General features: G+C 38.6%; 49 protein-coding genes, 2 tRNA genes and 1 riboswitch (2 of these 52 cut by a window edge). Of the genes, 15 read left to right on the plus strand and 36 right to left on the minus strand.

Annotated elements, in window-relative coordinates; genetic code table 11:
* The 3 genes from AC04Q1_RS11785 to AC04Q1_RS11795 form a co-directional block, all read right to left on the minus strand.
* Positions 1–623 carry the 5' end (the start) of a RagB/SusD family nutrient uptake outer membrane protein gene (locus tag AC04Q1_RS11785; RefSeq protein WP_478364804.1) on the minus strand. 976 nt of this gene lie to the left of the window's left edge, so only the first 623 of its 1,599 coding nucleotides appear in the window; its start codon is at positions 621–623; the stop codon falls past the left edge of the window.
* 18 nt (positions 624–641) lie between these two features.
* Positions 642–3,635, minus strand: a complete 2,994-nt coding sequence (locus AC04Q1_RS11790; protein ID WP_478364805.1) for a SusC/RagA family TonB-linked outer membrane protein — start codon at positions 3,633–3,635, stop codon at positions 642–644.
* A 780-nt stretch (positions 3,636–4,415) separates the two neighbouring features.
* Positions 4,416–6,122: an FAD/NAD(P)-binding protein gene (locus AC04Q1_RS11795; RefSeq protein ID WP_478364806.1), complete on the minus strand. Its 1,707-nt coding sequence runs from the start codon at positions 6,120–6,122 to the stop codon at positions 4,416–4,418.
* A gap of 461 nt (positions 6,123–6,583) precedes the next feature.
* On the opposite strand from AC04Q1_RS11795, the gene AC04Q1_RS11800 reads away from it, so the two are divergent.
* Entirely contained in the window at positions 6,584–7,144 is a 561-nt protein-coding gene (locus AC04Q1_RS11800; protein ID WP_478364807.1) for a DUF1543 domain-containing protein, read from the plus strand.
* 13 nt (positions 7,145–7,157) lie between these two features.
* Here the strand turns inward: AC04Q1_RS11800 and AC04Q1_RS11805 are convergent, their stop codons facing one another.
* From AC04Q1_RS11805 to serC, 3 genes are all read right to left on the minus strand, one after another.
* The gene (locus AC04Q1_RS11805) at positions 7,158–7,949 is read right to left on the minus strand and encodes a lacto-N-biose phosphorylase central domain-containing protein (RefSeq protein WP_478364808.1); all 792 of its coding nucleotides are present in this window, start codon (positions 7,947–7,949) and stop codon (positions 7,158–7,160) included.
* Between the two features lie 206 nt (positions 7,950–8,155).
* Complete coding sequence (locus AC04Q1_RS11810) at positions 8,156–9,277, minus strand: DUF1015 family protein (RefSeq protein WP_478364809.1); 1,122 nt, start codon at positions 9,275–9,277, stop codon at positions 8,156–8,158.
* A gap of 11 nt (positions 9,278–9,288) precedes the next feature.
* The gene (serC, locus tag AC04Q1_RS11815; RefSeq protein WP_478364810.1) at positions 9,289–10,386 is read right to left on the minus strand and encodes a 3-phosphoserine/phosphohydroxythreonine transaminase; all 1,098 of its coding nucleotides are present in this window, start codon (positions 10,384–10,386) and stop codon (positions 9,289–9,291) included.
* Between the two features lie 322 nt (positions 10,387–10,708).
* Here serC and AC04Q1_RS11820 point away from each other — a divergent pair, with 322 nt between their 5' ends.
* Complete coding sequence (locus AC04Q1_RS11820; RefSeq protein WP_478364811.1) at positions 10,709–11,176, plus strand: Lrp/AsnC family transcriptional regulator; 468 nt, start codon at positions 10,709–10,711, stop codon at positions 11,174–11,176.
* A 227-nt stretch (positions 11,177–11,403) separates the two neighbouring features.
* Here AC04Q1_RS11820 and AC04Q1_RS11825 read toward each other — a convergent pair whose 3' ends face one another.
* From AC04Q1_RS11825 to AC04Q1_RS11835, 3 genes are all read right to left on the minus strand, one after another.
* On the minus strand, positions 11,404–12,633 hold the full coding sequence (locus AC04Q1_RS11825; RefSeq protein WP_478364812.1) for a TPR end-of-group domain-containing protein: 1,230 nt from the start codon (positions 12,631–12,633) through the stop codon (positions 11,404–11,406).
* 74 nt (positions 12,634–12,707) lie between these two features.
* A complete protein-coding gene (locus tag AC04Q1_RS11830; RefSeq protein WP_478364813.1) occupies positions 12,708–15,077 on the minus strand; it encodes an ABC transporter permease in 2,370 nt (789 codons plus the stop codon).
* 493 nt (positions 15,078–15,570) lie between these two features.
* Positions 15,571–16,227 carry a DUF4159 domain-containing protein gene (locus AC04Q1_RS11835; RefSeq protein WP_478364814.1) on the minus strand — a complete coding sequence of 219 codons (657 nt, stop codon included), beginning with the start codon at positions 16,225–16,227 and terminating at the stop codon, positions 15,571–15,573.
* A gap of 76 nt (positions 16,228–16,303) precedes the next feature.
* Here AC04Q1_RS11835 and AC04Q1_RS11840 point away from each other — a divergent pair, with 76 nt between their 5' ends.
* The 8 genes from AC04Q1_RS11840 (at position 16,304) to AC04Q1_RS11875 (ending at position 28,545) form a co-directional block, all read left to right on the plus strand.
* Positions 16,304–17,350: an AAA family ATPase gene (locus AC04Q1_RS11840; protein WP_478364815.1), complete on the plus strand. Its 1,047-nt coding sequence runs from the start codon at positions 16,304–16,306 to the stop codon at positions 17,348–17,350.
* A complete protein-coding gene (locus AC04Q1_RS11845) occupies positions 17,350–18,237 on the plus strand; it encodes a DUF58 domain-containing protein (protein ID WP_478364816.1) in 888 nt (295 codons plus the stop codon). Before AC04Q1_RS11840 ends, AC04Q1_RS11845 begins: the two co-directional genes overlap by 1 nt.
* Positions 18,238–18,239: 2 nt before the next feature.
* Positions 18,240–19,610: a BatA domain-containing protein gene (locus AC04Q1_RS11850; RefSeq protein ID WP_478364817.1), complete on the plus strand. Its 1,371-nt coding sequence runs from the start codon at positions 18,240–18,242 to the stop codon at positions 19,608–19,610.
* Positions 19,597–21,729 carry a hypothetical protein gene (locus tag AC04Q1_RS11855; RefSeq protein ID WP_478364818.1) on the plus strand — a complete coding sequence of 711 codons (2,133 nt, stop codon included), beginning with the start codon at positions 19,597–19,599 and terminating at the stop codon, positions 21,727–21,729. The genes AC04Q1_RS11850 and AC04Q1_RS11855 overlap by 14 nt, the downstream gene beginning before the upstream one ends.
* 2 nt (positions 21,730–21,731) lie before the next feature.
* A complete protein-coding gene (locus AC04Q1_RS11860; protein ID WP_478364819.1) occupies positions 21,732–23,516 on the plus strand; it encodes a hypothetical protein in 1,785 nt (594 codons plus the stop codon).
* A 353-nt stretch (positions 23,517–23,869) separates the two neighbouring features.
* Complete coding sequence (locus AC04Q1_RS11865) at positions 23,870–25,504, plus strand: TldD/PmbA family protein (RefSeq protein ID WP_478364820.1); 1,635 nt, start codon at positions 23,870–23,872, stop codon at positions 25,502–25,504.
* Positions 25,505–25,506: 2 nt separating this feature from the next.
* The gene (locus AC04Q1_RS11870; RefSeq protein WP_478364821.1) at positions 25,507–26,823 is read left to right on the plus strand and encodes a TldD/PmbA family protein; all 1,317 of its coding nucleotides are present in this window, start codon (positions 25,507–25,509) and stop codon (positions 26,821–26,823) included.
* Positions 26,824–26,904: 81 nt separating this feature from the next.
* Positions 26,905–28,545, plus strand: a complete 1,641-nt coding sequence (locus AC04Q1_RS11875) for a TldD/PmbA family protein (RefSeq protein ID WP_478364822.1) — start codon at positions 26,905–26,907, stop codon at positions 28,543–28,545.
* A 108-nt stretch (positions 28,546–28,653) separates the two neighbouring features.
* Here the strand turns inward: AC04Q1_RS11875 and AC04Q1_RS11880 are convergent, their stop codons facing one another.
* Together AC04Q1_RS11880 and AC04Q1_RS11885 are read right to left on the minus strand one after the other, a co-directional pair.
* On the minus strand, positions 28,654–29,001 hold the full coding sequence (locus AC04Q1_RS11880) for a luciferase domain-containing protein (RefSeq protein WP_478364823.1): 348 nt from the start codon (positions 28,999–29,001) through the stop codon (positions 28,654–28,656).
* An 89-nt stretch (positions 29,002–29,090) separates the two neighbouring features.
* Positions 29,091–30,002 (minus strand): SRPBCC family protein, encoded by a 912-nt coding sequence (locus tag AC04Q1_RS11885; protein WP_478364824.1) that lies wholly within the window; start codon positions 30,000–30,002, stop codon positions 29,091–29,093.
* A 1,460-nt stretch (positions 30,003–31,462) separates the two neighbouring features.
* On the opposite strand from AC04Q1_RS11885, the gene AC04Q1_RS11890 reads away from it, so the two are divergent.
* The 3 genes from AC04Q1_RS11890 (at position 31,463) to AC04Q1_RS11900 (ending at position 32,435) form a co-directional block, all read left to right on the plus strand.
* A tRNA-Cys gene (locus tag AC04Q1_RS11890) sits at positions 31,463–31,533 on the plus strand.
* 4 nt (positions 31,534–31,537) lie between these two features.
* Positions 31,538–31,637: riboswitch (SAM riboswitch) on the plus strand.
* 78 nt (positions 31,638–31,715) lie between these two features.
* Entirely contained in the window at positions 31,716–31,898 is a 183-nt protein-coding gene (locus tag AC04Q1_RS11895) for a hypothetical protein (RefSeq protein ID WP_478364825.1), read from the plus strand.
* Between the two features lie 36 nt (positions 31,899–31,934).
* On the plus strand, positions 31,935–32,435 hold the full coding sequence (locus AC04Q1_RS11900; protein ID WP_478364826.1) for a DUF4833 domain-containing protein: 501 nt from the start codon (positions 31,935–31,937) through the stop codon (positions 32,433–32,435).
* A gap of 161 nt (positions 32,436–32,596) precedes the next feature.
* Here the strand turns inward: AC04Q1_RS11900 and AC04Q1_RS11905 are convergent, their stop codons facing one another.
* From AC04Q1_RS11905 to AC04Q1_RS11935, 7 genes are all read right to left on the minus strand, one after another.
* On the minus strand, positions 32,597–32,872 hold the full coding sequence (locus AC04Q1_RS11905; RefSeq protein WP_478364827.1) for a hypothetical protein: 276 nt from the start codon (positions 32,870–32,872) through the stop codon (positions 32,597–32,599).
* Positions 32,873–32,975: 103 nt separating this feature from the next.
* A complete protein-coding gene (locus AC04Q1_RS11910; protein ID WP_478364828.1) occupies positions 32,976–33,440 on the minus strand; it encodes a hypothetical protein in 465 nt (154 codons plus the stop codon).
* A gap of 47 nt (positions 33,441–33,487) precedes the next feature.
* On the minus strand, positions 33,488–34,813 hold the full coding sequence (locus AC04Q1_RS11915) for an amidohydrolase (RefSeq protein WP_478364829.1): 1,326 nt from the start codon (positions 34,811–34,813) through the stop codon (positions 33,488–33,490).
* Positions 34,814–34,947: 134 nt separating this feature from the next.
* Positions 34,948–35,793, minus strand: coding sequence for an AraC family transcriptional regulator (locus tag AC04Q1_RS11920; RefSeq protein ID WP_478364830.1), 846 nt, complete (start codon positions 35,791–35,793; stop codon positions 34,948–34,950).
* 179 nt (positions 35,794–35,972) lie between these two features.
* Positions 35,973–37,328, minus strand: a complete 1,356-nt coding sequence (locus AC04Q1_RS11925; protein WP_478364831.1) for an alkaline phosphatase family protein — start codon at positions 37,326–37,328, stop codon at positions 35,973–35,975.
* 156 nt (positions 37,329–37,484) lie between these two features.
* Positions 37,485–38,228: a DUF3667 domain-containing protein gene (locus AC04Q1_RS11930; RefSeq protein ID WP_478364832.1), complete on the minus strand. Its 744-nt coding sequence runs from the start codon at positions 38,226–38,228 to the stop codon at positions 37,485–37,487.
* Between the two features lie 8 nt (positions 38,229–38,236).
* Positions 38,237–38,497 (minus strand): hypothetical protein, encoded by a 261-nt coding sequence (locus AC04Q1_RS11935; RefSeq protein ID WP_478364833.1) that lies wholly within the window; start codon positions 38,495–38,497, stop codon positions 38,237–38,239.
* Positions 38,498–38,648: 151 nt separating this feature from the next.
* On the opposite strand from AC04Q1_RS11935, the gene AC04Q1_RS11940 reads away from it, so the two are divergent.
* Positions 38,649–39,272, plus strand: a complete 624-nt coding sequence (locus AC04Q1_RS11940; RefSeq protein WP_478364834.1) for a TetR/AcrR family transcriptional regulator — start codon at positions 38,649–38,651, stop codon at positions 39,270–39,272.
* 79 nt (positions 39,273–39,351) lie between these two features.
* On the opposite strand, the gene AC04Q1_RS11945 is transcribed toward AC04Q1_RS11940, so the two are convergent.
* Together AC04Q1_RS11945 and AC04Q1_RS11950 are read right to left on the minus strand one after the other, a co-directional pair.
* A complete protein-coding gene (locus AC04Q1_RS11945; RefSeq protein WP_478364835.1) occupies positions 39,352–40,143 on the minus strand; it encodes an SDR family oxidoreductase in 792 nt (263 codons plus the stop codon).
* 94 nt (positions 40,144–40,237) lie between these two features.
* Positions 40,238–40,816: a TetR/AcrR family transcriptional regulator gene (locus AC04Q1_RS11950; protein WP_478364836.1), complete on the minus strand. Its 579-nt coding sequence runs from the start codon at positions 40,814–40,816 to the stop codon at positions 40,238–40,240.
* Between the two features lie 266 nt (positions 40,817–41,082).
* Here AC04Q1_RS11950 and AC04Q1_RS11955 point away from each other — a divergent pair, with 266 nt between their 5' ends.
* Entirely contained in the window at positions 41,083–41,982 is a 900-nt protein-coding gene (locus AC04Q1_RS11955) for a hypothetical protein (RefSeq protein WP_478364837.1), read from the plus strand.
* Positions 41,983–42,177: 195 nt separating this feature from the next.
* Here the strand turns inward: AC04Q1_RS11955 and AC04Q1_RS11960 are convergent.
* The 16 genes from AC04Q1_RS11960 to AC04Q1_RS12035 form a co-directional block, all read right to left on the minus strand.
* A tRNA-Leu gene (locus AC04Q1_RS11960) sits at positions 42,178–42,257 on the minus strand.
* Positions 42,258–42,345: 88 nt separating this feature from the next.
* Positions 42,346–42,639 (minus strand): DUF3817 domain-containing protein, encoded by a 294-nt coding sequence (locus AC04Q1_RS11965; protein WP_478364838.1) that lies wholly within the window; start codon positions 42,637–42,639, stop codon positions 42,346–42,348.
* 283 nt (positions 42,640–42,922) lie between these two features.
* Positions 42,923–43,459, minus strand: a complete 537-nt coding sequence (gene hscB, locus AC04Q1_RS11970) for a Fe-S protein assembly co-chaperone HscB (protein ID WP_478364839.1) — start codon at positions 43,457–43,459, stop codon at positions 42,923–42,925.
* 84 nt (positions 43,460–43,543) lie between these two features.
* A complete protein-coding gene (gene rseP, locus AC04Q1_RS11975; protein WP_478364840.1) occupies positions 43,544–44,932 on the minus strand; it encodes an RIP metalloprotease RseP in 1,389 nt (462 codons plus the stop codon).
* 28 nt (positions 44,933–44,960) lie between these two features.
* Complete coding sequence (locus AC04Q1_RS11980) at positions 44,961–46,121, minus strand: 1-deoxy-D-xylulose-5-phosphate reductoisomerase (RefSeq protein WP_478364841.1); 1,161 nt, start codon at positions 46,119–46,121, stop codon at positions 44,961–44,963.
* Positions 46,122–46,312: 191 nt separating this feature from the next.
* Positions 46,313–47,860 carry a GH3 auxin-responsive promoter family protein gene (locus AC04Q1_RS11985; protein ID WP_478364842.1) on the minus strand — a complete coding sequence of 516 codons (1,548 nt, stop codon included), beginning with the start codon at positions 47,858–47,860 and terminating at the stop codon, positions 46,313–46,315.
* 41 nt (positions 47,861–47,901) lie between these two features.
* On the minus strand, positions 47,902–48,690 hold the full coding sequence (locus AC04Q1_RS11990; protein ID WP_478364843.1) for a hypothetical protein: 789 nt from the start codon (positions 48,688–48,690) through the stop codon (positions 47,902–47,904).
* Positions 48,687–49,655 (minus strand): glycosyltransferase family 2 protein, encoded by a 969-nt coding sequence (locus tag AC04Q1_RS11995; RefSeq protein WP_478364966.1) that lies wholly within the window; start codon positions 49,653–49,655, stop codon positions 48,687–48,689. The genes AC04Q1_RS11990 and AC04Q1_RS11995 overlap by 4 nt, the downstream gene beginning before the upstream one ends.
* A 69-nt stretch (positions 49,656–49,724) precedes the next feature.
* Positions 49,725–50,675 carry a glycosyltransferase family 2 protein gene (locus AC04Q1_RS12000; RefSeq protein ID WP_478364844.1) on the minus strand — a complete coding sequence of 317 codons (951 nt, stop codon included), beginning with the start codon at positions 50,673–50,675 and terminating at the stop codon, positions 49,725–49,727.
* A 126-nt stretch (positions 50,676–50,801) separates the two neighbouring features.
* Positions 50,802–51,335, minus strand: coding sequence for a DUF4199 domain-containing protein (locus tag AC04Q1_RS12005; protein ID WP_478364845.1), 534 nt, complete (start codon positions 51,333–51,335; stop codon positions 50,802–50,804).
* A 12-nt stretch (positions 51,336–51,347) separates the two neighbouring features.
* Positions 51,348–52,016 (minus strand): hypothetical protein, encoded by a 669-nt coding sequence (locus tag AC04Q1_RS12010; RefSeq protein WP_478364846.1) that lies wholly within the window; start codon positions 52,014–52,016, stop codon positions 51,348–51,350.
* Positions 52,017–52,124: 108 nt separating this feature from the next.
* On the minus strand, positions 52,125–53,381 hold the full coding sequence (locus AC04Q1_RS12015) for a dihydroorotase (protein ID WP_478364847.1): 1,257 nt from the start codon (positions 53,379–53,381) through the stop codon (positions 52,125–52,127).
* Complete coding sequence (locus AC04Q1_RS12020) at positions 53,378–55,417, minus strand: BatA domain-containing protein (RefSeq protein ID WP_478364848.1); 2,040 nt, start codon at positions 55,415–55,417, stop codon at positions 53,378–53,380. The genes AC04Q1_RS12015 and AC04Q1_RS12020 overlap by 4 nt, the downstream gene beginning before the upstream one ends.
* A gap of 56 nt (positions 55,418–55,473) precedes the next feature.
* Positions 55,474–56,310 (minus strand): TlpA family protein disulfide reductase, encoded by an 837-nt coding sequence (locus AC04Q1_RS12025; protein ID WP_478364849.1) that lies wholly within the window; start codon positions 56,308–56,310, stop codon positions 55,474–55,476.
* Between the two features lie 64 nt (positions 56,311–56,374).
* Positions 56,375–56,779 carry a hypothetical protein gene (locus AC04Q1_RS12030; protein WP_478364850.1) on the minus strand — a complete coding sequence of 135 codons (405 nt, stop codon included), beginning with the start codon at positions 56,777–56,779 and terminating at the stop codon, positions 56,375–56,377.
* Between the two features lie 60 nt (positions 56,780–56,839).
* Positions 56,840–57,671, minus strand: the 3' portion of a protein-coding gene (locus tag AC04Q1_RS12035; RefSeq protein WP_478364851.1) for a nicotinate phosphoribosyltransferase. Its footprint extends 626 nt past the window's final position; the window shows 832 of its 1,458 coding nt (coding positions 627–1,458); the start codon falls outside the window, past its right edge; the stop codon is at positions 56,840–56,842.

The raw sequence follows: 57,671 nt of genomic DNA on the forward strand, positions 1-57,671 counted from the left end.
ACCTGTGCCGCAGCCAATAATTCGGAAGTAGCAAACTGTAGTACTTTATCTTTGCTTATTCTTGGCAGTTTAATAAAATCCCCGTCATGAGAAGAGGTGAGCAAAGGTACATCCCCCCAAATCCTGACCATATAGAAATAGGCAAAAGCCCTTAATATTCTAACCTGCGCTACATCAACATTATTATTGATCTGAGTGTAACGGGAATCTAAAGGTACAATCTGTTTAGAACGCTCAATAAACAAGCTCGCTGCATTAATTACAGCATAAAATCTGCGCCAGTTGGTAATCCTGTTAATTACAGGATACTGTGCATTTAGTTGCCCTGTAACGATCGATTTTAAATCTGCCCTATTGGTAATCTGAAAATCGCCCTGACGAAGGTCGCCCATCAACCAATGGGTATTATCAGATACTGTAGCCGAACGCATCAGGCCATATACCGAAAGCAAATTTGCCCTGGCATCTTCCAATGTCTTCCAGTTACTTTCTTCGGTAGCCAATCTTGTTGATTGCACATCCTCAATTTTCTTACAGGAGAAATTGCCGATACCAACCAGGCTTAGTAATAAAGCAAGCGCAACCGTTCGGCAGATACTCATTTTATAATTAGAATATTTCATATTAATCATGGTCATATTTTATAAATCCAGTTTGAAGCCCACAACAAATGTGCGTGGGATAGTGATATTTGCGCCATCGTATATTCCATTGTAATTGATCAATTCTGGATCAACCCCTGAAAAATCGGTCACTGTAAATACATTTAAGGCGGTGGCGTACAAATAAGCTCTTCTTATTTTCCCACCTGCTTTCTTAAGCAAGCCCGATTTACTAAAATCATAGCCTAGTGTAACCGATCTTAATTTGATATAAGAAGCACTTTCTAAAAACAGATCCTGATCGGTACGGTAGGCATCTACCGGGCTCCATGGATTATAGATCGGATAGTTTTTCTCATTATCGAACGACTGCCAGGAAGATACTTCTTTAACAGAGTTAATATCGTTTCCAGCCTCGCGGTTAACAAAGCCATAACGGGTAGCTTCGTACTGGTTGATTGCTTTTTGACCCGCAGCAAAAATAAAATTGAAGTTTAAATCGAAGTTTTTATAAGCCAGGTTATTGTTCCACCCCCCAACAAATTTTGGCAACCTGTCTCCAGTTAATATCTTATCCTTACTGTCTATTCGGTTATCATTATTGTAATCAACCCATTTCGGATCACCCGCTTTTAATGGGATACCATTAAAGGTTCTGCCAGCTGGTACCTCAGCATCACTATTATAAATACCCTGATTGGTGTACAACCAATAGCTACCCACTGATTTACCTACCTCAAGTTTGTTGTCGTTCTGATAAATCAGTTCAGTTAAGCCTTCTGGTAAAGCCGATAGCTTGTTTCTGTTATAATTCAGATTTAAACCTGTACTCCAGTTCAAACCGTTCTTTTGTTGTAAAACCGATCCGTTAACCAAAAGCTCGATACCTTTATTGTTGATATCCATGCCCGATTTGTATTCGGTAGAATAACCTGTTTCAACTGGCACCGGTAAACCGATTACGCTGTTTTTATCATTACGGTTATATACCGTTACTGCCGTATTGATGCGGCTGTTTAAAAATGATGCATCTAAGGTGATACTGGTCCGATCGGCAAATGGCAGGCTAATGTTGTAGCCAATAAAACCGCTGTTGTAAGGACGGTTAATACCCAATAAACCTCCATATCCAGGAATGGTCGGTTCTTCCTCCCATCCATTTTCTGAGCGGTATTGAGGTCCGGCGGCAAAACGGTCATCCTGGAAAATTCTTAAAGTACGTCCCCAGGCAGCACTTAAATGCAGTGTTTCAAAGGCATTGTTGTTTTTTAAGAACTGCTCTTTTAAATTCCAGTTGGCGCTAAATGCCGGAGTGGTTACCCAACGGCTATCGGGCTGGCCATTAGAAGCGCCATCTCTCCTAATCAATGCACTCAAGGTGAATAAACTTTTATATGAATATTTAGCGGTGCCATAAAACGACATTAAATTATTACGTTCTTTATCGATATACCTGAATACATAAAAATTATTTTTGGCCAGTACATTCAGGTAATCTGGATTCGGCGATCCGGCTGTCGTGGGGTTTCCATCCACAAAGGACAGTTTTACATAATCATTCGGACCGTTATATGCCCTGGCGTAATTGTATTTATAAGTATCGCCCTGTAAACTTTGCCCAAGTTCAAAATCTACCGCATGGCTTTTATTGATATCATACTTATAGCTAATGCTATTGTTGATGGATACCCTTTGGCTATAACCAAAATAGTTGGATATATAACTTATCCCTGCCAACAGGGTAGAGGGTATAAAATAATCTCTAACACCTTCATTATAATTAAACAGCCCAGTACTTGAGATTACAAATTTGTTTATTTTCGCACTCAGCGTTAAACTACCATTTAATACTGTAGAACGGTTGTTATCAACGTTTCTGTCATTTTGTGTTAAATATGAAGCGTACGAATCGGCATTTGGAGAAAGTGGGCTACTCAAATCGGGGATGTAACGGGTTTCGGCAAAACGATCACGCAAGCTTTTGTTCCGGGTACGGTCTAAACGGGCTGTATTTACTGTACTTGATACGGTAAGCCATTTAAATGGTGCCATATTGATCCCAAAAAATAAATTGTAACGATCAATACCCGTATCATCGGCATTTCCGGCATTTTTTGTCCCTGAGCCAAAAAATCTAAAATTCGCCCTTTCTGTACCACCTGTAATCCCTAGATCGGCCGAAAACGTTGGTGTATTCTGATAATATAAATCTGTCCAGTTGGATGGGCCAAAATAGGCCACATTGGTTGAATCGCGCAGGTAAGAAGCCGGACTTCCGCCCGGATTATATTTTTGATAAAACTGGTTCCTGAAGCTGTTTTCGTAAACTCCATTAACCGTATTCACCTGCGGAGCAGTTACATAGCCAAAATAAGTATTCAGGCTAATGTCTCTTAAACCAGCCTTGGCATTTTTCGTGGTAATGTATATGGCTCCATTAGCTGCATTTGGCCCAAGTTTGGCCAGTTCGAAAGGATCTTTGATTACCGTAATTGACTGTATATTATTGATATCTACCTGCGATAGCAAGTTAGTTGCAGTACCAATCCTATTGTAATCATATTTCTGTATATCGAAGGCAAAAGGATTATCAGCCACCAAAGGCACACCATTTAAATAAATGGCAGGCTGTAGGGCATAAATGTCTTTCTTGTTAAATAACAGACCTGATGTTCCCTGAACAATAATGCTCTGCTCGGTACCAGGTTCGCCGTTTGGTTCCTGTACATAAACCCCGGCCAGATTACCCTTGATAATCTGCTGCAATGATAAATTTGGAACAGCTATGGCCGAACGGATATTAATCGTATCGCGTACAGCTTTAAATTTCTGTAATGCCTTAATCATTTGCCCAATTGTATCCGTTTTTATAGAATAAGCGGATGAATCTTTTTTAGATTTTGAGGTATCCTGCTGAAAAGCAAGATAATTTTTGTTAATCCTCTTAATCAATACCTCATTGGCATGCAAAGACTGAAATCCAAAAACAGATAAAAACAAAGCAAAATAAATGCTTGTGTAAATTTTAACCATTTGATTAGTTTTTATTAAATTTTAAGTATTTGATTGAAAATGCAATTGCTATAAGAATGGCAACGGATAGTATCTGTCTGAGATTTTTAGGCATAGCAATGCCTGGGGACAAAGTGTAAAATTTTTGAACATGCGGTTGGGATTAGGATGATTAGTTAATCCATGACATTAATAGGTGCCATGAACGATTAGTTTTTGGTTGCTTGTTTGTTATACCTTGGTTAGAGGTTCTTTTATTATTTTATTTATTAATTATTTTCCTGCCAGTTAACAGTTTTTTTGCTCGTAATATTAAAATAAAATGTCGGCTCGTTATGATTTGGTAATGCAAGATATAGATTAAGCAAGGGCGTTTTTTTTTTTTCTTAACGCAAACGTTTGCTTAAAAAAATGCATCAATACCGAGAAGATAAATACTTGTGTAACATTAACAACGGCAGAAATATGCTAATTTCTATTATTTCAATTATTGAAATTCTTTTATCAAATAGCAGGATCAGGAAAACATTAAAATGACAATTATATTTGATGCGAAATTAACCCATTATAATTATATTTTGCCTGGCAATAGATTTTGAACTGCAGCGATAAACTTGTTAAAAAAGTTGCAATCGTTGTAGCAAACAAATTAAGCGCAAACGTTTGTTTTTTTTAAAACACACAATTAAAAATTCAAAATATATTACTGATTAACAGGTATTTACAAAGAATAAATCCCTAAACATATTTTTCAGGATATATTAATCGAGACAGGGATTAGGTACTAATCAGGTTGAAATTTTAAGCTAAAATGCTGCTTAACACCGCTTCCGATGCCGCCTCGCAAAAGTCGATTCCGGAATAATCAGGGTTATAACCCCCAATATAAGGAACAGCCATAATGTAGATTCTTTTATTGGCTTCCCCCTCTTTATCCACCACCTGAAAATGATCATTGATTGTAATTCCTGGTACCGTTAAAAAATAAGTATGGTCTTTTCCTTGCGTTACTAAATCGTTATTCTTCATTTCTGCCTCACCTTTTTTTGCAGATTGAAATTGTAACTGCGCAGGACTCAAGGTTCCTTTATTGATTAAGCTCTTAAAAGGAAAATCACTAAAGGAAAGATGCGGTTGACCAATACAATCGATAAAAGTATCGAAATGTACGGCCACTTCCTTATCATCAATTTTATAGTGATAATCTGCGCCACCAGTTTTTAGGGGTCTTACTTCTGCATCATCTCCAACAGCAACAATACTCAAAACACCTGCCTTGTGCAGCGCCAGTAACTCTCTGCACGAACTTTGTGGCACAAAAGCAATTACGATAGAAATTAAAGGCATTAATACTTTTTGAAGTCGCTCCATATCTTCTGCAGATAAATATTTGGCTGGATAATTCATAGCAAAACTCAATACGGCCAAAGCTTCCTTCCAGTAAATGGATTTCCGCTTTTCGATAGATCGCTCTGCTTCATCATATTCTTTTTTGAAAAGATCAAATGGTTCCATTTTCTCCCTGTAATCCATCATGGCACCAACAAACCCCTCCAGGTTCATATTTTTGATCTGCCCGTAAAAAGCAGGATCTTTTTCAATAAACATTTCTTTGAAATTCTTTTCAAATACAAAATCTAAAGGCAAAAAACCTCCATTTTCGGCAATACTTTTATGAATTTCTGCCTTGCTTAAAGTTTCATCCTTTCCAAGATGTGAATCTTCCAAATGAAACCTGATGGCAGGCAATAATCCGCTGCGCGAGTGCATTACGATTTTAAATCCCTCGCTCTCTAAATGATAGGCATAGGTTCCGTCTTCGTTGTCCTCAAACTTACCATTCTGTCTGGCCAATGTTCTTAAGGCATCAATAGCTGTTAAAGATGAGCCCATAATGCCCACAGCATGATCAAGTTTTAACGATATTTTTTTTGGTGGATAAGGCGAATCAAAATAATTAGGGATACTGCCTTCATATTTCTTTGGCCAATTGTGCCCGGTACAAATAATGACCTGGTCAAAGTAATATGGATCCTGGTTTCGAACATTTATTGCTACCCGGTTATCTTCGGGAAGATCAATCATATCTTCAACAATGCAATTTAAATGAACATTGGTTTTGATTCCCCTTTTTGCCGCGGCTTCTTGTAAAAGATTAAACTGTGCCGAAAGATATTCGCCAAAAAACAGCCGGGGCAATACCTTATATTCATTAAATTTTTTTTCGTTGATATTAAACTTTTTTAAAATCTCTTTTGGTGCGATTTTAACCCAATCTTCTATAGAATTAAAGATAATCGGAATTTCATTATCCGAAACATTGGTAATATGCTCTTCATTTGCACCCTCAGCACTGTATGGCATACCAGCACCCAAATAATCTTTACGTTCGAAAATATCTATCTCAAAATTAGTAACCTTAGATTCCGTTAACCTTTTATACATGAAAAGCCCGCTTGGGCCACCTCCTATAATCGCGATTTTCTTTTTTGCTGTTTTGGTATCCATTTATAAAGCTGAAATTTATGGGGGTTAAGATGAAGATTGATTGTCCTAACTCATCAGATCATATAATCCAAAAAAAACGAAATTGTTTTGTTTTTTTGCCATACATGCTCATCTTTTCAGGTATGCAGGTATAGTATGCACAGAAAACTTTACTTATTACGTCATTCTGAATTTATTTCAGGATCCATCTGGATAGTATTCTACCTCTCAGATGCATAGCTATTTCCCTCCTGATAAAGATCCTGAAACAAGTTCAGGATGATGATAGCAGGAGTAAAAATTTACGATTGATAAGAACCAATTCTGATTAATGGTGTTAAAAGATTAATGAGTGAGTTTTAATGACCACTGGGAAATAATCAATCATAGATGAACCTATAACGACGAACGAGTTTGGCGGTTTGCGTTATGCACTTCGAGACGATTAACCGATTCAAACAATTAACCGATTTACCCTAATAATGAACGATTTAAAATTATATATGATTCTACTGGGCTCAAAAGCACAGAAAAGAAATGTAGAACAACACGATTATTTCTTCGGTATTGCCCATTCCCTTAAAGAACTTGTTCCGGAAATTAAAGCATTTTGGCCAGAGGCAGGTGCAAGCCTTCATTTGGACGGTTGGAGGGAAGTTAAAAGTGTAGACGACTATGAAATCAGTATTAAACTGAGAGATCAACATACACCACTTTCTGCGCATAAATTATTTTTCATCAACCTGGGGGGCTACCAATCGGGTAAACTGAATGAACAGCATTACATTGTGCTATCGGTGCATGATGAAAGGGCCAAAGCCATACAGGAAGCAAAAAAAACAGTGTTTTTCAAAACAAATTCCATCAAAGGGGCAAATTCCCATATCGATGAAAAATATGGCATCGATGTAGATGATATTTACAAGATCGAAGATATTTTAAGCGAACAGGCCAAACAAAAATATCATATCGAAATAAAGCCATCTCCAGGCTTGCCTGAAGATGAAATTCATTTGGGCTATTTTAAACTGGATAAGTTGTAAATCCCATAACGGTTTATTTATGAGTCAGGCTTTTCAACCAAAGCACTAAATCGTATGCTGCTTTATCATTTTCGAAACCCATTTCTTTAGGCAAGCGTCCGTTTACATATTCATCGTACAACCATGGGTCGGCAATGGCAATTACATTTCCTTTACCAAATTTGGATGAAGCAATTACGGTTGCGCCAGCTGCATTTTTAAGCACCGGTTTTGCGCCATTTTTAGTATCGATGGCACAAACATCTTTCATAAAGATTTTATTGGCTGTTTTAAATACCGGGTTGTTTCTGATTACAATGGCGCCATCTTCAAAGTGTGCATCGTCAATAACATGATTTTGCATTTGGTTGGTAAAGTGTAAGCCAAATACATTCGCCAGTTGATTAAAATGAGGCAGTTCCACATTGGCACTATCGTTGGCAAACATCACCAATACCCCGCCCTGTTTTACCCAGGCAGAAATTTCTGCAATATCTTTGGCCTCAATATAATTTGGTTTCGGGTTTTCTTTTGGCCTATCGGGATCTACAATCAGGTAAACATCACTTCCTTTTAATTTAGCAAGGGTCGGTGCAGTTTCCAATGAATCTAACTTAAAACCTTCTTTTTTAAATACATTGCCAAGAATAGAAAAACCACTCATTGCATGTTCGTTCCACAGATAATGAAAACGTACCTCCTTACCTGCTTTATCTTTCCGGGTTTCACGGTTAAAGAAATAATCTAAAGTAACGGTTTGAGCACCCGCCAGAATAGACGAGCAGATTAAAATAGAAAAGATACAAAGCCTAAAAAGCATTTTCATAAACATATATGGTTAAATTGTAAATGGAGCGGTATCCCAAAAGTATAAAATTTAACGATAATCAGACATCTGCTCATTATTTTATACCCTTTTATTTCAGGCGCTTTTTATATAAGGAAATCAGAAAAAAACAAACAATCATAAAAGTGGCCATCAATTGCCCTATACTTTCTAAATCCAGATCGAACATACTGTTGGTTTAGCGTTTAATTTAATCTTATTTGCTCTCCATTTGCCGTTATGGCTGTTTGACTGCTTGCCATAAAGCCCTGCGGAATTTTAGGTTCTATCCAGGTAGATTTTGGCGGGAGGAACCTGCCTTTGTCTGCTGTCGCGATAAACTCATCCGCTGTCATTGGATAAAGCGAAAAACCAATCGTAACGGTTGATGTTCCAAGTTCAGCCAAAAACTGATCCCATTTGCAATCAGGAAAACAGTTCAATCTATCATCTTCTTTTGGTTTCTCAATACCAAGTACGGGTGCAAGGATCAGATCCTGAAGCATTGCCGTATCTGGCTTTTGCGAGAATCCGTTCAGGTTGGTGTTAAGGTCTAACTGGTACCACTCCCCCTTAAAACAAAGTCCCATTCTGTTTTTTCGGTCAGGCTTATAAGGTTTATTGTTCGGGATCTTGGAAACAAAATAGTACTGTTCAAGTTTTTCCATCAATGTGTTATGGGGGATATCAATTTTCCTGATCAACCGATGAAAGGCTGCTATTGAAATCGATTCAGAGGAGACAAACAAACTACTAATCTGCTGTGGAACCATTTTCTGTAACGCATACGCAGCTTCTAACCGGTGGTGCCCATCAGCCAGGTAAACCTGGTCAAGTTTTGCAAATTGAACGGTAAATTTATCAATCAGTTTATCATCGGTCACCTGATACAGAAAATGGCCGAGCTGCGACCATTCGCTCTCCAGGGGCTTTTGCTGAGCCACCACAAAATCAATCAGCGTATCGATACCTTCATCCTGTTGATAAACCAATAGTATGGGCGACTTTTCTATTATTCCCTTTCCTTTATCAGTTTTAAGCGAGGCTACTTTAGATGATACTGTTTCTTCGTGGCGTTTAATGCTTTCGCTTAGGGTTCCGGAAAGATCGGTTTTTGCCCAAACGCCCCTCATGGTTTTACCCTCACCCATAAATTCATAAATATAGAGCGAAGGCCGGTCTTCCAAAGCACAGCCAAAAAGGTTGATCAGGTCTTCAAAGGAAAGTTGCTCATTTTTATGCACCTTGCCATTTACCTGATCCGAAATCATCAGATCAAATATATCTTTACCTGGTTTTAATGCCTTTAAAGGAAATATTTTTATCATTTCTCAACCGATTATTCAAGTTCAAGCACTGTTTTATCACTGTATATTTTTTCAAAATCAGTCATAGCACCTACCAATACTTCAACGCTGGATATTGGAAGTGCATTATAGAGTGAGGCACGGAATCCGCCCGCTGTTCGGTAACCTTTAATACCTACAATTCCTCTATGAGCTGCGAATGTCAAAAATGCATACTCAACCTCTTGATTAACAGCCTGAAAAGTAACATTCATCCGGGAACGGCTTGTGATATCGGCAGTACCATAAAAAAGCGGATTCCGATCGATCTCTTTATACAACAACGCTGCTTTCTCAATGTTTTGTTCCGCTATACCGCTTACACCTCCCTGATCTTTAAGCCATAAAAGATTTAACATGGACACATAAATCGAAAAAACAGGAGGTGTATTGTACATACTCATATTATCGCGGAATACCCGGTAATCCAACATAGAAGGGATTTCCTTTTTTGCCTGATCTAGGAACGAATTTTTAGCAATCACCAGTGTCATCCCTGCTGGACCCATATTTTTCTGGGCACCGGCATAAATCAGGTCAAAATCGTTCACATTAATGCTTCTGGAGAAGATATCAGACGACATATCGCAAACCAGTGGTACACCATGTTGAGCGAAATCAAATATTTCTGTCCCTTCTATCGTATTATTGGAAGTGCAGTGCAGATAAGCAGATTGTGCATCCACTATAAACTGATCGGGAATATAAGCATAACCCTTATCTTTTGAAGTGGCCACTATTTCCACTTCACCGAACAATTTTGCTTCTTTGATTGCTTTCTGTGCAAAATAGCCAGTATCCAGATAAGATGCTTTTTTCGTTCCGTTCAAAAAATTCATCGGTACCATCGCAAATTGTGTACTGGCGCCACCCTGTAAAAAAAGCACCGAATAATGATCAGGAACTGACAATAACTCACGGACAAGAAGCTGCGTTTTAAGTACAACCTCTTCAAATTCCGGCGAGCGATGGGACACTTCTAAAATAGATAAACCCATTCCATCCCAATTGATAACAGCCTGGGCTGCTTTTTCCATTACAGATGACGGCAATATGCACGGACCGGCACCAAAGTTGTGTTTTTTATGCATGAGAAAATAATATTCGGTTAAAATTATTACCGTGTAAAGATCAGGAGTTAAGCAAATTATAAAGCAAGAAGCTTTTTTTTTGGTAAAAATTATTTTTTACAAAGCATTCGACTTCCCAAAAATTTGGTAAAGCAGATCAGGAAAACAGGCTTACAGAATATAATTCGTATTGACAAAATAAAATTTCATTATTATTGTAAAAATTACACTAAGTAAGAATTCAGCAAACAACAATAAATTATCTTAATTATACCTTATTTTAACTATTTTTAGGTTTTATAAAAGTAAGTGAAAAAGAAACAATTATACACTAAGTATTTACATGCAGCCTCAAAAAGTTGACCAGACCGATATCGAAATCCTGAATCTTTTACAACGCGATGGATTATTAACCTATAAGGAAGTTTCGGGAAAGCTTAAAAAAAGCATGACCCACATTGTAGAACGCATAAAAAAATTGAGAACCAATGGCTACATAAAATCGACAGTTGCCCTTGTAGATATCGATAAACTAAGGTCACATTTTATTGCGTTCCCGCATATTCAGCTTACCGTTCATTCAGAAGACATTGTTCGGGCATTTAAGGCCGAAATGGAAAAATATCCAGAGGTAATGGAATGTTACCACCTTACCGGTCATTTCGATTTTATGCTTAAAGTGGCGATGCCTGATATGGTTTCGTATAACAATTTCCTGAGAGACAATATCGGGGCACTGGCCTATGTAGGAAACATTCAGAGCTTTCTGGTCCTGAATCAATCAAAGGCAGAAACGGCATATGCACTGTAGTTCATCGGTTCATTAGCGGTTAATCAATTAACTGTTGAAACTGGTCAATTGCGCCGAATACCTCATGCCAATCGCAAGGCTGATTTCGAATGATAAACCGACTCCTGACTAAAGACTTCAGATTCTGGACGAACCTGCTGGCCTGGTCCAATAGCCATTAGTTACAGCCAATTGCCCCAGATGAGCTATCCAATAAAAACCAGGTACCGAATACTTACAACCCCTGCCTACTCTGGTTTTTGCCAAAAATACGCTGGATTGCTGATGGGATATCTCACCGATCCTTTGGTAACCTTCTTTTCTGTTTTTAAGGTATTAAAGTTTCCCGGATATAGATTAATATACTCCACAGCCGGAGCATCTGCTTTATAGGTTTCTAAATCCCAGGTACTGTTAACTGCACACTGTATCCAATATAGGTTTTTGGACATATAATAGTCCAAATAGTATGCTTTGGTCTGTTTATTTTTATTGTTCCAGTTGGCATCTTCATTTAAAGTTAAATCTCCTCCTGTTTTTAATCTTTCGCGTACTTCTTCAATATTCAGTAAATTTCCCTGCGCATCACTTACATATGCATTAAAAGTAGGATCCATCCAAACCCATTTACTCAAGGTATTAGACCATACCACATTAATTACGTGGCAGTCAAAGTCGGCGGTATCTTTGGGCATACAGGTAACTACCCTGGCCTTAAAACCCTCTGCCAGGTAAGCATCTTTTAAAATGGTTGCCATCATCCGGCAGTTTACACCGCGGTTATCCTTTTTACACACAGCTATAATATCTTTTCCGTTTCTTGATAATGGATTATCAGAACTACCATCATGGCGCACTACATTGTGTACCCAGTAGAGCAGATTTTTTATTTTACTGATTTCATCTCCCTTACCTGCTACCGAATCCAGGTTAAATTCTTTTTTAAATCTCACCAGTTCTGCAGCATCTGCTGATTGATATCTGAAAGCTGGTACATCTTTTATTTGCTCATTTTTATAGGGTGCCGATTTCTGCAGGATATAATTCATGTCACCACGCTCCCTCAACGTTTGCAATGCGGCTTTAAAACGTTTCTCTTCGCGAAGACTTTTTAGGTCGGTATCAACCAAAGTATTTGCGTAATTGGAATAGCCTAGAGCTACGGCGTTATCAAGTGCATTTAATGCGGCCAGTTTTTTCCCCTGAAGGTTTTCATAACAGGCCAGGTTATAGTACATCCCAGGATAATATGGCTTATATTCTTTTTTTATATCCGCGGGAGATTTTTCATATTTATCAACCCATTCGCTCATTAAACCGGCAGCGGTAGCGTAATCTTTTTTCTCTGAAGCTGCTCGCCTGCTGTTTTCCAATTTAACCGTATAATCCTTAAAATCGCTAACAGCTGGAGCTCCGGGTTGGGCAATGGCCATTGTACTGATAAAAATAGAGATACAGAAAAAGATGAGTTTTTTCATTGCGATAATTTTTTTAGGATTACTTGTACAAATTGTCAAATTGGTTTATTGTTTACTGCAAATTACTAACTGAACTATTCATATTTTAATGCATCTACCGGATTTGCCGTTGCTGCCCTGTACGATTGTACGCTCACAGTAGCAAAGGCAACAACCATGGTTCCGAACACACTGGTCAATACGATCGACCATGAAATATCTGTTTTGTATTCAAAATGACTGAGCCATTTGTTCATAAAATAACAGGCTACAGGCACACCGATAAAAACTGCAATCAGCACCATTTTCATAAAAGACACCGATAGCAGATTCATAATGCTGTTTACCGAAGCACCTAAAACCCTGCGTACGCCAAATTCTTTGGTACGTTGCTCGGCACTATAGGCAGCCAGACCAAAAAGCCCCAAACAGGAAATAAAAATAGCCAGTCCACCGAAAAGATTAGATAGTATGCCTAAAATCTTTTCACCCTGTAGCTTTTCTGCATAAAGTTCGTTTACAAACTTAATATCTACCGGATAAGCCGGATTAAGTTGCTTGCTTACCTGTGTAATGATTTCGATATTTTTACTCAAACTGTTATCTGGATTTAGTCTCATGGTAATATTTCCCGACCAATCTTTGCTGAATGCAATTACCATTGGCCTGTCGCGATAATATGGCGAACCCCAGATAAAATCATTAAATACCCCCACAACCTTAGCATCGTTACCGTGATATTTCACCATAGTACCTACCGGGTTTTTCAGGTTCATTTGCTTTACCGCCGAGCTGCTCAACATTACCGCAGCAGAATCAGAAGCAAAATTTTTAGAAAAATCGCGTCCTGAAAGCAATTTAACCCCGTTGGTTTTAATAAAATCGTATGAAGTTGCAATCTGGTTAAAAACAATCTGTTTATCGGCTTCGGCCATTCCAGGCCATTCGAAATTCCAGAAATTAGAACCATCATGCGAAATGCTCCCTGATGACTGGCTTACTGAAGTTACGGCTCCTTTTTTAATCAGCTCGGATTTAAAAACCTCAAATTTACCGTACAATTCGCCATCCTGTTGCATTTCTACAATCGAATTAATGTCGTAACCTATCGGGCGTTCTTTAATAAACTGGATCTGTTTATAAATCACCATGGTGGCAATGATGAGCATAATGGCAAAACAGAACTGGCCAACCACCAGAACCTGCCTCAATGTAAAAGGAAGTTTTTTTGCACCTGTGCCCTTGCGCCTTAAAATCTGGATCGGGTTAAAGGATGAGAGATATAACGCAGGATAACTTCCCGACAAAAAGCCTGTGATTAAAACTACCCCAACAATACCCAGCCAATAACTGATGTTATGATAATTGATGGCTAATTTAATATTCAATAGATGGTTAAAAGTAGGCAGGGTGGTTTCTACAATCACCACCGAAATCAAAACGGCAATAATGGTGAGCAACATCGATTCGGTTAAAAACTGAGTAACAAGTGATGTCCGGTTGGCACCTATTGTTTTTTTAATGCCCACTTCTTTCGCCCTTCTTTCTGATTTAGCTGTGGCCATATTCATAAAATTGATGCAGGCAATAAGTAATATTCCTAAAGCAAGACCCATAAAAAGGTAAATCCTTTCGATGTTTCCACCAACACTTTTGCCGTTTACAAACTCGCCGTACAAATGTTTATCTGCCAGTGGAAATAAAAAGCTTTCGGCCCTGGTAGTACTGTTTTCTTTGATCAGGTTTCTGATCTTCGCATTCACCTGGCCAACATTGGTTCCCGGCGTTAGTTTAACGATGGTTTGCCAGTTAAAATTTGTCCAGCTCGGATCTTTCACCCAATCAAAAAGCGTTTCGTAAAAAGTCCAGGGCATTAACAGATCGAAACGGTTAGACATATTTGCAGGCAAATCCTTTACCACACCAGTAACCTTCAAAGCCGTTTTATTATCAAATTGTACTTCTTTATTCAGTACGTCGGTTGATCCGAACAATACTTTGGCAGTTTGTTCTGTTAAAATAACAGATTTTGGATCATTTAAAGCTGTTCTCGGATTTCCCTGGATAAATTCATATTGATAAATCCTTAAAATACCAGGATCTGCAAACTTTACGTCCCGTTTAAAGCTGTTTTCTTTATTGGCAATTAACGATTGCCCGAATGAACCAATACGTGTAGCGGTTTCCACCCCCGGAATTCTATCCTGTAAAAAACCAGCTAAAGTATTTCCTGTTGCATCACCTGTTCCTGTAATCTTTCCGTTTGCATCTTCGAAATTGGTCAATACCTGGTAAACCTGGTCAGCGCCTTTAAACTGTTTATCAAATCTCCATTCGTAATTTACGTAGAGGAGCAATAACAGGCAGGAGGCCAAACCGATTGCCAAACCTATAATATTGATGAGTGAAGAAGTTTTATTTCTCCAGACATTCCGCCAGGCAATTTTTATGTTTAATCTGAACATTTCCAATTATTGATTTAAATTTTATTTAGTAACCTGCTTATATCTAAGTGCATACCAAATTTAAAAAATAGCTAAACAAATTAAAAATCAACAAGTTACAAAAAATCAACATCTAGCACCTGTTCAATATCGGACAGATGATGTTCATGATCGAACAATAGAGCTCATACTTTACAGTACAGATAGTATAGAACCGAATACCTAACTATCTGCCTTATTACATTTGAACCACCTAAGTCACCTTAGTACAACTAAAAAGGACTCCATGCAACTGTAACTAAGATGCTCTCAGGTGACTCAGGTGGTAAAATAAAGGCATAATGCATGAGAAATTGATTATATACCATACAATTTCATTTGGAACCATATAAGCTCAACGTGATTATGTCCTTATATGCTTGATATGGTTGATTATAAAACATAGAAAATATAGGATGTAGATTCAAATAAACAACTCAATCTGTCAGATGGTTATTGACAGCGCCAGAAAAACCTAGCTGTTAATCCCCATCGCATACAGGATAATGTTTACCCCGAACTTGGTATTGTCTTCAGCTAAAAAACGTTTGTTCCTGAAATCGTAATCCCACTCACAGCCATAATCCTTATTACTGTACAATACCCCTATCCGGTTGTTAATGGTAATGGCCTTCAGATAATCGTGCACCAGATCATCGCCCCAGCCGTTTAATTCAAATGATGTAGTTGGTGGTCCTTTCTCAAATTTGAAAAAAGAACTGTAAATGCCATGGTTATTAGGAATTTTTTTCAGTGCCTGCGCACCAAAAAGGTTGCTCATCTGGGTTTCAAAAGAGCGGGCAAATAAACCATCGATATCGTGATTGCAGTCATCCACAAAAACAAAGCCGCCATTATGTACATAGGTTTTAAAATTTACGGCTTCCTGCTGATTAAACTGTACCAGTTTATGTCCGCTTAAATAACAGAATGGATATTTAAATAAATCGCGGCTGCTCAGTTCTACAATCTTCTCTTCTTCATCCAGGGGAATGGTGGTATATTCTAAGAGAGAATTTAAAAGATTAGAAGGCATACGCTGATCGGTATCCCAGTCGCCCGAATTATATTTTAACCTCGCAAATGTAAATTTAGCTCTTTGCATCACCCTAAAATTACCTTCATTTTTCATAAAACGGCTTTTTTATGCCAATTATCTTGTAAATTTTTTGATATTCTTTCCGGTAGGCTAAAAACTATATACCAATATGCGCTATATTGAAGCACCATATCGTCAAACTAAAAATTCAACCGTTTTGGAGCGTTCAGAAAGCAAGCTAAAAATATTGATCGATAAGATCTCCCAATTAAAAAGCGAAATACAGAAGATAATTGTTGGTCAGGATGTGATCATCGAAGAAATGTTGATCGCTTTAATGGCTGGTGGACATTGTTTGCTGGAAGGGGTACCCGGCTTAGCAAAAACCTTAATGGTAAGGACCATGTCGCAGGCTTTAGACCTTTCTTTCCGCAGGATCCAGTTTACGCCTGATTTAATGCCTACGGATATTGTGGGCACCGAAATTCTGGAAGAAGACCATGTAACCGGCAAACGTTTTTTTAAGTTTAATAAGGGGCCATTATTTGCCAATATTATCCTGGCAGATGAGGTAAACAGAACTCCGCCAAAAACGCAATCGGCATTATTAGAGGCCATGCAGGAGTTTGAGGTAACCTATGGCGGACAAACTTACCCATTAGACCGGCCGTTTTTTATCCTCGCTACGCAAAACCCGATTGAACAGGCTGGCACCTACCCGCTACCCGAAGCACAACTAGACCGTTTTCTGTTGTATATCAAAATCGGCTATCCTACCGCAGCAGAAGAAACCCGGATTTTAAGCAGTACAACAGGTAGTAAAAAAGCAGTGATCAATCCGATTATTGGTGCTGAAGAAATTAAGGAGTTACAAGCTATTACCCGTGAGGTTAATATCAGTGATGACCTTATCACATATGTGAGCGAAATCATCCGTGCAACCCGTCCCGATACAACAACGGTAAATTTCGTAAAAGAATGGGTTCGCTGGGGAGCTGGCCCACGCGCAGGGCAAGCTTTGATTTTAACCGCAAAAGCAAGGGCTTTATTTAAAGGCCGCTATGCGGTAATTATGGAAGATTTACAGGCCATGGCCTATCCGGTATTGCGGCATAGGGTATTGATGAACTTTAAGGCGGAAGCTGAAAATGTTTCGTCGGATAAAGTGACAGATGAATTAATTAAAGCCATTTCGAAACCAAAAGCAAACATTTAATGCGTACACTGCTCGATCCGAAAGTATTGATGGCCATTAAAGACCTTTCCTTATCAGCTAAAATGACGATAGATGGTTTTATGAACGGCATTAATAAAAGTACCGTAAAAGGTCCGGGATTGGAGTTTAGCCAGTATAGGAGTTACCAGCCTGGCGATGACCTGCGCTCGCTCGACTGGAAAATGTTTGCCCGGTCTGACCGTTATTACATCCGCGAATCGGAAGTAGAAACCAATATTGCCGTACGTTTACTCATTGATGCCAGCGCCTCGATGAACCATAACGACGGCGATTTCACCAAAATAGACTACGCAAAATATCTTGGTGCATCGCTAGCTTATCTGGCCAATTTACAGGGCGATGCCATTGGCTTATATGTGCTGAAAAGTTCGGGAATCTTTGCCATGACCCCAAAACAGGATTATCAGCATCTGGCGAGATTATTTTACCAGCTGGAGCAGATTCATCCGGATGGAAAGTTCACTAAGCCTATCCATTATAAAGAGCTGTTCGCTGGTTCGCAGAAACGGGAGCTATTGATCTTCGTTACCGATCTTTATCAAACAGATAATGAAATGATCAACCTGTTGGATACATTAAATACCCTTCGGCATGAGATTGTAATTTTCCATGTGTTATCTAGAAACGAACTCGACCTGGATTTTAAGGGTTACACTACTTTCGAAGACCTCGAAACCGGTGAAACCATTCAGATCGATCAGGCAAAAGCCAGAATAGATTATAAAAATAAATTGAGTGCCTATTTAGAAGAAACGAGGATCCAAATGCTGGATAGAAGAATTTTCTACCGGACTATTTGCACCGATGAAGCTTTAGATCAGGTCTTAAGAGATTTTTTAAAACAGAGAAGCAAACTTAAAATTTAACTGTGCAATTTTTATATCCCATAGGTTTACTGGCGCTTGCAGGCTTAATTGTTCCGCTCATGATCCACCTGTGGAATGTTAAACAAGGCAAAACCATTAAGATTGGCAGCATTGCATTGTTAGGCGAAAGTTCGAGGGCAAGCTCAAAAAGTTTTAAAATTAACGACTGGCTTTTATTGCTGCTGCGCTGCTTACTTCTAATAATTCTTGTTTTCCTTTTGGCGCAACCCTACCTCAAAAAAATAATCTCAGGTAAAAATAAAACCGGATGGGTTTTGGTCGATAAAACAATATTCCCATCTGTTTTTAAGTCGCAGCGCAACATGATAGATTCCCTACTCAAAAAAGGTTACGAAATCCATGATTTCAACTATGGTTTTGCGCAGCTGACTTTGAAGGACACCGCGGATAAAGGACTAAAAGAACCCCATCCGTTAACTCATACCGCCTTATTAAGTGCAGCGAACCAAATAGTGCCTCCGGGAACTGTCGTTTATCTTTTTGCAGATCACCGTTTAAAGCATTTTGCAAACGAGTTGTCTACTGTCGGTTATAATCTGAACTGGGTTCCATTAAACCAAACCGATACCTTAAGCAGTTGGATAATTACCTATGCCGGGAAGAAATATAGAGCGAAATCAAATCCATCCAACACCACTTATCAGGCGCTGGATCCGGAAGATGATACGGCGATAAATGTTACCATACACGAAGCCCGGGGAATTACAGATGGCCAATATTTAATTGCGGCGTTAAAAGCAATTGGCAGTTTTACCGGAAGAAAGATCATAATCAATCCAGAGGCAGGGAAAGCCGATATTGGTTTCTGGTTATCGCATGATGTGGTTTCTGCAAATTTTAAATCTTCTATTGCACCGGATGGAGCCTTGTTTCAATACGAAAAAGGGAAGGTAATTTCTGAGCCATCATTTATAAACTTAAATGGCCACCATGTAAAATTGAGCAAAAGAATATCATCCACCGATCGGAATCAAAAGATATGGACCGATGGCTTTGGAAACGCTATTCTGGCAAATGAAAACACCAATGATTTAAACATCTACCATTTTTACAGCCGCTTCAATGCACAATGGAACGAACTGGTTTGGGACGGTCTGTTTGTGAAAGCAATGATGCCAATCGTGATCAGGGATAAAAGCCCAGCCGATTTTGGGTTTGAAGACAATCAGGCTGATCAACGGATTTTTTCTGTAAATCAGCAAGGAACTACCAGAATCAATACAGTTAAAGTACCTGCCATAATCACTCAAAATAGACCACTTGCTTCTCTATTGTGGATAGCCGCTTTATTGCTTTTTACCACAGAACGCATTTTATCATTCAGAAAAAAAACAGATTATGTTAAAAACTGAAGGGCAAAATTGGATCCGTAACTTAAGGATAAAGTGGATCGGATTTTATCTGGTCAGTACTATTGCCATTGCTTTGTCCATTGCGCTGGTTTTGTCGGCATGTGTTGTATATCTGCTACATCTTTCACCATGGGTTTGTGCAGTTGTTACCCCCGTTATTCTGGCCATTTCACTTTTTAGTAAACCTGTTTGGAAGATTACAGAACATGATGTTTCCCGTTTTGTAAACAATCAATATCCCGAACTGGAAGAAAGTGCCGGTCTCCTGCTTCAAAACGAGGAAGAATTATCCATGTTGCAACAATTGCAACACCGTAAAATTGAAAACATCATCCTTAGTCTACCTCAGCCAAAGCAACCAGCAAACAAATTATATTTTGGTTTAGCCATACTTGTTGTGGCATTGCTTATCAGCTTTGGAATAACCAAAATTCCCCAAATTAAAAAGTCCGATCCAGCCACTCAGAAACTCAAAACATCAACGGCTACAATTAAAGAAAATATCCCTGCAGAAATTTCCAGCTTCAGTGCCACTATTATTCCGCCTGCCTATACCGGAAAAGGAGAACGCAAACAAAAACAGTTCAGCCTTAATGCTGAAACCGGTGCGCAAATCAACTGGAAAATAGAGACAAACATTGGCATCAAAAAACTGAAACTTATTTTTAACAATAACGAAACTGTCGTATTAAAAGCCTTAAACGCAGCACATACACTATGGAGCTACAGCAAAAGCATCAACAAATCTGGCTTCTATCAACTGGATCTGGATGGTAAAAAATCAGATCTCTACCAGATCGAAATGATTCCTGATTTACCGGTTACGATTAAAATTACGAGTCCCAAACCGCATACCACTATTGATATCGGCCAACCGCAAAAGTTCAACCTTAATGTTTCACTTAGCGATGATTATGGGATCAATGATGCTTTTATATCGGCAACAATGGCCAGCGGAAAAGGCGAAGGCGTAAGTTTTACAGAGAAAAAACTTTCTTTCAATACGAACTTTGATAACAAGAAAAACCTTGCTTTAAGTAAATTGATCGAATTAAAAACACTGGGCATGAAACCCGGCGACGAACTTTACTTTTTTATCAAAGCCATGGATAATCACGGTCAGTCGAGCCGCTCTGATGTCTATTTTGTTTCCATAGTAGACACCACAGAATTGATGAGTTTAGCAGGCATGACCAATGGCGTTAACCTGGTTCCGGAATATTTTAGAAGTGAGCGGCAGATCATTATCGATACGGAAAAACTATTGAAAGAGCAATCCACATTACCTGCGCAGACATTCAAAACCAGAAGCAACGATTTAGGTATCGACCAAAAATTATTAAGATTACGTTACGGACAGTTTTTGGGCGAAGAAAACGAAACTGAAATCGGCGGCGATCATGAAGACCATGATGAACATGGCGAACATAAGGGCGAAGGAGAGAAATTTGGCGATGTAACCACTATCATGGATAAATATGCCCATAAACATGATATTGCGGAAGATGCCACTTTTTTCGAACCCGAAATGAAAGCACAGCTAAAAGCCGTTCTAACCGAAATGTGGAATGCCGAACTCCGATTAAGAACCTATAAACCTCAGGAAGCTTTACCTTACGAATATAAGGCACTTAGATTACTGAAAGACCTGCAACAGAAATCGCGGGCTTATGTGGCCAAAACCACTGTAAAAACATCAGCGTTAAAACCTGAGAAACGTTTAAGTGGCGAGCTGGATAAGATTACGCAACCTGTGCAAAAAATGTCGTTTGAACAAAAAGAAAAAAGGATCAATTTTATAAAAACAGCCCTTTCCTTATTGGAAAGCAGAAAAACAGGTAAACACTTTAGTGAGCAAGATCGTTTCTTACTCGGTGAAACCGAAAAATATATGATTGGTGCCGCCGCTGATCATCCTGCTACGTATTTAAATGGACTCAGCAGTTTAAGAAAGTTAAGCACTGGAAATAAAATGATGGTAAAAGACATCGATGTGGTGCAACAGGCGATACAAAAAATGATCAGTTTGGAACCGGCTAAACCGCAAACACAAAGTGCTGGTACAGCTTCGGCCTTGTACCAGACCTACTTTAATAACCTCAATAAAGCCGGCAGATAGATATGGAATTTAAATACATCGCTATGCTGCTCGGTATATTATTGTTGGCCTTTTTGGTTTTCAAAGAGGTACGCCGCACTAATCACGCAAGGTTGATCTGGCGGATTTTAGCGAGTATCATTGCCGTTGGTTGTTTCGTGCTGTTAATCGTCCCGATCAAATACGAAACACATGAACAACAAAACGCTGATGAAGTGATTTTGCTCACCGCAGGCACAAACCTTGATTCGGTGGCCAAGCTAAAAGCGAAAAAATATGCACTTCCTTCGGTAAATTTAAAAAATGTACAGGCCGCAACCATTCCTGATCTCTCTTATTTTTTAAAATCGAATCCCAACATCCAAAAACTGAATATTTACGGTTATGGCTTAAGTGCAACAGAACTAAAAAACCTCGAAGGGTACCAGATCGTTTTTCATCCTTCAACAAATCCAACAGGGATTATTGCTGCCAACTGGCCAGGCAGACTAAAAACCAGCGAACCGTTACAGGTCCGGGGAACTTATCAAAACTCCGGCAGTGATTCGGTTAAGCTCTTGCTCAAGGGCTTAGGTCGAGCAATAGATTCTATATCTATTGATGCTAGATCGAATAAATCCTTTTCCTTCAAAACCACCCCTAAGCAAACAGGAAAAGCCGTTTACGAGTTAATTGCGCTACAGCAGCATGATACACTTGCTAAAGAACCTGTTCCGGTACAAGTGGGCGATCAGGCCCCAATGAAAGTATTAATACTGGCTTCTTTCCCGGATTTCGAATATAAATTTTTAAAAAACTGGTTGTTCGAAAATCAATATCCATTGGCTTTCAGAAGTCAGATCAGTAAAAACAAATATGCTTTCGATTTTCTGAACACAGATAGTGTAAACCTGAATCAGATCAATGCCGCAGTTTTAAAAAAATTCGATATACTGATTATTGATGAGGAAGAATTGGCTGCATTAAGTCCGGCCGAAAGGGCATCAATCGATGTTGCGGTTAAAAGTGGAATGGGCTTACTGATGAGGGTTACAAATGTAAAAGCCACAACCACAATCGGTGCGAAATTTAGTCGTTATGAATCTCCGGTATTAAAAGGGAAGGGACTTAATTTAATGCTTCAAGAAGATCATTTTAAATTTAATGCATTGCCTCTTGAGCAAGCTTTGTTTTTAAAAATCAATCAGAACGATCTGCCTCTTGTTACTGATGCCACAGGTAAAAGCCTGTTGAACAGCAACATCAATGGTTATGGTAAAATTTTAATCTCTACTATTTCCTCTACCTATAACTGGCTCCTTTCGGGACAAAAAACGGATTATGCTACTTACTGGTCTAAAGTTTTGGCCAATGCGGCCCGAAAAAAGAATGCTACCCAGTCGGTTAACATCGTCCCTCAATTCCCGGTTGTAAGCCAAAGAATGAACATTATTGTTGATTTAGCAGAATCAGGCAAAGTACCCATCTTAAAAATGGAAGGTATACAATTGAGTCCTCGGCAAAACATGGAACTTCCTTTTCAATGGGATGCATACTATTGGCCTCAAAAAACCGGATGGACCGATTTACAGGTAAATCAAAAGATCGAAACCGCATATATTTACCAAAAAAATGATTGGCTGGCGCTTAAAAATCAGCAAAAGCTAAACGATACGCATAGATTTATGAAAACGTCGGCGAGTGTTAAAAACAATACACAGTTAAAAGACATAGTGATAGAAGAACAAGTATCGATGTGGTGGTTCTTTATGGGATTTTTATTTGCAGCTGCCTTTTTATGGTATGAAGCGAGAATTCTGGCTGTTTAAAGATCAAATTTTCAAAAAAACTGACTACCTGCTAACGCTCGTTTCTAACGAGCTTTGAATAAACTATCATTTACAACGATAAAATCGTAGAGCTATTGATGCACTCGTTTAGAAACGAGCGCAAACATGAATGACAAATAAACAAATATTCCGTGCTTTCTGTGTTTTCCATGGCAAAACACATGCGCATGCAGGGCAAAAAACTTAAAACCTGTATTTATCCGTGATTAAAAGTACCATTCTATAAAAAACAGCTGTTTTTTAGGTTTGAAACTAAAATGTTATAATGAATTTGGCGCCTTTGACCTCGAAATTGGTTATATTGAGATCGTAAACCTACTAAACTAAACCAATTGAAAAGAAAAGATTTCCTCTACTTATCCGGAATGGGTATGGGTGCCTTGCTCCTGCCCGATCTCTCTGCATTCGGAACTCCCATCGACCCTTTACAGGCCTTAGATGGAGTGGATGTAAAAATTAAAAAGGAACTTGCGGATGTTGCGCTAAATGCAGCAAAATCTAAGGGTGCAACCTATGCCGATATCCGCATTGGCCGTTACTTAAACCAATTTGTAGCTACCCGCGAAAAACGCGTACAAGGCGTAGCCAATACCGAATCGTATGGTGTAGGTATCCGCGTGCTGGCAAATGGCTGTTGGGGTTTTGCCGCAACAAATAATGTAACCAAAGATGCCATTGCCAAAGCCGCAGAACAGGCTGTAGCCGTGGCAAAAGCAAACGCCAAAATACAGGGAGAACCTGTTCAACTCGCGCCTCAAAAAGGCTATGGCGAGGTAAGCTGGAAAACCCCTATCGAAATTAATGCCTTTGAAGTTCCGGTAAAAGAAAAAGTAGATCTGCTTTTAAATGTGAACGATGTAGCCATGCAAAACGGTGCGAACTTTATAAACTCGGTTATTTTTGCCGTTAATGAGCAGAAATACTTCGCTTCTACCGATGGTTCTTATATCGATCAGGATGTTCACCGCATTTTTCCAACCTTCAACGTAACTAAAGTAGACCCTGAATCGGGCAAATTTAAGACCCGCAATTCGCTCAGTTCGCCCATGGGCAAAGGCTACGAATACATGCATGCCCGTCCGGAAGATAAAGTTACCGGTATTGTAACCCGTTATAAAGGACGTTACGATATGCTCGAAGATGTTAAAGAAGCCGCCCGCGTAGCTACCGAAAAGGTAAAGGCAAAATCGGTCGAACCAGGCAAATACGATCTGGTATTAGATCCATCGCATCTTTGGTTAACCATCCACGAGTCTGTTGGCCACCCGACTGAGTTAGACCGCGTTTTGGGTTATGAGGCCAATTATGCAGGTACGAGTTTTCTCACCTTAGATAAATGGGAATCGAAAAAATTCAAATTCGGCAGTGATAAAGTGAATATCCTGGCCGATAAAACCCAGGTAGGTTCTCTGGGTGCTGTTGGATATGATGATGAAGGGGTCAAATGTAAAAAATGGGACCTGATTAAAGATGGGGTATTGGTCAGTTATCAGGCCATCCGCGATCAGGCGCACATTATCGGTTTAACAGAATCAAACGGCTGTTGTTATTCGCAGGGCTGGGATGATGTCCAGTTTCAGCGTATGCCAAATGTTTCCTTACAACCGGGCAAAGAAAAATTAAGTGTAGATGATATGATCAAGAATGTTGAAAAAGGCATTTACATCATTGGCGACGGCAGTTTTTCCATTGATCAGCAACGCTACAACTTCCAGTTCGGCGGACAGATATTTTATGAAATTAAGGAAGGTAAAATTGTGGGTATGCTTAACGATGTGGCTTATCAGGCCAATACACAGGAGTTTTGGAATTCATGCAATTCGATCTGCGATGAAAGCGATTACCGTTTAGGTGGTTCGTTTAATGATGGAAAGGGCCAGCCTTCTCAAAGCAGTGCGGTTTCGCATGGCAGTTCTACCACACGGTTCAATGGAGTTAATGTTATCAATACAGCAAGAAAAATATAATTATGGCCATATTAAGTAAAGAAGAAGCCCAGGCGATATTAAAAAAAGTAATTGGTTTTTCGAAAGCCGATTTCTGCGAAGTAGGTTTAAATGGTTCAGACGGTGGAAATATCCGTTATGCACGTAATGCAGTTTCCACTGCCGGACAGATCAGTACCATGAGCTTAGGGGTAAGCTCAACCTTTGGGAAGAAGACAGGTTCAGCAACGATAAACGAATTTGATGATGCCTCTTTGCAAAAAGTGGTAAAAAGAGCAGAAGAATTGGCCATGCTGGCACCGGAAAATCCTGAGTTTATGCCACTTTTAGGTCCGCAGACCTTCGCAGAATCGAATACCTTCAATGCTAAAACTGCCGCCATGACGCCCGATACCAGAGCCGAAATGGTTGGAAAAAGTTTAAGTGTATCAAAAGCGGCCGGTTTGGATGCCGCAGGTTTTTTAGAAAACTCGACCCGTTTTAATGCCATCATGAACTCTAAAGGTTTGTTTGCCTACAATAAGGGAACGGATGTTTCCTTTTCGGTAACCGTTAGAAATAAACAGGGAACCGGCTCCGGATATGTTGAGCAAAGCTTTAATGATCTCGACAAGATGGATACCCTTGCTTTAAGCAAAATTGCCTCCAGTAAAGCCAATGGTTCTGCAGGTGCAAAAGCCATTGAGCCCGGAAAGTATACCGTTATTTTAGAGCCACTTGCAGCCAGCGATATTTTAGGCAATATGTTTCGGGGCTTCGATGCCAGAAGTGCCGATGAAGGCAGAAGTTTTATGAGCAAAAAAGGTGGCGGTACGCGTTTGGGAGAACAGTTGTTCTCTGAAAATGTGAATATCTATTCGGATCCGATGAATACCGAAATTCCTTCTGCAACCTGGAATGGTGATGGATTGCCGGTAAAACGGACACAGTGGGTAGAAAAAGGAATTGTTAAAAACCTTTCTTATTCGAGGTATTGGGCCGCACAAAAAAATGTTCAGCCTATACCGTTTAGCCGCAGCGTAATCATCGAGGGCGGAACACAATCGCTGGAAGATTTAATCAAAAGCACTGAAAAAGGCATATTGGTTACCCGTTTCTGGTACATCCGTTCGGTTGATCCGCAAACCTTATTATTAACAGGATTAACGCGCGACGGTACTTTTTATATCGAAAACGGCGAAATCAAATTCCCGATCAAGAATTTCAGGTTTAACGAGAGTCCGGTAATTATGCTCAACAATGTGGAAGCTTTGGGCAAACCAGTGCGGACAGGAAGTGGATTGATTCCCCCAATGAAAATCAGGGATTTTACGTTTACTTCACTATCAGACGCGATTTAAGAAATTCCTTACGAAATACTGTCATCTCGATCCGATAGCTATCGGATCGAGATGACGACATTTTTATTAAAAGAAACAAAATTGAGAAGAAGAGATTTCCTATACATGACAGGTGTTGGCCTTGGTGCCAGCATGATACCCAATATCCCTGCCTTTGGCAAAATGATTTCTGTTGAAGAATCTTTAACACCCGTTGATGTTGCCTTAAAGAAAAAAATGGCCGATGTTGCACTTAACGCGGCAAAAAGCAAGGGCGCCACCTATGCCGATGTGCGGATAGGCCGGTATTTAAACCAGGTTGTGGCCACAAGGGAGGCCAGGGTAGAGAACATTTCCAATTCAGAATCTTACGGTTTAGGCGTACGTGTTATCGCTAATGGTAGTTGGGGTTTTGCTGCAACGAACAATATGGATGATGCCAGCATTGCCAAAGCTGCAGAAGCTGCCGTAGCCATTGCAAAAGGAAATTCCAAACTCATGGAAGAACCTGTTCAATTGGCCGCACAAAAAGGATATGGAGAAGTAAGCTGGAAAACTCCAGTAGAAATCAATGCTTTTGAAGTACCCATTGCAGATAAGGTTGATCTTCTTTTAAAGGTAAATAGCGAGGCGATGAAGGGCGGTGCAAAGTACATCAGCTCCAATCTTTTCATGATTAACGAGCAGAAGTATTTTGCTTCAACCGATGGTTCCTATATCGACCAGGATATCCACAGGATATGGCCGACTTTTATCCTCACCAAAACGGATGCGGCTAATGGCAAGTTCGAAACTCGGAATGCCCTAAGCGCGCCAATGGGTATGGGCTTCGAATACCTTAAACCTAAAGACGAAGAAAAAATTAAGGGCGGCCCCGTTACGATGTATAAAAAGCGTTATGATATCTTGGAAGATGTGCGCGAAGCTGCAACACATGTAGACGAGAAATTAAAAGCCAAACCGATAACACCGGGCAAATACGACCTGGTTTTGGATCCCTCGCACCTATTTTTAACTATCCACGAATCTGTAGGCCACCCCACCGAGTTAGACCGTGTGTTAGGTTATGAGGCCAATTATGCCGGAACCAGTTTTTTAACACTGGATAAATGGGAAAGCAAAAAATTTAACTTTGGCAGTAAAGAGGTCAACATTATTGCCGATAAACTCGAAACAGGCTCCTTAGGTGCGGTTGGTTATGATGACGAAGGTGTAAAATGCGGTCAATGGGACATCATTAAAGATGGAATTTTGGTAAATTATCAAACCATACGCGATCAGGCACATATTTTAGGCTTGAAAGAATCACAGGGCTGTTGTTATGCCGACAGCTGGGACAGTATCCAGTTCCAAAGGATGCCAAATGTTTCCCTGGCGCCTGGAAAGGCGGCTTTGAGCGCCGCCGATATGGTTAAAAATGTAGAGAAAGGCATCTATATGTTTGGCCGGAATTCTTATTCCATCGACCAACAGCGCTATAATTTTCAGTTTAGCGCACAGCTGGCCTACGAAATTAAGGAAGGCAAAATTGTAGGCATGTTTAAAGATGCAGCTTATCAGGCGAATACACAAGAATTCTGGAACTCCTGCGTACAACGCTGCGACCAAAACGATTATAGATTGGGTGGAACATTTTCAGATGGAAAAGGCCAGCCCGGACAGGCAAGTGCTGTTTCGCATGGGAGTGCTACTACCCGCTTTAATGGCGTTAATGTAATTAATACCGGAAGGAAGTTGGGGTAAGGTCTTTTCTCCTCTCTCAATACGTCATCCCGATCCGATAGCTATCGGATGGAACACAGAGATTTATTCTGAAAGATTTAGCTCCTCAAGAGGATCATGTTCAGGTAATTAAAATTGCCGGTATAAGTTGCCGGTAATTTTATCATACGATAATTTCAACAAAAACAAGGCGTAATCAACATCTTCACCATGCCGAACATAAAAACTTATCCACCCCGATTTCTTAAATACATGATGCGGTTCCACCCTTCCATCCAGCATGAGTTCTGCTTTAATTTTCTGTGTAAAAAGAATATCCAATAAACCATTACTGTGGATATGCGCAAATTCTCGTCGGTGATGGTTAAACTGAGAACCACCGAATTTATGCAGGCTAACGGAAGTATCTTTCCATTTTAAAACTTCATTTTCTATTTTATCAATCTGATCTAGACATGCTGGTTGAGTAAGCAGCATCCATATTTTTATTAAGCTATCAAATACCAGCGCAAACAAAGGTATTGATTTAAGAAAATTCAATCTGGTCACTACGAATGAAAACATGTTTAATTCTTTTCGCTAAGTACTTTAATATGATCCATTACGCGCAAATGAACATTTCTGGTAATACTTTCCGCCCATAAATCGTAATACCAGATTGGAAAAACTTTTAAACTATACCAGCTGTTCCCAACAAGTGTAGTGGTTCCATCGCCATTATCTTTTAATAAAAACTGCCCTCTTTCGATATCAATATGGCCCATAATCTCAGGATCTTGGGGCTGGCCGATAATATCAAATGTTAAGTCCTTATTGATATCAAAAGTTACGATCTTTTCATCAAATACATATCCGTTACTAAAAATACATTTTCTTCCCGCTCCTATTTTATAAGCAGTAACCGTAGTCTGCATGGGGCTTGGCATTCCTGCTTTAAAAAGCCAGTAGCTATTTGCCTGTTTGATCTTTTCAAACGCAATTACATTTTTCCAAATTTTTTCCGGTCTGGCTTTAATGATTACCTCATCACTTACCATATTTCGATATTGATGATCAGAAATGGAATCAGCTATAAAAACCACAAGCAATAAAGAAACAACACTTACATTTAAGGTTTGATTACCTTTCCTAAACATTGCTTTACCGATAAAAGCTCCTGTAATTACAAAAGCAAAAATGAGAGGAGAAACAATAATTAAACAAATTGTTCCCTCTTTTAAGAAAATGTAACTCAAAAGAATGGCAAGAAAGCCATTTAGGATTGAATACCAGATAACCGATCTACTTTTCAAGTTCAGAGTTCTCCAAAACCAGGCACTAATTACGCCCATTAATAATGGTAAGATCACGAATTCTGAAAACACCAAAATACCATCCTTAGTGCTATGGAGCAGGTTATTTAACCAGATGATCAATAAGGTTATTCCATTTGAAATGATAATTCCTTGAAGCAATTTTGATTGGAGAAACGTTTTCATATTATATTATTGTTTGATCAAAAGTAAAATATATTTTTAAACTTTCAAAAATTATTGAAAATAAAAATAATACAGAGTGGTCGACTTACCCCCATTAACCAATGCGCCATATATTCGCCACATTAGTAAGAGAAGGCCATTTTGAGCTTATTTTTTCTTAAATAGCTGTATGGCAAAAGCAATCAATTATCTTCCTGCTGATCATAAAGTGATTCTTTGGAACAGCAGGGATGCATGAGAAAGGTGGTTATATCGCCATAAGTGCTGCATTACAAATACAGATCTCATAGATCCAAGTTGTAAACGAGGATCATGCCAGATAAAAATAAAGGGGCATTCTATCCAGACATGCCCCTTTTTCTAACCAAATATAAACCTGTGTGAACCAGGAGTTTTTTTAACCATCTATCTGATGCTAATCTTTATTATTCATTGAGCATATGCTTTTATGAGTTAAACATTATCGTTTTAGCGTTTTTTAATAACAAGGCACAAATCTTCCTTAGAAAAATCCAGAAATCATGGATACAAACTGTTGATACAGTGTTTCTGCTTTAATGAAATCCCCGACAGGAAACAATGAGTTAAATGTTACCGGTTAATTTATAATCTATCGCTAGATCAGTTCGCGCACTTTTTTCTGTGGAAAGTTGCTAGAACCCCGACGAGTACTGACTCTCCCTTCTTCAATATTAATCAGCTAATTAATGGTGGCAAATTAATTAGAGTAATAACCTAAACTAATGGTGGTGATTAGTTAGGCCGTTCCTGATACCCCGGCAACTTATTGACTGAAATACATGACCACCATAATATTCTATCAAAATGCCCCGGGGTACCAGGATTTTTAAATAAGAATATCTGAATGAAACCTTTAACAGGGTGATCCGTATCTTAGTTTATATTAGCGGCAACAGCAGTTATACTGATCTGAATCATTAATCAGAAAATATGGCTGAGGTTGTCTGCGGAATTTCATATCGAACGTAAATTTTGCTAGTGAACTATTGTATTTTTTGTAAAAGTATAAACTTTGTTTAATTTATACAAGTATTCCTATAGATTATATAGACTTTATTATCAAATAACTGATTTACAATAATATAATTTACATATAGGATTAACTACTCTGGTGAGCATAGCGATTTTAGCATTCGAAAGGATGTGCTGTCACCTTGATCATAGTCGAAAGATCTATAGTTTACATGCATTAAAATACCCCGCCTGCACGGGAAATATGACCTTTTATCGCAATCTGTATTGGGTAATTTTTAAGAATCTTTCATCGCTGTAATTTCACAAACCCACATCAAATAAGTAGCTAAAAATCAAAACATTAAAAGACAAAAAATATCAAAGCAAAAAATTACTACTATTTCTATAGAAATTATAGTAATTATTTTATACTTTTGCTGAGTCTTATTCTAAAGCGGATTATATAGCTTTTGAAAAGATCATATAGTCATGTGGCCGAGTGGTTAGGTAAAGGTCTGCAAAACCTAGTACGGCGGTTCGATTCCGTCCATGACGTCTAATACTTATCAAGAAAGACGTAGGGAATGGCCCTTTGATGTCTTAGCAACCTGTTTACCAACAAGGTGCTAATTCCTTTTGCAATTGCAGAAAAGATGAGTTTGAAAGCAGATCTATTTCTGTTTTCGGCAGACAATCAAAGCTATCCCCTTCTGAAACTGGTAACCTAAACTTTATGATATGTCTGTTTATTTTGATTATCCATCCATCAGGGATTTTTTCGAAATCCATGGAAACACTTCCTGCGAAAAATTAGATGACTACGAACATTGTAAGGCGGAATCGGATCGGCTGTACAATGAGCAACTAAATGAAACAGATGAAGAAATTCCTGCAAAAAATCAGCACAAAACAGACACTTAATATCATTTCAACTGCCTCTATATAAAAAAAACTAAAATGTTTTCAATACCACCTCGAATATTCAAAATCTTATTTTTCATTATTTTAAGCTTTTTTCTTTGCTCCATTCAAACATGGGCACAATCGAAAGATCCTTCGCCCATCAGCTTTCCTAGCCCAAAAAATGTAGACCATCTGCTTTTTTATCTTCAACGTGATCCAAATACAAATACACTGATCTATGCACTAAATATCAAAGAAAACGGTAGTATCGATGCTAATGCTCCCATCCAGGTCTACTGGATCCGTTATGGCGAAAAAGGACAGAAAAAAGACCTTGGTTATATTCAACGGAAATTCGCTTATGGCATTGATACAAAAGCACTGGGAGCCGACAAGTATGAATTCAGGTTTGTATCGCATAAAAAACTGCCTTTTTATCTGCAGAAATATAGCGATAAAAGCTACCATGTTTCAGTAAGCATTAACAATCACACCATCAGGGTTACCCGGTTATTTATCAGGATACAGGGTGGGAGTTTCTGGCTCCCCACGTGAAATATGCAGAAGTAGAGGGCACTGAAGAATCGACAGGTAAACCCATAGTGGAACGGATAAGTGTAAAATAAACTTATTCCTACTGAATATAAGATATGTCATGTTGAGCCCGTCGAAATATATTGATTGTCCTTCAACAGGCTCAGAATGCCAACAAAGTACTATTTAGGTTCTTTTTTATTATCAACAGCTGTGCTGAATGTTTTATTGAATTCTCCCTTAATCCATTGTACTTTCCCTGCCGATTGCACAGCTGGCCCTATAATGTAATTCCCTGTTTCACTATCAAGGATTACTACCATATTGTTGGCATTTACCTCTGTATGATACCTTCCATCTGTTTGATCTTGCCCCTTTTTAAAACTGATGGCGGTAAACATTAAGCCAGCGCATAAAAAGCCCAGCAAAAGAGACTTTGTGTCTAATGTAATTTTCATATTCTCAAGATTTATTTGTGTGTAAAATCAAGATAAGACATTTGACCGCCACATTTTCATTCTATCAGAAATATTGCAATCTGTTAGTGCTCTTTTGTACTCATTAGATGATAAACATCAGATAGGTTAAGGCCACAGCAATGAAGATAATGATCAACAGTTTGACCAGAAAATTTTTAAGCGCACCATTGTTTTCTATGGCATTGTAGGCAATGATGTTTTTAATATCGGTCTCTCTATTTTGCTGTATATTGTTGCTACCATTGCGGTTTTCCATTAAATTTTCGACATAATCCTTACTTTCAGCTAAGCCTGCACCTGTGGCATCTTTATAATATTTAATGGCATTCAACTTGTTGCCCTGGCCCAAAATAGTCAATATCTGTTCATCCAGATTAGAGAGATCTACCGTAGTTTTTGGGTATCCGGCCTGTAAGCCATCTATATAATCTTTTGCTTCTTTTAAACCGCAGCTTGTATTGTCGATAATTAACTTAACGGCTAAAATTTTCTGATTATTAGCGATGAGCGACTGGGCTTCTAGCTGTAATTCGGGACTAACATTCATGAGTTTAAGGTAGTAAAATATTACCAAACAAGCATAACACGTTAAAATCAGAAAACCAGATTTCCATTATGGATCAGTGATTTAACCGGCGATACCCTCGACACTGCTTCAGCAGAACAACTGGCATCAACCAGTACCACATTGGCCTGATCTCCTTTTTTTGGCCATTGTTTATTCCCCTTGTCATCCAATGGAAGGATATTCCCGGTAGCGAGTTTCAATATTCTTGACAAATCAAATTCTGTACGGTAACCATAAATCTGCGCAGCAATATTTGCTTTCTGTAAAATACTACCAGTACCAAATGTATTCCAATGGTCAACAATACAATCATTGCCCGCAAGTACTTCTACACCATATTTGTATAAAGTTGGGATTGGCATCGGATTACCGGAAAGTGGAATGGTTGAGGCAATTCCCATTTTTGCAGCACCCAATTTTTCGGCGATTTCTTCTGTTTTGGTTTGATCCAGATACCGCAAAGCAAAAGCGTGGCTCACATAAGTTTTCCCTTTTAACACCGGGTTTTCCATTACTTTAGCCATCAGGTATTCTATTGTTTTCACCCCAGATTCGCCCGACTCGTGCAGGTGGATATCAATTCCTTTCCCATGGTCTAATGCCAATTGCACTACAAAATCCATATGTTTTTCAATACCACCATCAATTGAGGTCGGATCTAGGCCACCGATAAAATCAATGTCCATTTTGGCGGCCTCTTTTAATAGCGCTGCAGATTTGGTGTAATAAATACCATGCTGAGGGAAAGCCACCAATTCGGCCCCAAAAGATTTATTTTTATGTTCTAAAGCAGCTTGTAAATGTTTTAAGGAATCCAGTTGAGAAGTAGGATCGATATTTACATGTGATCGTGCATAACTGGTCCCATAGGATTGCAGTAACCCAATCAATTTTTCAGTACGCGGAATAGAGGTTTTTAAAAGCTCGGGGATTACCTGTTGCTCAAAGGCGATCATATCTTTTACAGATTTGTTCTTTTTCAGATGCGCCTGCCAAGGCAGTCCGTAATATGTTTTATCCAAATGAATGTGCATATCTCTAAATGCAGGGAGCATTAATAAGCCTTTTGCATCAATGGCTTTCGCTTTAGGGCTATTGGGCAGCACATTTTTGATCTTCCCAGCCTCAATTTCAACAGTAAATAATTCAGTTTTAGTATGAATTACCTCATCTCCATCATAATCAAACCCAGTTTCGAGCCTTACATTTTTTAGCACAAGCGTTTTACCAACAGCATTTTCTGTTGCGCTTTGCGCTGCGTTTGCCTGTTCTGCTGAAAGCAGGTAACTGCTGGCCAATAAAATAGAAGAACTTTTAATAAAATCTTTTCTGGATATGGATTGTGGATTCATGATAGCAGGGTTTCTTGTTACAAAAATAACGTTCTGCCGGGTTTACGAATAGTAGGATTTATGCTAAAAATTGTATCATTTATCACTACGCGCACCTATTTCACAAATAAACGCACCGAATATGGTTTAATCCATCACTGTCCTCTAAATTTACGAGGGGTAATTTGAGTCTGATTTTTAAAAAATTTGGAAAAATAAGCTACATCATAAAAGCCAAGATCGAAAGCGATTTCTTTAATGGGAATTTCGGTTGTCAATAAAATCCGCTTTGCTTCAAGAATTAACCGCTCATGAATCAGTGCAGTAGCAGATACATGGAAATGTTTCTTACAAAGAATATTCAGGTAATTTGCCGAAATGTTCAAGCGATCGGCATAAAAAGCAACAAGTTTTTCTTTTTTGTAATAAGTATTTATTAACGAACGGTATTTGAAAAGCACCGGTTTAGTCTGGTAAACGGTTTGATTATTAAACAGTGTTTCTGCTTCTCGGCTAATCATCAGCGCAATAAGCCTGACCCTCGCGTTAATGATTTCCCACAAGATTTCTGTTTTTTTAAGCTCTGCGCTAACACACAGAAATTCGTACAGGATTTTATCATAAGCTTCGGCACTTAGGTTTATAACCGGATCATTTTGGTACAGGATTAATGAAAAGCGCAAAGAATTGGCCAGCGTTTCGAATACACTTTTACTGATCATCAATTGGTGGGCATGGGTTTCTTCACCAAGTTTCCATTTGTGTATCTGCTCAGGGAACAGGAGGTGCAACTGTTTAGGCTTTACCTGATGATTTATAAAATCGATACTGTGTGTGCCACTCCCTTCTTCAAAAAGCATAAACAGGAAAAAATCGTGCATATGCGGTTTTTCGATATACCTTTCCCCTATTATTTCATGATACAATAAACTATTTCCTGCATCCTGGTTTGGCCAAAATTCACTGATATCGAGTGTCGGGAAATTTGCAATCACATCCATTGGCGAAAAATACCATTTTGGACAGAAGTTACAAAGAAGAAGATGGAAAATGGATGATGCAGAATGGAATAGAAAAAGCGCTCTTCTACGGCCCGTTGCACATAGGCGATCAAAATTGCGATGCTTTTCACAATAATTTTCGGCCTGCGTTTCCACAGGCCGAAAATAGAGGTAATAACTTATTTTTTAACAGGCGCAAGCAAACCAGGATATAACACACCATCCGTTTTGAGGTTCAGGTTTAAAAGTTTTGCGATTAACGGTGCAATATCTTCCTGTCCCATCAACGGCAATAGCGTACCCTGTTTAATTCCTTTGCCGAACACAACAAAACCAGTCTGTATTTCTTTAAAATCAGTTGGCAGATAACCATGTGTACCCCCGCTTGCCGGAGTAAGCATTTCGCCGGATGCAGCAGCACCAAAACTAAAACCCTGGTTTGCGGCCAGTGCCATAAAAGCATTTGGATCGCCCTGCGCTTTGGTTAACGCTTCCTTATCCAGTACATGGAAGGTTCTTCGTACGCCCTCTGGCAGTTGACCTAAGGCCAGTTTGATTTTTTCTAAAGTTGCCTTATCCTTTGGATCTCTTAAATGTAAGAAAGAAGAACCTCCACTTTGTTGAAAATAGGCTTTCCAGGCTTCTCTATTGGTGTCGCTATACAAGCCCAGTTTAGCCAACATCACGTTAGGATTAAATTGCGTATGAATATCCACAAAACCATGGTCGCCGGTAATGATAAAAGTGGTATTTTTACTGATACCTTCGGCTTCTGCAGCATCCATAATGGTTTTAATGGCTACATCAGCACCAACGATAGCCGATCTGACTTTATCCCCATCACGACCTTGTTCGTGTTCAAAATGATCAAGAAGTGCAATATGCAAGGCTAAAAAAGAAGGTTTATAACGTTTCAGAATATAGGCAGCCATTCTCGACTTATTTTGGTCGCTGGTGTAGAAATCAATAGAAGCACCGTATTCCCCAAATTTGCCTATAGCATTATCCTGAACTTCCTGAAAAAGATCTTTTGGATTAGACTCCTGCGACATGGCTTTAATCTCGTCTTTTTTCTCGCTTTTATCTTTTGGAAGGATTACATATTCCGGCAGGTTATAATCGATTGGCGCCCCCACGGTAACAGGCCAACTTACCCCGGCGGTAGTTAAACCTGCATCTTTAGCTGCAGTCCATATGGTTGGCACTTTAATATCTTTATAGTACCAGAACCATTTACCCGAAATACCTAAAGGCTCAACCGGTGTATTGTAATAAATACCATGTTTTGCCGGCAATACACCACTTACTATGGTGGTATGTGACGGATAGGTTACTGTTGGAAAACTTCCACGGACACCTTCTGCATAAGCGCCACTTTTCATGCCCTGACGTACATTAACCATTCCCCACTGCGGGTCTAAATAAAATTCAGGGCGTAAACCATCTATACTGATCAATACTACGTGATTCTCCTGGGCCGATAAACACCCTGCTGAAAGCCAAACTAAGGCGATCAGCGAAACGATCTTCTTCATAAAATTATTTTTACGCGAAGGTATTTCTGTAAGATGCCCTTAAAGTTGTATAAATATTAAGAAAATATTAAGGAGCAGTAACTTTACGGATAGGAATATCTATGCAAATTTACTATTAAGCATAACATTATTTTTCATAGGTAGATAAAAAAATAATCAATGTTTTATTTTAACAATGGCAAATGCTACTCCGATTAAAAATGACAATAAGTAATAAGAAACCGGAACAAGTATACTCCTAAGCAGCAATGCCCTTTTACTATAATTAAATCCCGAAAAAAACTGATAAAAAAACCAGATATTATAAATAAGTGCTAAAAAGCTCAGCACACCGAAATACAAAAATGCGAATACTATATTACCGGTGTAAAAAATGGTCAGTACCGAAACAAGAAGGCCAGCGACTAACTCCACAATAATCCGGTTTGAATTTAAAACCAGATGTTCGGAAAAATTAAGCTTCGCTTTTCTAAACCACAAAAAACTAAAAACCGAATAAACAGGAATGGCCACAATGAGTATCAGTTTAGGGTGGCCAGACATAAATTTCTCGAGATCATTCATCATCGCTCTGCTTCCCTGAGGCATCAGACCAGACATGTTGCCGTGTGTATACGGCGCAATGAGACCTGATACCGTCAGAATGAGCAGGATGAGCGTCACAAAACTAAAATAGGGTACCCTTTTGCCTTGGATAAATTCGCGGACGCTATGCCCAGGGCGGGTAAACAACGCTTTAAGCGTAAATAAAATACCTTTATCTACATGCCAAACACTATGGATAAAATCATGGATAAGGAAATGTTTAATGGAATAACGGTGTGTAGTAGATTTTTGCCCGCAGTTTGGACAAAAATTCTGTGTAATCGGGGCGGCACAATTCAGGCAATCTGGTGACATCGATGTGGCTATTTGGAATTCCTGTTTTTAATTTCTGTATTAATTTGACTCAAACTTATAAAAGCTGGCAAAAAAGTTAGGGAACAAGTAATTGGTATTATAATAAGTACTTTAGGTGTTTTAGATGAGAAAACAAGATAAAGTATGATCACGCTGGCAACCAACATCACCAAGCCAAGCCCAATGAGTACTCCCTGCAAACTTTGCTTCTTGTTGTATAATTCTTGTACAGATAATTCAGTAATTGGAATTCCCTTTTTCATATTCATGATTGATGAGGTTAATAAAGCTTGCTTATCGTGTAGAGATACATCATTTATGCATCCTTTACGGTGAACAAATATACAATATATCACCAATTGGTGATAAAAATATTTAAATTTGATTGCGTAATTTTCCAGCGGGATAATTTTTCATCAAATGGAACAGGAAACAGCGGTTAAATCGTTAAGGAACAAGGAAAAAAGTAAACAAAAGTTTTTAGATGCAGTAGAGAAAATACTCCATACCAAAGGTTTTGCAGGGCTTAAGGTTAATGACATTGCGCGAACTGCAGGTTTGGACAAAAAACTGATGTATAACTATTTTGGGGGAAAAGACGAACTCATCGATGCATATATACGTTCGCAGGATTTCTGGAGCAATGTAAAAAATGAATCCGCCGGTCCTATGGTAAATGATGGTGGAAAAACATTTTCAAAAACGATGTTGCTATCTCAGTTCGATTATGTTTTCAGGAATAAGGAATTTCAGAAAATCCTGCTTTGGGGATTAATAGAGAACAGGAAATCGTTAAAAAAACTGGCCGATAACCGCGAAGAAAATGGGGCAATCCTATTTGAAAGTATAACCGACCCGCATTTCAATGAAAACGCAAAAAGGTATAGGGCCATTATCGCACTGCTGATTTCGGGAATTTACTACCTGGATATTTACGCTACTACAAACGACTGCACATTTTGTGGATTAGACCTAAAAAGTACAACAGGTAGATCAGAAATTGAAAATGCTATTTCCTTTTTGATCGATAAGGCTTACGAATAACACATGCTGTAAAAAAAGATAATCAAGAAAGGCCTATAAACCCCCGACCAATCAGTCGTGATTTATAGGCCTCAACATGTTATACTACTGGTTTGGCACCACCATCAATGGCATAATTCTGTCCGGTGATGTATGATGCTCCAGGTGAAACCAAAAAGGCTACCAGATTCGCGACCTCATCTGCTTCGCCCATTCTATCTAAAGGAATTCCTCCAATTTGGGAAATAATCTGCTTTGTTATTTCTTCAACGCTAGTCGCTGATTTTTCAGCTAAGTCCTGTAAAAACGCTTCCATAGCCCCTGTCCTTATTGCTCCGGGTGAAACGGTAACTACCCGCACACCTTTAGCGGCCACTTCAGCAGACAATGCCTTACTATAATTATTAAGCGCAGCTTTAGCTGCTGCATAAGGCATAGTGGTTTGCCAAAGAGGTAACATCCCTACCCCCGAAGAAATATGGATAATCACACCACTTCCTTGCTCCAGCATTTTTGGCAACAAAGCCCTGTCGAATCTGATCGCAGTAAAGAGGTTTATTTCCAGTGCATTAGTCCAATCCTGATCACTTAATACACTAAAGCCTCCGGCAGGGCCGTTATTTGCACCGGCGTTATTGATCAGTATATCTACCTTATTAAACTTTGTGTTAATTGCTTCTACAACACTGGCTATGCTTTCTGGCAAAGCCAGATCAGCCGCTATAAAATAATGCTCCGGATTTAAATCTTTTGGTAGATTCCTTGCGGTCACGATTACTTTCGCCCCATTGCTCGACAGTCTGTCGGCGATGGCTTTACCGATCCCTTTAGTTCCGCCAGTTACCAGGGCGATTTTACCCTGCAACTCTTGATTTTGATTTTCTTGACTCATGTTTTTAAATTATAATTCTGAATTGATTGTTTCAAAATAAATCCAACCCCACCGCATTCTGAAGTAATCATTTCAGAATGCGAGAAAAAAAAGATTATTTTGTGATTTGTTTAATAAAATACTGTGCCATTTTTTTGATCTTCACAGGATCTCTATGGATTAGGTAAGACTCGTACCACCCAGTCCATACACTGATGAAGAAATCTGCAAGTAATTCCGGACTTTCATCATTCGATATGTCTCCTGCAGCCATTGCCTTTGCTATGGTGTCGCTTATAAATTTGTAATTATTATCGTTATCGTTTTTGATTAGATTCTTGATTCTGGCATCATCAGTGGCGCCTTCAAATGCAGTTTTAATGGCAAGACAGCCATTTTTTTCAATGATCACGATCTTTACAGAATCCTCTATGTATTTAGTTAGTATGGATAACGCCGAAGCTTTACTCTTTTCCCGCTGGATTAAATCTTTTGCTCTAATTTCGGTATAAAGCGCAATACACTTCACAAATAATTCTTTCTTGTCACCAATGGTGTTGTATAAGCTACTGCTGTTAATCTTCATCGCGTCAGTCAGATCGCGAAGAGAGGTGCCATTATAGCCCTTTTCCCAAAAAACCTCCATGGCTTTTTGTACTGCCTCCTTCTCATTAAACTCAACATTTCTTGCCATAGCTATTTATTCATGCCAAACTTAACACTAATCTGAAACAATCGTTTCAGATTAGTGTCATTATTGATATTTTCTTTTCAAAAAATTATGACAAAAACTAACTATTAAATTCATTTAGCTCACTATATAATTTCAGGCATAGAAATTGAAACGTAATGATCAGTTTATTATTTCTCATTTGAGAATGTGAGTGAAGTAGAACTAAAAACCTGCTACATTGTTAAATCGTGAAATGAAACAGAATTATGAAGCTAAACCTCTCCTTAATGAAAAAGATCGCCATTATCCTTTCATCGCTAAATTTAATTTTTTTCCTATTCGCCTGCCAACACTCAGTTAAAGAAAAAGAAGATGATAAGATATGGATCATAGTGCAGCCACAGGTCGAATTACACAAATCTATTAGTATAAAAATCTACTTTAAAAGTAAACCGGATCAGGGTACAGTTCGGGTGATCCAAAAGAACAATAATGATTTTGACTTAGAAGGTGCGGAAATCGAAAAGAATATCAAATCTGACGGAACGAACTATTATTACGATATCATTTTTACTGCCGGTAGTATAGGGAAGTCAGATCTCCCAATTATAGAAGCAAAAATAGAAGGCAAAAACTATCAGAGCGCCACAAATGCTGTTGAAGTCGTTAAAAAGCAGGATGTAGATAGTAACGCCGTACAATTAGTCCTAGTAGCTGATAAGGATCGGTACCAGCTGCACGACACTATAAAAGTCTCATTATACGAATATGCCAAATTTTCGAATACCGCAAAGTTTATGCCCGCTGATCTGGTTAAAAAGGGAGCACCTGAGGCGCTCTTCGCAGTGATCGACGAAGGAAATATTGATTACAAAGTGGGGATAGTTGGTTTCAAAGCATATATCGATGCCAATTTTAACGTGGCGAAATTTACCTGGAACGTAAATGAAATTGGTAAGCAGATGTCAACATTAGATCAGGGGCATTTTATTAAGCAACAAATATTTGAAATGAAGATGATCGCCAAACATACAGGCAATTTTACCATTCTGCCAAGCCGGTTTGATTATAAGATCTACCCTTATGAAGAGGCTTTTGAGGAAGACCTTCTAGGTACAAAAGGAGTTCTGGAGGCAAAAAACAGGATAGGCGTACAATCCAATACACTGAACATCAATGTAGAGTAAACAAAAGCTACAGCGAAATCGGTTTATGACTGGATTTTTTTTTGTAAAAGAAACAGATTATTCGACTCCCCTGGCAACGCATCCAATACCTGAACCGCTTTTATTGACCTAATCTTCAACGATAACATACTGAAAGCAAAAAGGGCTGCTTTTTAACGAGCAACCCTTTAAGGTTTTGGGCCTGAGCCCGGTTAGTACCCGGAGCCGGAGTCGAACCGGCACGGTTTCCCACAGGTGTTTGAGACCAGCGCGTCTACCAATTCCGCCATCCGGGCATTCGTGTTGGACGGGGTTGCAAATGTAGATATTGAAAGTTAAAATGCAAAAATTATTTTCAATTAGTTTTAATACCCTGATAGACAGTTATTTTAATCGCTTATCTTTCAATTTTCTATCGACAACAAATGGCATGAAGGGTAAAAGTGATGCTAAAAAGATGAGAATGACTTTACCGAACTTCCATTTTTGCTCTTGCCAGGCCAAGACTAATGTAGCCGCATATAAAACAAATAACAAACCGTGGGCCCACCCAGTGTACTTTACGTACAAAGGAAGATCTGCAAAATATTTTAACGGCATGGCTACAAATAACAAAAGCAGATAGGATATACCTTCTGCTACGGCTATTTTACGAAAAATAGAAAGGGAGCTGTTCATTGAGTCTGATATTTTGTTCCGAAAATAAAACAAAGCCTTTGCCTATCAAAAACTAAAAAATGATTTTACAATGAGCTGTTAAAAAGTTAGCGGGCGAAAAGTTTAAGGTCATGCGATCGCTACGCTGAACTTTTTTCAGGGACCTTATTGCCTAAATCTATTGTTTTTTAACCGCAAAAGCGTACAGAGTTGGGCGCCTATGATTCTAAATTATTATCTTTGGCCATGTAGCCTCCAACATTGGACTCCTTCCATCATCCATTTCCCATCGCACACCTTCCATCTATTTTACTAAGCGCTCTCTAATTCTATCAATATACTTCTGACGATAAAAATTATCTTTTATTAAAGGTAATAATGCATCAGACGTTGTTGGATTGCTGTCGAACTGATCAATCAGATGATTTAACTCATTGGCCAAATCTTTTTCTATCGTTTCCACATCTTTCTTTACCTGCTCAAGTTTTTCAGCGTCTGGATCAAATTCCAGATCCATCAAAGCCTCATTTACATCCATCATTTCCATTAAAAAAGATTGGGGCAGTTGATAACCCTCATCTGTTGCTACAATTCCCTTTAATTCGAGCACATATTTTAATCGTTTTTTAGGGTTGCTCAGCGTTTGGAAAGCCTTATTATTTAAAGTTGACAGATCAAGTACTTCCTGCTGTTTCTCTTCGCTTTCATTGGCATAAAAATCGGGATGAAATTGCTTACTAAAAGCATAAAATTTAGCTTTAACTGCACTTTGATCAGGATTAAACTGGATCGGCAATTCATAAAAATCAAAATAATTGGTTTCCGCTTTTGCTGTACTCATGATGTGTATTAAATTAAAAAAGCCGCAGACGTTCAGATTGAATGATCAAATCTGCACATCTGCGGCAATTATATCAATTTGGTTTTACTTACCGAAGGATTTTAAAATATCATTACCAAAAGCAAACACCATTAAACCGATCAAGATCACAAAACCTACAATTTGAGCCTTCTCCAGGACTTTTTCGCTTACAGGCTTACGTTGCACCATCTCGATTAAAAGAAACACTACGTGACCTCCATCTAAGCCAGGAATAGGCAACAAATTCATAAAGGCCAGGGCCATTGAAATCAATCCGGTTAAAGTCCAGAATTTAACCCAGTCGAAGGTACTTCCGTAAACCTTGGCAATCCCGATCGGACTGCTGATATTACGTGCGCTCAGTTTACCGGTGATCATTTTGCCAATACCCTTTGCATTGTCTACAAAAGTGCTCCAGGCCATGGTTGCACCAACCGGAAACGATTCGATAAAACCAAAATCAACATGCGCGGTTTCAGGGCTACTCAAGTTAGGAATAATACCTATGGTTCCCTCTTTGCTTACCTTAAGGTCGAAATTTATTTCCTTGCCTTTACGCAAGGCTTTGATGCTAATGGGCTTTAACTTATTGGTAGACACCTCTTCTTTAAACTGATCAAAGAAGGTGATCGATTTTCCATTAACAGCAATAATGCTATCTCCTGGTTTAATGCCCGCAGCATAAGCCGGATAGGCCGGTTTCTCGAACTTTCTGCCAAACAGTTTATCAAAAAATGAAGGCTTATCAACTTTTTCATCTGGCGCACTTACCTTATCTACGCTTTCCATTCTGTAACGGGGCGAGATAAAATTTTCCTTATCGTTTTTTGATATCTTGTTTAGGATGGTATCCGGAACAGAGATATAAAGGGTTTTATTTTCCCTCAAAATCGTTAATTGAGCCCCGTCAAACAACACCTTGCTTGATATTGCATCCTCAAAACGGATCAGTTTATTGCCATTGATAGCTAAAATCTTATCTCCATTTTTTAAGCCGATTTCTTTGCCGATTGCTCCCACAGAAATACCATCGTTCAATTTACCGTTAACCGTATAATTCTGCCCGATGTTGAAAGTTAACATCCAAAAGATAAAAATACCGACAATCACGTTTACGATGATACCGCCAAGCATCACGATTAAACGTTGCCAGGCTGGTTTAGAACGAAATTCCCATGGTTGAGCAGGCTGAGCCATTTGCTCGGTATCCATACTCTCGTCAATCATTCCGGCAATTTTCACATAACCCCCGAGTGGCAGCCATCCCACTCCATATTCAACGTCTCCTTTTTTGAAACTGAAAAGCTTGAAGCCCCAGGCATCAAAAAATAAATAAAACTTTTCTACTTTAATACCAAATGCCCTGGCCGCCAAGAAATGCCCTAATTCGTGTAATATTACCAATAAAGACAATCCGAGCAGCAGCTGCCCCGCCATAATCAATCCATTCATATTTTCTTATAAAATTTTATGTTAGATGTTAAACTATACTTTTTGTTACTAATTCTCCGGCTAAGATACGGCTATGTTTGTCAGTTTCTAAATAATCACTCAATTGTGGATTTTCCACGAAACTGATTTCTTCCATACATTGCTCAATAACCTCACTCATTTGCAGAAAACCGATTTTATCTTTTAAAAATGCTTCCACAACAATTTCATTTGCGGCATTTAAAATACAGGGCATATTCCCCCCTTTTCTTAAGGAACTATAAGCCAGACCTAAATTTCTAAATGTTTCCATGTCTGCCTTTTGAAAGCTAAAATTCGGATAATCTAAGAAGTTAAAACGCTTAAAATTGTTTTTTAGCCTGTCGGGATAATTTAAAGCATATTGGATGGGCAGTTTCATATCCGGAACACCCATCTGCGCTTTCATAGAGCCATCGGTAAATTGAACGAGGGAGTGTACAATCGATTGAGGATGCACTATCACATCAATCTGATCAACATCCAGATTAAACAGCCATTTGGCTTCAATTACTTCCAGGCCTTTATTCATTAAGGATGCAGAATCAATCGTGATTTTCGCCCCCATTACCCAATTGGGATGTTTTAAGGCCTGATCCTTTTTTACCGTGGATAAAAAATCTCGCGTTTTGCCCAAAAACGGTCCGCCGGAGGCCGTTAAATAAATCTTTTCGATTTCATTTTGCTCCTCTCCTACTAAACACTGGAATATTGCCGAATGCTCTGAATCAACCGGTAAAATTTTAACCTGATGTGCTGTGGCCAACTGCGTGATCAATTCGCCTGCAACAACTAACGTTTCCTTGTTTGCTAAGGCAATATTTTTACCGGCCTGTATAGCGGCAATAGTGGGTTTTAATCCAACTGACCCCATTAATGCAGTCAATACTACATCACTCTCCTCATAGGCTGCAACTTCTGCCAAAGCGGCTTCACCGGCCAGAACTTTAATGTTTAACGTAGACAAAGCATTTTTAACTTCGTTATATTTGCTTTCATCACAGATCACCACAACATGAGGTTTAAATTCCCTTGCTTGTTGAATGAGTAATTCTGAATTTTTCAATGCAGATAAAACAGCTACTTTAAAAACTGCGGGATGATCCCGGACAACTTCAAGTGCTTGCGTACCTACGCTTCCTGTAGAACCTAATATGGTTATTCTTTTCAAATCGTTTAATATCGTTCTGCTTAATTATAATTAAGCATTTTATTTATTATTTTTATTATTCACCCGTTTCTGCCATTCTGATAAGCATCTGTTGAACCGATCGTCATCTCGACTGGAGCGCAGAGAAATGGAGAGATCTTTATAGAGATTTCCCGACTGCGTTACACTCCGCTCGAAATGACGACAAGTGGTTAAACAATATACTTTTCTAACCCGTCCGCCAGTTTCCGATCATTGCTTAAACGTGGCACTTTATTCTGTCCGCCTAACTTCCCCTCACTTTTCATATAATTTACAAAGGCATCTTTTTGCAAAGTACGTATAATCAATGGCTGAAGGATGTTTCCTTCAATCAGGTCAAAGTAATAAATATTTTTCTTTTGCAAAGCGGCATCTACCTTTTTACTAAAAGCTACCATATCTTTTGGTGCGGCAGAAAATTCTACAAACCATTCGTGATAAGGCAATTGCCCGGCTTCAGGATTAACCTGCGGTGCAACCGTAAATTCAGTAATTTCAACCTGCTCGTCATTAGCCACACTTAAAATCGCCTGTTCTACCTCTTCGCCAATAACATGTTCCCCAAAAGCAGAAATAAAATGTTTAATTCTACCTGTGACCACAATTTTATAAGGATTTTTAGAGACAAACTTTATCGTATCGCCAATGCTATAGCCCCACAAACCTGCATTGGTATTTAAAATAAGTGCATAATTGGTATCCAGTTCTACTTCACCAAGCGATAAGCGTGTTGGATGATCATTATAATATTCATCCGCAGGAACAAATTCGTAAAAAATACCTGCATCGGCCAATAACAATAAACCCTTATCTTTCTGCGAATCCTGATAGGCAATAAATCCTTCAGAAGCCGGATAGGTTTCAATGGCATCAATTTTTCTGCCGATACTTTGTTCAATTTTTGCTCGGTAAGGCTCGAAATTTACACCACCATAAATAAACAAACTAAAATTCCTGAATATTTCAGCAATTTTCTTCCCTCCTGATTTCTCTGAAAGTTTATCGAAATACATTTGCACCCATGGTGGAATGCCCGAAATCAGCGTCATGTTTTCGTTGATGGTTTCCTCAACGATAGCATCAACTTTTTGCTCCCAATCTTCGATAATATTGGTTTCGTAAGAAGGTAAACGGTTCTTTTGCAGATAAGCTGGCACATGATGTGCTACGATTCCGGATAAACGCCCCACATTGATTCCATGTTTTACGCTTAAAACCGGACTCCCCTGAAGAAAGATCATTTTACCGTTTACAAAACCGGCCTTACCCGTTTCATGAATGTAAGTTAAAATGGCATTCCGTGCAGCCTTAATATGCTCGGGCATTGATTCTTTAGAAAGCGGAATATATTTTACACCGGAAGTAGTACCCGATGTTTTGGCAAAATAAAGTGGTTTACCTTTCCAAAGTACATCGGATTCACCTGCTACTACACGATCTACATAAGGTTTTAATCCTTCATAATCCTGAACCGGAACATGGTTTTTAAAATCAGCATAGGTTTTAATATCGGCAAAATGGTGGTCTTGCCCAAACGCAGTATGCTTAGCTTCATCAATCAGCTTACTTAATATTTTATTTTGAGCATTAACAGCATTATTCTTCCATTTGTTAATCTGCCAAACCGCAAATGCAGCAAAGGGTTTACTTAATGCTGCTTTAAGCCCCCAACCCCCTGAAGGAGACTTTTCTTTTCTACCGTTCTTCTCTTTTTCCATAAATTTTAATTTGAATTTTAACTCCCTTCAGGGGCTGGGGGTTAAACGATATTATGCAAAATATCCGGATGTTCGCCGCCTTTATATTCACTCGAAATTTTACGGTAAGCAACCGTTAAAGCTACGCTAGATAGCGGAACAATAATAAATGAACTTAAAATATTTACTATAAAGGCGATTAATGGCCATTGCAGGTAGTTAAGCAACAGATAAATTAAATATCCCCCTCCTAAGACCACTAATAACAATAAAATTTTAGTGAAATTTCCTTTAGTGGTAGCTAAGCTCAGTTTAATCGAATCGAAAGGTGTTGCACCTTTATCGATGATAAAAAATGGAAAGAAAGAAATTCTTAACCAAGTAATAAAAATGGCTATAATACCAACCGATATGGCCACATTTTTAACGATAGCCACATTAATTCCGGTATAAATGAATGGAAAGGCCACAAGGATTACCACCAGGTAAACACCAAGAATACAGCCTACAAAATAAAGCGTAGCAACTAAGAACCTGATAATCTGCAATCGGGTTGGGAGTGTATCAACAATTTTCACATCGTTTTCCTCATCATCCATTAAATGGAATATATATTTGAACAGCGAAAGATTGATCGTGAAATAAAGCAGTACAAAAATAATTACCATCACCACGCTTAATGCCTTACTTACATCTTTAATAAAAAAGGCCATCAAACTTGATGCACTTGCTGTGATGAACATTAAAAAGCATAACGTAGCAATCGAGAAATAGTGTTTCTTGGTAATGCTCCATGCCTTTTGGATTACATCATTAACGGCGAACGTACTTTCTTTTAGGTAATTTATCATTGTTGTTTGAATACCACTCGTTTAAATAAATCCTGTATAAATCCTAAACCATAAGCGGTTAGTTGGATAAACGAAGATATAATGCTCAAAAATGCAACTTTTAACGATTTATTTACAGACCATGAATGAAAAAATATCAACATAAAGTAAATCAATAAGAAGAAGTTACAAACATATGCCAATGGCGGATAGATAAAGTTACACAAAATAGTAAAACCAAAGCCCAAAGTGAATAAGGCAGGAAAAAAGTGAACTGGCTTTAATTCCTTCGGAAAATGTTTATAAATATTGATCCTCGCCCTTCCGAAAAAGTGCAATTGTTTGTAAAACTGGCTAAAACTTGTCCTGCGCTTGTGGTAAACCTTTGCGTCCGGTATCAATCCGATCTTAAATCCATTTTCATGGATTCGGATGCTATATTCGATATCCTCTCCTAATCTGGTTAAAATAAATCCGCCTACCTTTTCCCAGGCCTGACGGGAAACGCCCATATTAAAGCTCCGTGGGTGAAACTGCCCAACATGCTGTTTGTTTCCTCGGATCCCTCCAGTGGTGAATGGCGATGTCATGGCGTAGCTGATTGCTTTTTGCACAGGGGTAAAGCTATCGTGCGCGGCATCCGGACCACCATAAGCATCTAAATGATGCTCATATAAATAATTCTTAACCGTTTCCAGGTAATTTGCAGGGATTAAACAATCCGAATCGAAAATAACAAAGTAATCGCCAGTAGCCCTTTCAAAGCCAAAATTACGGGCAAAACCCTGTCCGGCATTTTCTTTGAAATAATATTTAATATCCAGTTTATCTGCATACGACGCTACAATTGCCTTGGCATCGTTTTTCGAACCATCTTCAATCACCAAAACTTCAAACTGTAAATAAGTCTGTTTGGTTAGGGTGTTTAAAAGTTCGTCGATTTCCTGAGGACGATTATAAAGTGGAATGATGATGGAGAAAAACATGTTTGAAATGGAAAAGGGAAAATGTAAGATGTATAATGGCAATTCCATTTTACATCTTACATTTTACATTTACTTAAGTTCTTTTTCGATTAAATATTGGTTTCTTTCTGGTGCGTTACGTGATAAGAGTTCGGCAATGAAACCTGCAAGGAACATTTGCGAGCCCACTACAATGGCAACCAGCGACAGATAAAATAATGGTTGATCGGTTACATCACGATAGGGTAAGCCTTGCCATATTAAGTATTTCTTTTCGAACAAAATGTACAAAGCCATGATGATACCGATAAAGAAACTCAATACGCCTAACGAACCAAAAAAATGCATTGGCCTTTTGCCAAATTTACCCACAAAGAAAATAGAGAGTAAATCTAAAAAGCCGTTTATAAATCTGCTGAAACCAAACTTTGTTGTTCCATATTTACGGGCACGGTGCTCTACCACTTGTTCTGCTATCTTACTAAATCCGGCCCATTTGGCGATTACCGGAATATAACGGTGCATTTCGCCGTAAACTTCGATCGTTTTGATCACATCGCTGCGGTAGGCTTTCAATCCACAGTTAAAATCGTTTAATTCTATACCACTCATTTTACGTGTAGCGGCATTGAAGAGTTTGGTAGGTATAGTTTTGGTAATCGGATCGTGACGTTTCTTTTTCCAGCCTGAAATGATATCGAGTTTTTCTTCTCTGATCCGGCGGTACAGTTCAGGAATTTCATCCGGGCTATCCTGCAGATCGGCATCCATGGTAATCACCACATCGCCCTGTGTAGCTTCAAAACCAACATTCAAAGCAGCCGATTTACCATAATTCCGCCTGAACTTAATGCCTTTTATAGCAGGATTTTGAAGTCTTAATTCTTCAATGACCGCCCAGGATCTATCGGTACTACCATCATCAACCAAAACAATCTCGTAACTGAAATTATTGTCGGTCATCACTTTATCAATCCAGGCCGTTAATTCCGGCAGAGATTCATCTTCATTAAATAAGGGTACTACAACTGATATATCCATTTAGTGATTTGAGATTTGAGATCTGAGATTTGAGACTTTCCCAACCAAATCCAGTTCAAAATTAAAACGTGCAAATTTCATCAAATTAAATGATAAAACCTGCACGTTCAAAATTTTATAGAGAAATTAAACCCTGTCTTTTTTAATTACTGCCGCTGTGATTAAACTCACGATTAAACCAAAAATAGTATAGCTAATTGCTGCCGTAAAAGTCGCAAAAATCCACATGTATGGCTTCATCATGTCTATCCCTTTTATTTGCTGTTCATTATCACCTGCTTTTTCAATTGCAGCGTTTGCTATTTTATCAATTGCTGAAGGATCTAATATCTTAAAATATATAGCGTATAGAATACCTATAAATAACCCGGAGTAGGCAGCAACCTTAAAACCAGTTGAAAATGCTCTCCCAAAAGTAATATAATCACCAAGCTCCTTTTTATGTGTTGCCTGTGTAAAATATATGGCCAAAATGAATATTCCGTACGATAAAATGAACACGATAACTTTAGTCACTACCGGCACATCAGCACTCGTGGTATCAATTCCAATCAGTTTAAAAACATAAATAATTGCTAATGTATAAAGCGAAAAGCCCAAGGCAACTTTAAATGCCAATGCATTAGGTTTCTTTTCCTCCTGAAGTATCTGTTGTTCCATGATCAATTTAATTTAGTTATTAATTGTTGTAATCAATATATAAGTAGCAGAATCAAACGATTTGTTACTGCTATAGCGAATTATTTCTTTTGTAGTTTCCGCACTCCCCTCTACATCGAGAAAAAAAGCCATAAACGGAATGAACAATTCTTGCATTTCTTCACTGATATTTAAAGTTGGAGCTGTTTTGCAAATTTCTTCTACACTGCTTTCGGCCAGTTGCTGGTTGCTGATCAGTTCTTCATAAATCTCAAATTCATCCTGAAACTCGTCATCTTCTACCAATAAAAATTCTTTAAGGAAATCGCCTAATTCAGGATCTAAATCTTCATCCTTACACTCTTTAATATACAATAGGAGATTTAAAAGTTCAGTTCCCCTGTCGATGGTTTCTTCTTCGATATTCGCCCATTCGTCGCTTTCTAAATAATCATCTTCCAGTTTCTGTACGTCACTGCTAAAGAAATTTACCATTAATAAGTCGAAAAACACTTCGCGCAATTCTTCAAATTTAGGATGAGCATCAAAAACTGCGTCGAAAGCTGCTGCTTTATCTAAAAAGTTAGCATCCAGCTCAAAAGCTGCCAATAACTCTGTTTCAAAACCTTCAACATTGGTTGCCGAAACTTCAGCATATTGATTAATGGTGGCGCTGAGCGCTTTTTTTACTCTATTATCCATGATTAAGATATTTTGGATTTAAGGATTGTAAGATCATTATCTCGGTCGTCATGCTGAATTTATTCCAGCATCTATACATAAATAATGGTAATTAAAAGTTATTTTAAACTAATTCTCCGAGTATTGATTATGATTATAAACCAATTTTACTTTTCCGGTAAGTTCGGTACCCAACAACGGACTGTTCGCCGATTTTGAGCGGTTGCTGGCAGCATTGTATAACCATTTTTCTGTCGTATTAAAAACAGTAAAGTTGGCTTCAGCCCCTTCTTCTATTACAGGAACAGTTAAATTTAATAATTTACGTGGATTAATGGCCAATTTCTCCGCAATTAAAGTAATCTCCAAACCAGCCTTCAATAACAATGGCAACACCGTTTGCAAGGCAATAATACCAAAATGCGCAATTTCGAACTCCACATTTTTAAATTCGATCTCCTCCGGGCGATGTTGAGAAGTAATGGCATCAATTGTTCCATCTTTTAAACCAGCAATTAAGGCTTTAATATCGGTTTTGCTACGTAATGGAGGTTTAACCTTATAATTGCTATCGAAATCGTTTAAAAGTTCTTCTGTAAATACCAGGTGATGCGCGGTTACATCACAAGAAACCTGAACGCCATCTTTTTTCGCCTTACGGACCAGAGCCACAGCACCTGCAGTAGAAATATTGCTGATATGGACTTTCGTTTCGTTGTATGCTGCCAGGAAAATATCGCGTGCAATGTGCATTTCTTCAGCCAATGCTGGTAGTCCCTTCATACCCAAAAGCACGGAGTTTTTGCTTTCATTAATCTGCGATTTGCCAGCTATTGATTTATTTTCGGGATAAACCATTAAAAGTGCATCAAAGCCTTTTGCATACTGTAAGGCACGGCTCATAAAACCATCATCCTGTAAAGCCCTATCGCCATCTGAGAAAGCTACGGCACCAGCCTGTTGCATATCGAACAGTTCGGCCAGTTCCTTTGCTTCACGGTTCTGACTGATCGCCCCTACAGGCAATACATCAACCAGGTTATTTTTTGCCCTATTGATAATGTATTCTACCTGTGATTTTGATTGCACAACCGGACTGGTTTGTGGCAATAATGCCAATCCCGTAAAACCTCCAGCTTTTGCTGTTGCGGTTAAGGTTTGGATATCTTCCTTGGTTTCGAAACCCGGATCGCCGGCTACACAGTTTAAATCGAAAAAGCCCGGCATCAAAAAAGCATCCTGACCATCAAAAACGGTTTCGTTTTTATCTGCAGTTAATTTACCTATGTTTTTAATTTTACCATTTTCTATCCGAACATCGCATTGTTGATTGTTAAATTTACTTTGCGGATCGGCAACGGTTACATTTTTAACCAGGAGATTCATATTGTTTTTTTTGTGTTGTTAAAAAATCGGATGAGCAAAATTTCTGCTGCAATAAAAATCAGCGACAAAATTAGACAAAGTTTCCATAAAGTTTGTCCGATTTTATTGGCGCCGGCAATTAATTTGACAGCATCTTTATCGGTATCGAATATTTTCAAATTACTTTTACCAGCCAGTTGATCAAGCTCATTCTTGCTCAAATAATGCATATCAGATTCTGTTCTGCCATTATTGAAACTATAAACAGCAATCAGGGAATCGGCTAGTTTTAGATTATAAAAGCCTGCATTTTTAACCTGATCGGCAATGTAAATCAATGTTTTTCCATCCGCCTGCCGAATTTCGGGGATCGCTTCGAAATGATCTGCAGTAATTTTTAAGCTTTGGTTTTTCCCCAACATGATCTTTTTACTGGCCAGTGCATTGTCGTTTCCAAGAGTGTTATACAATGGGGTTTCATTTCCCCCGTTCAAAGCCAAACGATAGATCAGTGGTACAAAAACCGGATGACGTGCCAGATTTCCATCATTTGTATTTAATCCAGAGGCTGATAAATAAACCTGTCCGTTACCAATTCCATATTTAGAGAAAAATGATTTTCGGCCCGGCAATAACATGATATCCTCCTTATTAGCGGTATTCCTCTCTACAAAAGAATAATAACGGGAAACAGCCGGAAGATCTAAATTTTTAGGAATTTCTTCAAAAACCGTTTTGAAAATGGGGTTTTGCAGGTCAATCTGATCTACCTTGGTCGCTGAAGTGTTTAACGCTTGAATTGCAGGAAGCGATAACCCACTTAGAAACGAATTGTAATTTTGAATGTTGGCATCTAAATCCGGGAAAAGTACCACTGTACCACCTGCATTCAGATAGGTTTTAAGTTGTTGTGCCAAACCTGTTGATGGATTTTTCAATCCATTTAATACAATGAGACCATAATTGGCAAAACTGCTGTAGTTTACATTACTTTCAGCATTTTCGGTAAGCTTGTAATAACGATCGGCTGCAAACAGTGCTTTAATATAATTTCCTGCATTAGCCCCGTTTATGCTCAGCACAGGAAAACTTTCATCTACTTTAAAACTGAACGATAATGTATCATCAAAGGTTACCGGAAAATCTTTAATGCTAACGATCCCCTTTTGCCAGCCCGCATTAAGCCCTGAGAAATTCAGCGTATCCTTAACTGTTTTTCCTGCAGGAATGCTTACGGCGCCCAATCCTTTTTGCTGGTTGTTGATGCTTAGTTTTAACGGAATATTTTTTGCTTCTTCTTCAGAATAATTTTTTAACTGTACCACCAATCGTTCGTTAGCTCCTGGCTGATGGTTTGGCGAAAGCGCCCAAACACTATCTATTGCAACATTAGGCAAGGTATTGGCATTCAGCTTCAAAAATGAATACTGAATATCGCTCTTGGTTTCGAGTTTCTTTGTTGATGAGATATTTTTTTGAAAATCGGATATTAAAAAGCTATACTTATTTGCAGAACCTGTTAAAACGTTTCCTTGCCTATTTACTATTTGTTGAAGGTTTCGGTTTGCCGCAGAGATTTTCACACCATCCAATGCTTTCAAAAACTCTTCTTCATTTAATAAACGTTGGTGTTTCCCTTCGAAATTATTGGTCAGGAGTTGAAAACGATCATTTATACCAAAACCTTTTACCAGTTCTTTTGCCCTCCTCTTTGCTTCATCAAATAGGTTACCATCTTTATTAATGGCTTCCATACTATAAGAATTATCGATGTAAATGCTTACTACATTGTTTACCGCCGTAGTTTTCTGATGATGCTCCGGGATATAAGGCTGTGCAAATGCCAGCACCAAAAAGATAATGGCTAGCATCCGTGATAGCAGAATAAGCAGGTTTTTAAGTTTTTCTTTGGAAGAATTTTGCTGTTCTACCTCTTTTAAAAGCTGAACATTAGAGAAATAAAGCTTTTTAAATTTCCTGAAATTGAATAAATGGATGATGACCGGGATGGCAACCGATATTAGTGCGAAAAGAAAACCCGGATAAAGGAAATTCATTAAAAACCAAAGATAGAAAAATTATGGAAACTGGCGAATTTGAAATGTAATAAAACTCATTGACTTATCAACTTTTCTAAAATTTCTGCCGTCTCTGCAGCATTCTGAACAGTTTTAACTAAAATCCCATTTTTATCAATCAAAAAGTGGGTTGGGTATTGTCTCACTTTTAATTTTTCGGCCATATACCGCTCCTGATCAGGCACAACGGCATAATCGAATTTTGTTTTAAGCAAGAAATCCTGAAGTGCTTTTTGATCATCGATAGCCAAACTCACAAAGAGTATGTCTTTTCTATTGTTATACTTTTGTACCAGTTCATTTAATTCCGGCATTTCTTCTACGCAGGCCACGCATTTAATAAACCAGCACTTAAATAAAACGATTTTACCTTTTGTTTCATCTGACGAATATTTGACACCATTTACGTCAGAAAAACTAAACTTAGGAATTGGTTTGCCTTCCATTTTAAAATAACCCAGTTGGGTTTTGGCATAATCGGCAACCACTCCTCCTATATCTTTCAATAACTTGGCTGGTATTTTTATCAGCTTATAATTGGTTGTCGAATCTATAGTATGGATTAAAAGGGGTAGATATTTTCCCGTAGTGAGGGCCAATAAAAAATCTTCTTTTCTGATCGATTTATCCTTTTCATCTGTTGCTGTAAAATCTCTGTAAAGCTTTACATATTGAACGTGATAAGTCCAATAACTCATAAAATCTACAGTTATGGAGTGGAGAGGAAATTCGGGTTCTCCAGCTTTTAATCTGTCTTCTTTTACTGATAGAACCTTAACAGAATTCGCGCTGACTTTTTTTGATTCAGGATTTTGAGAACATGAGGCTAAAAACAAGATAAACAATAAAAAGATGGTGTGAAAATTTCTCATAATGAAGCCGGCTAACCTGAGACAAGCTACGGATAATATTGAATAAACTAAAAAAACAGTTCAATTAATACTTAAAGCCTGGAAATTCGATATTCACTATCTTCCATTCTCCGTTTTGCAAAGCAAAATATAATTTAAAAGGCCCGCTTACTATTTTTGATTGTTTTTGAATAACATCCCTATAACCAGCCACGCCTTCAACAAAACCCATGCCCTTACCCTCATTCAATAATTCGAAATTAACATCAATAATATCGTATCTGCCACCAACATATTCATCTGACCGACCGAAGATACCTTTCAACCTGCTAATGATCACATTTTTATCGATAATCTTATTACCTGGCAGGATAAAAAAATCATTCAGTTCATCGGTAATCGCCTTGGATTGTTTAAACCATGCATTTATAAATCTGATGGCACTATTTACGATATCAGCCTGATGGTTAAATGTGGGGTTGTTCTGCATTGTATCTTTCAAAAAATTAATCGGCCAGCCAAAAGCTGGCCGATTAAAAACTTGGCGAAGTTAACTATTCTTTAGCCTTTCTCTAATTTCGGCGAGAGAATAATCGATCAATAACTTTCCATCTCTGAAAACTTCTTTCAATTCGCCTTGTGCTTCTTCTTCCCAGGTGCATTGATCTTTCAGTTCATATTCACCCAGTGCATTTTTGAAAATCTGCAATAAACCCTTTGCCGATTTTTTGGTTCCATCATCGGTAATCGGATCTTTAAATATTTCACGACCAACACCATCTACTTCTCCATAAGTGGCTTTCATGGCAAAACCAAAGGTATCGCGTGTATTGTATTGATAAGTGAATGAGCCAATGCCAAAAACCACATTGGTAGAGGCAAAACCTTTAGTTTTTAAGCGCTCGCAGATCTGTGTCGCCCTTTCTGTCGTAATGCTGTCACCATATATAGCGCCGATTTGTGGAACAAGCTCTTTAAAACCTTTATCGTTGGTTTTTCCACCAAAAACATCCCAAAGCAGTTCGATCACACCTTTTTTCTCCTTTTCGTTTTTACCATTCGGATTACCACAGATAATATCAACCGGATCTCCTGAGTCCGGCCTGATCACTACCTTGCCTGGCCTGGCGATAATATCTTCTTTTAACACAGGCAGATATTCAGTCAGCACCTTCCATAAATCCCAGGTATCAGAAACGATAGATACGATTCCTTTTGGATACACTTCTAAAATCAATCTTTTGAAGGTTTCGAGCTCTCCGGTATTGGTCCCCATACACATTACCGAATGTTCAGTTGCAGCTACCGAGCCGCCGATCAACTCCTGATCTGAATCTGCCTTATAATATTCTTCTAAAAAATCGATGGCTGGAATGGTATCT

It is taken from the genome of Pedobacter humicola, from assembly GCF_056490705.1.

What these genes read in the sequence shown, in the direction of transcription:
- AC04Q1_RS11790 (WP_478364805.1), bottom strand. Translation starts at nt 3,635, where the DNA reads ATGGTTAAAATTTACACAAGCATTTATTTTGCTTTGTTTTTATCTGTT.
- AC04Q1_RS11795 (WP_478364806.1), bottom strand. Translation starts at nt 6,122, where the DNA reads ATGGATACCAAAACAGCAAAAAAGAAAATCGCGATTATAGGAGGTGGC.
- AC04Q1_RS11800 (WP_478364807.1), top strand. Translation starts at nt 6,584, where the DNA reads ATGAACGATTTAAAATTATATATGATTCTACTGGGCTCAAAAGCACAG.
- AC04Q1_RS11805 (WP_478364808.1), bottom strand. Translation starts at nt 7,949, where the DNA reads ATGAAAATGCTTTTTAGGCTTTGTATCTTTTCTATTTTAATCTGCTCG.
- AC04Q1_RS11810 (WP_478364809.1), bottom strand. Translation starts at nt 9,277, where the DNA reads ATGATAAAAATATTTCCTTTAAAGGCATTAAAACCAGGTAAAGATATA.
- serC (WP_478364810.1), bottom strand. Translation starts at nt 10,386, where the DNA reads ATGCATAAAAAACACAACTTTGGTGCCGGTCCGTGCATATTGCCGTCA.
- AC04Q1_RS11820 (WP_478364811.1), top strand. Translation starts at nt 10,709, where the DNA reads ATGCAGCCTCAAAAAGTTGACCAGACCGATATCGAAATCCTGAATCTT.
- AC04Q1_RS11825 (WP_478364812.1), bottom strand. Translation starts at nt 12,633, where the DNA reads ATGAAAAAACTCATCTTTTTCTGTATCTCTATTTTTATCAGTACAATG.
- AC04Q1_RS11830 (WP_478364813.1), bottom strand. Translation starts at nt 15,077, where the DNA reads ATGTTCAGATTAAACATAAAAATTGCCTGGCGGAATGTCTGGAGAAAT.
- AC04Q1_RS11835 (WP_478364814.1), bottom strand. Translation starts at nt 16,227, where the DNA reads ATGAAAAATGAAGGTAATTTTAGGGTGATGCAAAGAGCTAAATTTACA.
- AC04Q1_RS11840 (WP_478364815.1), top strand. Translation starts at nt 16,304, where the DNA reads ATGCGCTATATTGAAGCACCATATCGTCAAACTAAAAATTCAACCGTT.
- AC04Q1_RS11845 (WP_478364816.1), top strand. Translation starts at nt 17,350, where the DNA reads ATGCGTACACTGCTCGATCCGAAAGTATTGATGGCCATTAAAGACCTT.
- AC04Q1_RS11855 (WP_478364818.1), top strand. Translation starts at nt 19,597, where the DNA reads ATGTTAAAAACTGAAGGGCAAAATTGGATCCGTAACTTAAGGATAAAG.
- AC04Q1_RS11860 (WP_478364819.1), top strand. Translation starts at nt 21,732, where the DNA reads ATGGAATTTAAATACATCGCTATGCTGCTCGGTATATTATTGTTGGCC.
- AC04Q1_RS11870 (WP_478364821.1), top strand. Translation starts at nt 25,507, where the DNA reads ATGGCCATATTAAGTAAAGAAGAAGCCCAGGCGATATTAAAAAAAGTA.
- AC04Q1_RS11880 (WP_478364823.1), bottom strand. Translation starts at nt 29,001, where the DNA reads ATGCTGCTTACTCAACCAGCATGTCTAGATCAGATTGATAAAATAGAA.
- AC04Q1_RS11885 (WP_478364824.1), bottom strand. Translation starts at nt 30,002, where the DNA reads ATGAAAACGTTTCTCCAATCAAAATTGCTTCAAGGAATTATCATTTCA.
- AC04Q1_RS11895 (WP_478364825.1), top strand. Translation starts at nt 31,716, where the DNA reads ATGTCTGTTTATTTTGATTATCCATCCATCAGGGATTTTTTCGAAATC.
- AC04Q1_RS11900 (WP_478364826.1), top strand. Translation starts at nt 31,935, where the DNA reads ATGTTTTCAATACCACCTCGAATATTCAAAATCTTATTTTTCATTATT.
- AC04Q1_RS11905 (WP_478364827.1), bottom strand. Translation starts at nt 32,872, where the DNA reads ATGAAAATTACATTAGACACAAAGTCTCTTTTGCTGGGCTTTTTATGC.
- AC04Q1_RS11910 (WP_478364828.1), bottom strand. Translation starts at nt 33,440, where the DNA reads ATGAATGTTAGTCCCGAATTACAGCTAGAAGCCCAGTCGCTCATCGCT.
- AC04Q1_RS11915 (WP_478364829.1), bottom strand. Translation starts at nt 34,813, where the DNA reads ATGAATCCACAATCCATATCCAGAAAAGATTTTATTAAAAGTTCTTCT.
- AC04Q1_RS11920 (WP_478364830.1), bottom strand. Translation starts at nt 35,793, where the DNA reads ATGGATGTGATTGCAAATTTCCCGACACTCGATATCAGTGAATTTTGG.
- AC04Q1_RS11925 (WP_478364831.1), bottom strand. Translation starts at nt 37,328, where the DNA reads ATGAAGAAGATCGTTTCGCTGATCGCCTTAGTTTGGCTTTCAGCAGGG.
- AC04Q1_RS11930 (WP_478364832.1), bottom strand. Translation starts at nt 38,228, where the DNA reads ATGTCACCAGATTGCCTGAATTGTGCCGCCCCGATTACACAGAATTTT.
- AC04Q1_RS11935 (WP_478364833.1), bottom strand. Translation starts at nt 38,497, where the DNA reads ATGAATATGAAAAAGGGAATTCCAATTACTGAATTATCTGTACAAGAA.
- AC04Q1_RS11940 (WP_478364834.1), top strand. Translation starts at nt 38,649, where the DNA reads ATGGAACAGGAAACAGCGGTTAAATCGTTAAGGAACAAGGAAAAAAGT.
- AC04Q1_RS11945 (WP_478364835.1), bottom strand. Translation starts at nt 40,143, where the DNA reads ATGAGTCAAGAAAATCAAAATCAAGAGTTGCAGGGTAAAATCGCCCTG.
- AC04Q1_RS11950 (WP_478364836.1), bottom strand. Translation starts at nt 40,816, where the DNA reads ATGGCAAGAAATGTTGAGTTTAATGAGAAGGAGGCAGTACAAAAAGCC.
- AC04Q1_RS11955 (WP_478364837.1), top strand. Translation starts at nt 41,083, where the DNA reads ATGAAAAAGATCGCCATTATCCTTTCATCGCTAAATTTAATTTTTTTC.
- AC04Q1_RS11965 (WP_478364838.1), bottom strand. Translation starts at nt 42,639, where the DNA reads ATGAACAGCTCCCTTTCTATTTTTCGTAAAATAGCCGTAGCAGAAGGT.
- hscB (WP_478364839.1), bottom strand. Translation starts at nt 43,459, where the DNA reads ATGAGTACAGCAAAAGCGGAAACCAATTATTTTGATTTTTATGAATTG.
- rseP (WP_478364840.1), bottom strand. Translation starts at nt 44,932, where the DNA reads ATGAATGGATTGATTATGGCGGGGCAGCTGCTGCTCGGATTGTCTTTA.
- AC04Q1_RS11985 (WP_478364842.1), bottom strand. Translation starts at nt 47,860, where the DNA reads ATGGAAAAAGAGAAGAACGGTAGAAAAGAAAAGTCTCCTTCAGGGGGT.
- AC04Q1_RS11990 (WP_478364843.1), bottom strand. Translation starts at nt 48,690, where the DNA reads ATGATAAATTACCTAAAAGAAAGTACGTTCGCCGTTAATGATGTAATC.
- AC04Q1_RS11995 (WP_478364966.1), bottom strand. Translation starts at nt 49,655, where the DNA reads ATGTTTTTCTCCATCATCATTCCACTTTATAATCGTCCTCAGGAAATC.
- AC04Q1_RS12000 (WP_478364844.1), bottom strand. Translation starts at nt 50,675, where the DNA reads ATGGATATATCAGTTGTAGTACCCTTATTTAATGAAGATGAATCTCTG.
- AC04Q1_RS12005 (WP_478364845.1), bottom strand. Translation starts at nt 51,335, where the DNA reads ATGGAACAACAGATACTTCAGGAGGAAAAGAAACCTAATGCATTGGCA.
- AC04Q1_RS12010 (WP_478364846.1), bottom strand. Translation starts at nt 52,016, where the DNA reads ATGGATAATAGAGTAAAAAAAGCGCTCAGCGCCACCATTAATCAATAT.
- AC04Q1_RS12015 (WP_478364847.1), bottom strand. Translation starts at nt 53,381, where the DNA reads ATGAATCTCCTGGTTAAAAATGTAACCGTTGCCGATCCGCAAAGTAAA.
- AC04Q1_RS12020 (WP_478364848.1), bottom strand. Translation starts at nt 55,417, where the DNA reads ATGAATTTCCTTTATCCGGGTTTTCTTTTCGCACTAATATCGGTTGCC.
- AC04Q1_RS12025 (WP_478364849.1), bottom strand. Translation starts at nt 56,310, where the DNA reads ATGAGAAATTTTCACACCATCTTTTTATTGTTTATCTTGTTTTTAGCC.
- AC04Q1_RS12030 (WP_478364850.1), bottom strand. Translation starts at nt 56,779, where the DNA reads ATGCAGAACAACCCCACATTTAACCATCAGGCTGATATCGTAAATAGT.